This is a genomic window from Hornefia butyriciproducens, from assembly GCF_009695915.1.
In the GTDB taxonomy this organism is placed as follows: domain Bacteria; phylum Bacillota; class Clostridia; order Peptostreptococcales; family Anaerovoracaceae; genus Aminicella; species Aminicella butyriciproducens.
In genome coordinates, this window is the sequence record NZ_VUMZ01000007.1 from 54,369 (window position 1) to 111,901 (window position 57,533).

The 57,533-nt window shown below is 53.4% G+C and carries 54 protein-coding genes and 1 other RNA gene (2 of these 55 cut by a window edge); 7 read left to right on the forward strand and 48 right to left on the reverse strand.

From position 1 onward, the window contains the following. Positions 1 to 396: the beginning of a beta-keto acid cleavage family enzyme gene (locus tag FYJ64_RS08135; protein ID WP_154574665.1), read on the reverse strand. Its footprint begins 450 nt before the window's first position; 396 of the gene's 846 nt are visible here — the first part of the coding sequence; its start codon is at positions 394 to 396; its stop codon lies beyond the left edge, outside the window. Between the two features lie 241 nt (positions 397 to 637). On the opposite strand from FYJ64_RS08135, the gene FYJ64_RS08140 reads away from it, so the two are divergent. Further along, positions 638 to 2,173 (forward strand): sigma-54 interaction domain-containing protein, encoded by a 1,536-nt coding sequence (locus FYJ64_RS08140; RefSeq protein WP_154574666.1) that lies wholly within the window; start codon positions 638 to 640, stop codon positions 2,171 to 2,173. Between the two features lie 210 nt (positions 2,174 to 2,383). Here FYJ64_RS08140 and FYJ64_RS08145 read toward each other — a convergent pair whose 3' ends face one another. The 11 genes from FYJ64_RS08145 to FYJ64_RS08195 all read right to left on the reverse strand — a co-directional run bounded on the left by FYJ64_RS08145 (position 2,384) and on the right by FYJ64_RS08195 (position 16,955). Next, positions 2,384 to 3,562, reverse strand: a complete 1,179-nt coding sequence (locus tag FYJ64_RS08145; RefSeq protein WP_154574667.1) for a thiolase family protein — start codon at positions 3,560 to 3,562, stop codon at positions 2,384 to 2,386. Positions 3,563 to 3,565: 3 nt separating this feature from the next. Continuing rightward, positions 3,566 to 4,903 carry an MFS transporter gene (locus FYJ64_RS08150; protein ID WP_154574668.1) on the reverse strand — a complete coding sequence of 446 codons (1,338 nt, stop codon included), beginning with the start codon at positions 4,901 to 4,903 and terminating at the stop codon, positions 3,566 to 3,568. Positions 4,904 to 5,049: 146 nt separating this feature from the next. Continuing rightward, on the reverse strand, positions 5,050 to 5,319 hold the full coding sequence (locus FYJ64_RS08155; protein WP_154574669.1) for a hypothetical protein: 270 nt from the start codon (positions 5,317 to 5,319) through the stop codon (positions 5,050 to 5,052). 2 nt (positions 5,320 to 5,321) lie between these two features. Next, positions 5,322 to 6,611 carry a DUF362 domain-containing protein gene (locus FYJ64_RS08160; protein ID WP_075712709.1) on the reverse strand — a complete coding sequence of 430 codons (1,290 nt, stop codon included), beginning with the start codon at positions 6,609 to 6,611 and terminating at the stop codon, positions 5,322 to 5,324. Between the two features lie 182 nt (positions 6,612 to 6,793). Beyond that, on the reverse strand, positions 6,794 to 7,930 hold the full coding sequence (locus tag FYJ64_RS08165) for an iron-containing alcohol dehydrogenase (protein WP_206045598.1): 1,137 nt from the start codon (positions 7,928 to 7,930) through the stop codon (positions 6,794 to 6,796). 285 nt (positions 7,931 to 8,215) lie between these two features. Continuing rightward, entirely contained in the window at positions 8,216 to 9,649 is a 1,434-nt protein-coding gene (locus tag FYJ64_RS08170) for a nicotinate phosphoribosyltransferase (RefSeq protein WP_154574671.1), read from the reverse strand. 79 nt (positions 9,650 to 9,728) lie between these two features. Next, on the reverse strand, positions 9,729 to 12,560 hold the full coding sequence (gene uvrA, locus FYJ64_RS08175) for an excinuclease ABC subunit UvrA (protein WP_154574672.1): 2,832 nt from the start codon (positions 12,558 to 12,560) through the stop codon (positions 9,729 to 9,731). A 24-nt stretch (positions 12,561 to 12,584) separates the two neighbouring features. Continuing rightward, positions 12,585 to 14,555: an excinuclease ABC subunit UvrB gene (gene uvrB, locus FYJ64_RS08180; protein WP_235897153.1), complete on the reverse strand. Its 1,971-nt coding sequence runs from the start codon at positions 14,553 to 14,555 to the stop codon at positions 12,585 to 12,587. A 31-nt stretch (positions 14,556 to 14,586) separates the two neighbouring features. Continuing rightward, entirely contained in the window at positions 14,587 to 15,441 is an 855-nt protein-coding gene (locus tag FYJ64_RS08185; RefSeq protein ID WP_154574674.1) for a bifunctional 5,10-methylenetetrahydrofolate dehydrogenase/5,10-methenyltetrahydrofolate cyclohydrolase, read from the reverse strand. Positions 15,442 to 15,570: 129 nt separating this feature from the next. Next, positions 15,571 to 16,467: a YitT family protein gene (locus FYJ64_RS08190; RefSeq protein WP_154574675.1), complete on the reverse strand. Its 897-nt coding sequence runs from the start codon at positions 16,465 to 16,467 to the stop codon at positions 15,571 to 15,573. Continuing rightward, positions 16,467 to 16,955 (reverse strand): YbaK/EbsC family protein, encoded by a 489-nt coding sequence (locus FYJ64_RS08195; protein WP_154574676.1) that lies wholly within the window; start codon positions 16,953 to 16,955, stop codon positions 16,467 to 16,469. Before FYJ64_RS08195 ends, FYJ64_RS08190 begins: the two co-directional genes overlap by 1 nt. A 295-nt stretch (positions 16,956 to 17,250) precedes the next feature. Between FYJ64_RS08195 and FYJ64_RS08200 the strand changes: the two genes are divergently transcribed. Continuing rightward, positions 17,251 to 18,672: a sodium-dependent transporter gene (locus FYJ64_RS08200; RefSeq protein ID WP_154574677.1), complete on the forward strand. Its 1,422-nt coding sequence runs from the start codon at positions 17,251 to 17,253 to the stop codon at positions 18,670 to 18,672. A 128-nt stretch (positions 18,673 to 18,800) separates the two neighbouring features. Here FYJ64_RS08200 and recR read toward each other — a convergent pair whose 3' ends face one another. From recR to FYJ64_RS08225, 5 genes are all read right to left on the reverse strand, one after another. Further along, entirely contained in the window at positions 18,801 to 19,406 is a 606-nt protein-coding gene (recR, locus tag FYJ64_RS08205; RefSeq protein ID WP_154574678.1) for a recombination mediator RecR, read from the reverse strand. Positions 19,407 to 19,413: 7 nt separating this feature from the next. Then, complete coding sequence (locus FYJ64_RS08210) at positions 19,414 to 19,779, reverse strand: YbaB/EbfC family nucleoid-associated protein (RefSeq protein WP_154574679.1); 366 nt, start codon at positions 19,777 to 19,779, stop codon at positions 19,414 to 19,416. 12 nt (positions 19,780 to 19,791) lie between these two features. Next, on the reverse strand, positions 19,792 to 21,483 hold the full coding sequence (dnaX, locus tag FYJ64_RS08215; RefSeq protein WP_154574680.1) for a DNA polymerase III subunit gamma/tau: 1,692 nt from the start codon (positions 21,481 to 21,483) through the stop codon (positions 19,792 to 19,794). A gap of 206 nt (positions 21,484 to 21,689) precedes the next feature. Then, an RNA gene (gene ffs, locus FYJ64_RS08220) (signal recognition particle sRNA small type) lies at positions 21,690 to 21,789 on the reverse strand. A gap of 200 nt (positions 21,790 to 21,989) precedes the next feature. Beyond that, positions 21,990 to 22,796 carry an Asp23/Gls24 family envelope stress response protein gene (locus FYJ64_RS08225; protein WP_154574681.1) on the reverse strand — a complete coding sequence of 269 codons (807 nt, stop codon included), beginning with the start codon at positions 22,794 to 22,796 and terminating at the stop codon, positions 21,990 to 21,992. Positions 22,797 to 22,870: 74 nt separating this feature from the next. Here FYJ64_RS08225 and FYJ64_RS08230 point away from each other — a divergent pair, with 74 nt between their 5' ends. Next, positions 22,871 to 23,041, forward strand: a complete 171-nt coding sequence (locus FYJ64_RS08230) for a DUF362 domain-containing protein (protein ID WP_075712723.1) — start codon at positions 22,871 to 22,873, stop codon at positions 23,039 to 23,041. An 81-nt stretch (positions 23,042 to 23,122) separates the two neighbouring features. Here the strand turns inward: FYJ64_RS08230 and FYJ64_RS08235 are convergent, their stop codons facing one another. The 16 genes from FYJ64_RS08235 to FYJ64_RS08310 form a co-directional block, all read right to left on the reverse strand. After that, positions 23,123 to 23,809 carry a redox-sensing transcriptional repressor Rex gene (locus tag FYJ64_RS08235; protein ID WP_075715025.1) on the reverse strand — a complete coding sequence of 229 codons (687 nt, stop codon included), beginning with the start codon at positions 23,807 to 23,809 and terminating at the stop codon, positions 23,123 to 23,125. 124 nt (positions 23,810 to 23,933) lie between these two features. Further along, complete coding sequence (acpP, locus tag FYJ64_RS08240) at positions 23,934 to 24,167, reverse strand: acyl carrier protein (protein WP_075712724.1); 234 nt, start codon at positions 24,165 to 24,167, stop codon at positions 23,934 to 23,936. A gap of 72 nt (positions 24,168 to 24,239) precedes the next feature. Continuing rightward, positions 24,240 to 26,255, reverse strand: coding sequence for an ABC-F family ATP-binding cassette domain-containing protein (locus FYJ64_RS08245; protein ID WP_154574682.1), 2,016 nt, complete (start codon positions 26,253 to 26,255; stop codon positions 24,240 to 24,242). A 2-nt stretch (positions 26,256 to 26,257) separates the two neighbouring features. Beyond that, on the reverse strand, positions 26,258 to 27,274 hold the full coding sequence (gene tsaD, locus FYJ64_RS08250; RefSeq protein WP_154574683.1) for a tRNA (adenosine(37)-N6)-threonylcarbamoyltransferase complex transferase subunit TsaD: 1,017 nt from the start codon (positions 27,272 to 27,274) through the stop codon (positions 26,258 to 26,260). After that, positions 27,275 to 27,748: a ribosomal protein S18-alanine N-acetyltransferase gene (rimI, locus tag FYJ64_RS08255; protein ID WP_154574684.1), complete on the reverse strand. Its 474-nt coding sequence runs from the start codon at positions 27,746 to 27,748 to the stop codon at positions 27,275 to 27,277. Beyond that, on the reverse strand, positions 27,749 to 28,468 hold the full coding sequence (gene tsaB, locus FYJ64_RS08260) for a tRNA (adenosine(37)-N6)-threonylcarbamoyltransferase complex dimerization subunit type 1 TsaB (protein WP_154574685.1): 720 nt from the start codon (positions 28,466 to 28,468) through the stop codon (positions 27,749 to 27,751). Further along, on the reverse strand, positions 28,456 to 28,875 hold the full coding sequence (gene tsaE / locus FYJ64_RS08265) for a tRNA (adenosine(37)-N6)-threonylcarbamoyltransferase complex ATPase subunit type 1 TsaE (RefSeq protein WP_154574686.1): 420 nt from the start codon (positions 28,873 to 28,875) through the stop codon (positions 28,456 to 28,458). The genes tsaB and tsaE overlap by 13 nt, the downstream gene beginning before the upstream one ends. Further along, on the reverse strand, positions 28,872 to 29,429 hold the full coding sequence (locus FYJ64_RS08270; RefSeq protein WP_075712729.1) for an ECF transporter S component: 558 nt from the start codon (positions 29,427 to 29,429) through the stop codon (positions 28,872 to 28,874). Before FYJ64_RS08270 ends, tsaE begins: the two co-directional genes overlap by 4 nt. 20 nt (positions 29,430 to 29,449) lie before the next feature. Continuing rightward, complete coding sequence (gene pepV / locus FYJ64_RS08275; RefSeq protein WP_154574687.1) at positions 29,450 to 30,886, reverse strand: dipeptidase PepV; 1,437 nt, start codon at positions 30,884 to 30,886, stop codon at positions 29,450 to 29,452. 109 nt (positions 30,887 to 30,995) lie between these two features. Then, a complete protein-coding gene (locus FYJ64_RS08280; RefSeq protein ID WP_154574688.1) occupies positions 30,996 to 31,220 on the reverse strand; it encodes a NifU family protein in 225 nt (74 codons plus the stop codon). Between the two features lie 268 nt (positions 31,221 to 31,488). Next, positions 31,489 to 31,776, reverse strand: a complete 288-nt coding sequence (locus tag FYJ64_RS08285) for a hypothetical protein (protein WP_154574689.1) — start codon at positions 31,774 to 31,776, stop codon at positions 31,489 to 31,491. A gap of 19 nt (positions 31,777 to 31,795) precedes the next feature. Continuing rightward, positions 31,796 to 32,425 carry an amidase domain-containing protein gene (locus FYJ64_RS08290; RefSeq protein ID WP_154574690.1) on the reverse strand — a complete coding sequence of 210 codons (630 nt, stop codon included), beginning with the start codon at positions 32,423 to 32,425 and terminating at the stop codon, positions 31,796 to 31,798. Continuing rightward, on the reverse strand, positions 32,422 to 32,805 hold the full coding sequence (locus tag FYJ64_RS08295) for a hypothetical protein (protein WP_206045600.1): 384 nt from the start codon (positions 32,803 to 32,805) through the stop codon (positions 32,422 to 32,424). The genes FYJ64_RS08290 and FYJ64_RS08295 overlap by 4 nt, the downstream gene beginning before the upstream one ends. Positions 32,806 to 32,981: 176 nt before the next feature. Then, positions 32,982 to 33,416, reverse strand: a complete 435-nt coding sequence (locus FYJ64_RS08300) for a hypothetical protein (RefSeq protein WP_154574692.1) — start codon at positions 33,414 to 33,416, stop codon at positions 32,982 to 32,984. A 102-nt stretch (positions 33,417 to 33,518) separates the two neighbouring features. After that, a complete protein-coding gene (locus FYJ64_RS08305; protein ID WP_154574693.1) occupies positions 33,519 to 34,166 on the reverse strand; it encodes a DUF4367 domain-containing protein in 648 nt (215 codons plus the stop codon). 1 nt (position 34,167) lies between these two features. Then, positions 34,168 to 34,692, reverse strand: a complete 525-nt coding sequence (locus FYJ64_RS08310; protein WP_083628089.1) for an RNA polymerase sigma factor — start codon at positions 34,690 to 34,692, stop codon at positions 34,168 to 34,170. 323 nt (positions 34,693 to 35,015) lie between these two features. Between FYJ64_RS08310 and FYJ64_RS08315 the strand changes: the two genes are divergently transcribed. Continuing rightward, a complete protein-coding gene (locus tag FYJ64_RS08315) occupies positions 35,016 to 35,561 on the forward strand; it encodes an NADH peroxidase (RefSeq protein WP_320616410.1) in 546 nt (181 codons plus the stop codon). A gap of 244 nt (positions 35,562 to 35,805) precedes the next feature. Here the strand turns inward: FYJ64_RS08315 and dusB are convergent, their stop codons facing one another. From dusB to metG, 8 genes are all read right to left on the reverse strand, one after another. Next, positions 35,806 to 36,810, reverse strand: a complete 1,005-nt coding sequence (dusB, locus tag FYJ64_RS08320; protein ID WP_154574695.1) for a tRNA dihydrouridine synthase DusB — start codon at positions 36,808 to 36,810, stop codon at positions 35,806 to 35,808. Continuing rightward, positions 36,807 to 37,646, reverse strand: coding sequence for a type III pantothenate kinase (locus FYJ64_RS08325; protein ID WP_075712741.1), 840 nt, complete (start codon positions 37,644 to 37,646; stop codon positions 36,807 to 36,809). Before FYJ64_RS08325 ends, dusB begins: the two co-directional genes overlap by 4 nt. An 18-nt stretch (positions 37,647 to 37,664) precedes the next feature. Further along, positions 37,665 to 39,245, reverse strand: a complete 1,581-nt coding sequence (locus FYJ64_RS08330) for a PucR family transcriptional regulator (RefSeq protein WP_328597000.1) — start codon at positions 39,243 to 39,245, stop codon at positions 37,665 to 37,667. Then, positions 39,242 to 41,383, reverse strand: a complete 2,142-nt coding sequence (gene ftsH, locus FYJ64_RS08335) for an ATP-dependent zinc metalloprotease FtsH (protein ID WP_154574696.1) — start codon at positions 41,381 to 41,383, stop codon at positions 39,242 to 39,244. Before ftsH ends, FYJ64_RS08330 begins: the two co-directional genes overlap by 4 nt. Positions 41,384 to 41,458: 75 nt before the next feature. Next, on the reverse strand, positions 41,459 to 42,859 hold the full coding sequence (gene tilS, locus FYJ64_RS08340; RefSeq protein ID WP_154574697.1) for a tRNA lysidine(34) synthetase TilS: 1,401 nt from the start codon (positions 42,857 to 42,859) through the stop codon (positions 41,459 to 41,461). 111 nt (positions 42,860 to 42,970) lie between these two features. Beyond that, positions 42,971 to 43,192: a helix-turn-helix domain-containing protein gene (locus tag FYJ64_RS08345; RefSeq protein WP_154574698.1), complete on the reverse strand. Its 222-nt coding sequence runs from the start codon at positions 43,190 to 43,192 to the stop codon at positions 42,971 to 42,973. A gap of 176 nt (positions 43,193 to 43,368) precedes the next feature. Continuing rightward, on the reverse strand, positions 43,369 to 44,211 hold the full coding sequence (locus FYJ64_RS08350; RefSeq protein WP_154574699.1) for a TatD family hydrolase: 843 nt from the start codon (positions 44,209 to 44,211) through the stop codon (positions 43,369 to 43,371). Positions 44,212 to 44,221: 10 nt separating this feature from the next. Further along, entirely contained in the window at positions 44,222 to 46,165 is a 1,944-nt protein-coding gene (gene metG / locus FYJ64_RS08355) for a methionine--tRNA ligase (RefSeq protein ID WP_154574700.1), read from the reverse strand. 202 nt (positions 46,166 to 46,367) lie between these two features. On the opposite strand from metG, the gene FYJ64_RS08360 reads away from it, so the two are divergent. Then, positions 46,368 to 47,534 (forward strand): DUF4317 domain-containing protein, encoded by a 1,167-nt coding sequence (locus tag FYJ64_RS08360; RefSeq protein ID WP_154574701.1) that lies wholly within the window; start codon positions 46,368 to 46,370, stop codon positions 47,532 to 47,534. A 107-nt stretch (positions 47,535 to 47,641) separates the two neighbouring features. Here FYJ64_RS08360 and pflA read toward each other — a convergent pair whose 3' ends face one another. Both pflA and pflB read right to left on the reverse strand, forming a co-directional pair. Beyond that, positions 47,642 to 48,352, reverse strand: coding sequence for a pyruvate formate-lyase-activating protein (gene pflA / locus FYJ64_RS08365; protein WP_154574702.1), 711 nt, complete (start codon positions 48,350 to 48,352; stop codon positions 47,642 to 47,644). Positions 48,353 to 48,483: 131 nt separating this feature from the next. Further along, the gene (gene pflB / locus FYJ64_RS08370; protein ID WP_154574703.1) at positions 48,484 to 50,715 is read right to left on the reverse strand and encodes a formate C-acetyltransferase; all 2,232 of its coding nucleotides are present in this window, start codon (positions 50,713 to 50,715) and stop codon (positions 48,484 to 48,486) included. Positions 50,716 to 51,086: 371 nt separating this feature from the next. On the opposite strand from pflB, the gene FYJ64_RS08375 reads away from it, so the two are divergent. Further along, the gene (locus tag FYJ64_RS08375) at positions 51,087 to 51,794 is read left to right on the forward strand and encodes a DUF554 domain-containing protein (protein WP_154574704.1); all 708 of its coding nucleotides are present in this window, start codon (positions 51,087 to 51,089) and stop codon (positions 51,792 to 51,794) included. Positions 51,795 to 51,809: 15 nt separating this feature from the next. Here FYJ64_RS08375 and FYJ64_RS08380 read toward each other — a convergent pair whose 3' ends face one another. Then, positions 51,810 to 52,850, reverse strand: coding sequence for a YeiH family protein (locus FYJ64_RS08380; RefSeq protein ID WP_154574705.1), 1,041 nt, complete (start codon positions 52,848 to 52,850; stop codon positions 51,810 to 51,812). Between the two features lie 446 nt (positions 52,851 to 53,296). Here FYJ64_RS08380 and FYJ64_RS08385 point away from each other — a divergent pair, with 446 nt between their 5' ends. Further along, on the forward strand, positions 53,297 to 54,175 hold the full coding sequence (locus FYJ64_RS08385; protein WP_154574706.1) for a LysR family transcriptional regulator: 879 nt from the start codon (positions 53,297 to 53,299) through the stop codon (positions 54,173 to 54,175). Positions 54,176 to 54,291: 116 nt separating this feature from the next. Here FYJ64_RS08385 and FYJ64_RS08390 read toward each other — a convergent pair whose 3' ends face one another. From FYJ64_RS08390 to FYJ64_RS08405, 4 genes are all read right to left on the reverse strand, one after another. Next, complete coding sequence (locus FYJ64_RS08390; protein WP_075712754.1) at positions 54,292 to 54,507, reverse strand: hypothetical protein; 216 nt, start codon at positions 54,505 to 54,507, stop codon at positions 54,292 to 54,294. A gap of 17 nt (positions 54,508 to 54,524) precedes the next feature. Beyond that, positions 54,525 to 55,139 (reverse strand): cytidylate kinase-like family protein, encoded by a 615-nt coding sequence (locus FYJ64_RS08395; protein ID WP_206045602.1) that lies wholly within the window; start codon positions 55,137 to 55,139, stop codon positions 54,525 to 54,527. 218 nt (positions 55,140 to 55,357) lie between these two features. Then, positions 55,358 to 57,211, reverse strand: a complete 1,854-nt coding sequence (locus FYJ64_RS08400; protein WP_441151558.1) for an ABC transporter ATP-binding protein — start codon at positions 57,209 to 57,211, stop codon at positions 55,358 to 55,360. A gap of 18 nt (positions 57,212 to 57,229) precedes the next feature. Further along, on the reverse strand, positions 57,230 to 57,533 hold the end of the coding sequence (locus tag FYJ64_RS08405) for an ABC transporter ATP-binding protein (protein WP_154574709.1). The gene runs 2,006 nt beyond the window's last position; the window shows 304 of its 2,310 coding nt (coding positions 2,007–2,310); its start codon lies beyond the right edge, outside the window; its stop codon occupies positions 57,230 to 57,232.

Here is a 57,533-nt window from a genome sequence, read left to right on the forward strand (position 1 = left end):
ATTCATAAACACCACACTGTTCAGCCAATTCATGGTTCCTGCGTCGAAGGAGGCCAGCTCGGGCTTCAGTTCACGGAAGGGACGGATGCGCTCCTCCCACGAAAAGCCCTGTCCTCCGGAGGACGTGAGATTCAGCACCAGCGGCGAACCGGCGTCCCGGATCAGCTTGACCGTCTCCGCAAACTTGTCAAACCGCATGCTGGCCGCGTCATTGTCATCCCTCACATGAATATGCACCGCAGATGCTCCCACGTCACAGCACGCCAGCGCGGACGCCGCAATTTCCTCCGGCTGCGTCGGAAGATTAGGGTTATCCTTCTTCGTGGTCACCGCGCCGGTCAGCGCCGCGGTCACGATCACCTTACTTTTGTCATTCAGTCTCCGTGTTTCATACATGATTTTTGTTTCCTCCTGCTACAAAATATGACGGCGCTGTTGCCGTTCTCTTTGCGCACATATACAAACGCAAGCTTTGTGCCACCACAAAACCATTGAAAATACGCCGTTCCGGCGGCCCTCAAGTTGCACAGCGTCATTCCCGTTGCAGTCCGGCAACAAATTTGCTTTCAGTGCTCATCCTTCCCTTTATCATTCCACCCATCGGTGGTATAATAAGGAAAATAACCGGGAGGACGCGATGAATCAGACATTAGCCATACAGGAAGTAATTGAAAAAATCGACGACGCCGTCAAGAGAGAGGACTATAAGGATCCGGACGCCGCCCTGGCGCTGCTGCAGAGTATCAAGGCCGATCTCCACTGTTTTCACGAGGCCGGAATCGATTTCAAGGTCGTGGTGGACAGCCTCGACGACAGCATTTACATCACCGACAGGGAAGGACGCGTCATGTATGTGAATCCGGCTCACAAAAAGAACACCAACATTGAGCCGGAAGAGGTCCTGGGACGCCTCACCAGCGATATCGTCCGGGAGGGCACACTGTTCACCGGCGGCTCGACGTTGGACGTCATTAAAGAGAAAAAGAAGATTTTCCGCCTCTCGACAGTACAGAAGAAGGATCCACCCGAAGTCGGATATACCGTGGGCGTTCCCATTTTTGACAGAAACGGAGAGCTGACTCAGGTGGTGGTCAGCAGCCGTCCGATCCTTTCACTTCAGGCTCTGCATGAAGACTACGGCCGCTTCCTCTCCGAAATCGACCGCACCAAGGACCAGCAGCACGTCACGATTCACAAAAACGCGAAGGCCCCTTCCATGTCCGCCGATCGGCTTATCGGCGCTTCCTACTCACTGAAAAAAATCTCCGATATCATCGCCCTCGCCGCTCCCACCGACGCGACAGTGCTGATCACCGGAGAATCCGGCGTCGGCAAGGAGGTCATCGCGGATGAAATTTACCGCCGCAGCGACCGCAGCGACCGGACCTTCATCAAGGTAAACTGTGCCTCGATTCCCGCCAACCTGCTGGAATCCGAACTTTTCGGCTACGAGCGCGGCGCGTTCTCCGGCGCGAACTCCGGCGGAAAGCCGGGACTCTTTGAAATGGCCAGCGGCGGCACGCTTCTCCTGGACGAAATCGGCGACATGCCCATGGATCTTCAGGTGAAGCTTCTGCGGGCGCTTCAGGACAAAAAAATAACCCGCGTAGGGGGCACCAAACCGATTCAGCTGGACATCCGGTTCATCGCCGCCACCAACAGCGATCTGAAGAAAAAAATCGCGGAGGGCACGTTCCGACAGGATCTTTTCTACCGGCTGAACGTTATTCCGGTCAACATCCCGCCGCTACGGGAGCGGATCAACGATATCGATGCGCTTACCGACCACTTCATCGATGTGTTCGCGGAAAAGCACCATCGCCGTCTGACTCTGTCTGAAAAAAACAGAGAAGTCTTCCGTGCCTATCACTGGCCGGGCAACGTGAGAGAGCTGGAAAACGTCGTCGAGTATCTGACGATCTGTGCTTCCGGCAGCGACCACGTGGACGAGGAGACTCTCCGAGGAATTCTGGACATTTCTCAGAGCGACAACCCGGCCACCGGCACCGGAACCCTGGCCCAGTCCGTGGAAAATTATGAAAAGAATCTCATCGAGACGGTTCTGAAAAACTCGAAAAGCCTGCGGGACGCCGGTGCCCGTCTGGGCGTCAACGCCTCCACAATATCCCGCAAAATCAAGCAGTACGGGATCGACTATCCGGGGACCAAGTAGCACAGTCTCCGGGAGTTTTGATACAAGCGGGACAAGACTGCTGTATTTTCAACAGTGCAAACAGATGTAAAAGCCCTTTCAAATTCAGTTTATTTCTTTCTGAATCTGAAAGGGCTTTGTTTTCTTGTCATGTTGCTGTTATCTGTCGGCCAGACCTTTTCCTTGTATGCCGGCCGGCAACACTTCAGCAGTCCTGAACACTTTCGATATCTATACCATTTCAATGATGACCGCAGTACCCATGCCGCCGCCTGCACACAGGGTGGCGAGACCGTATTTCTGCCCGCGTTTCATCAGCTCGTACATGCAGGTGATGACCAGACGGGAGCCGGTTGCGCCCACGGGATGACCGAGGGAAATACCGCTGCCGTTCACATTCAGTTTGTCATCCGGAATTCCCAGCGTCTTCTGGCATGCAAGGCACTGAGCGGCGAAGGCCTCGTTGATTTCGAACAGATCGATATCGTCGATGGTCATTCCCGCCTTGTCCAGCGCTTTTCTGGAGGCGTCGATGGGGCCGATTCCCATCAGCTCCGGAGGAACTCCCACCGTCGCCACCGATCTTATGCGGCAGATGATGTTCAGCCCCAGTTCCTTGGCTTTTTCCTCCTCCATCAGGATCACGCCGGAAGCCGCGTCGTTCATGCCGGACGCATTGCCTGCGGTCACGGTTCCGTCCTCCTTAAAGGTTGGCTTCAGCTTCGCCAGCGCCTCATAGCTCGCGTTTCTCCTGGGATACTCGTCGGTATCATAGGTAGTATCGCCTTTTCTTCCGTGCACTGTGACAGGGATAATCTCATCCTTGAATTTTCCGGCATCAATGGCTGCCACTGCTCTCTGCTGGGAGCGGAGGGAATAGCGATCCATTTCCTCTCTGGTTACATGATACTTCTCAGCCACATTTTCTGCGGTGATTCCCATCGCCGGACCGACGCCCAGATTCGTCAGGGAATCCCACATGGAATCCCTCAGTTCCATATGGCCGTACTTCTTGCCGTATCTGGCGTCGAACACCATGTGGGGGGCGGTGCTCATGCTGTCCGCGCCTCCCGCCATGATGCAGTCCGCCTCGCCGGCCTTAATCTGATAGTAGCCGAACTGAATCGACGACATCGACGACGTGCAGTTTCTGTGGATCGTGATTCCCGGCACCGTAACCGGCAGACCCGCCTTGACCGCGGCAACGCGGGCCAGGTTGTTTTCTTTGTAGGTCCTCTGATAGTTGCAGCCCCAGATTACATCCTCGATCATCGCGGGATCGATACCCGCCCGCTCTACCAGCGCCTGCATGACAGGGATGGAAAGATCCAGTGACGTAATGGTCTTAAACTGCCCGCCGATGGTTCCGATAGGCGTTCTGCAGCCTGCTACTATGACGACATTTCTCATTGCTTATGCTTCCTTTCCTGTAATTGAGTCTTCCTTCGCGTAGTCCAGATTATATTTTCTCGTATTCAGCACAGAGATCAGGATGATGTTCACCGCCAGCAGCACGATGAATACGATGTAGGCTCCCCTCAGGGATCCGGTGATGGTCAGCGCGAGAGAATTGATTTTGTAGTTCAGCATCAGCACGATCTCCATAATCGGGAAGTAGATGGAATAGACGAGATCGAAATTGTGTCTCCCGAATACCGAAGCCGGAAGGGACGTCATGAAGTTTGCCGCCGCTCCGATGGCAACGCCGACCATGGCGACACAGATATATCCGCCCAGCTGATTGTTCAGAATATAGTTGACTCCGAGGGCAACGATGTACCAGATCAGGAATGCACGAACCGCGGTCTTGACACCCAGTTTCTGGTCGATGAACCCGAATCCGTAGGAGCCGGCCAGCCCGACGAGGGCACATACCGTCATCATGAATACTGCCTTGGTGGGTGTGAATCCCAACTCAATGTTTCTGGATACCATCTGGCTCATGACTCCGGTGGTGACCAGCTGGTTAATTCCGATGATGATAGCGACCACCCACATCTCCGGAGTTTTCAGCAGGGATGCAACCGTCCATCTGCTGGTGTTCTCAGAACTCATATCCGCATATTCCGCTTCATAAACATCTTTGCTGACGTTGTCCGGGTAGACTCCTCTCTCCTGAGGCGTGTTCCGGATCACGATGTAGCCTATAATGGCCACAACGATGCCGACAATTCCCATGACTCTCATTCCGGCAGCCATGCCGAGGCCTCCGATCAGCGCGGAAATCAGAGGAACGTAGAGTGCGGATCCCAGATTATGCCCCATCGTCGTAAATCCGTTGGCAAGGCCCTTCTTCTTCGGGAACCATTGGGTAACCAGATTCCCCCCGCCAATATACGCAGCGCCGTTGATGAAAATTGTCACCAGTGTCAGGCCGATAAAGTAAGAGAATACTGTCTGAGACGCTCCGTAATAGATGTACGATGCGCCCGCCAGTCCGAGGAAGACTGCGGAAAGCGCCCTGGCTCCGATCTTAACGCAGATGCGCCCGATGATGAAGTACGCGACTACACCGATCAGACCCGCATAGAACGCCATATCCAGAAGTCTCGCATGCAGCGCCGTCTGCGAAGCGTAGCCCAGCGCCTTCCAGTGCGCACCCGAGAACGCCTCAATAACGATATTCTGTCCGTCGATGGAATAACCGATGAGGAACCAGAACATGATCATGCAGTAGAAGATGATCAGCCAGCCCTTTCCGAAGTCGGCCCTTGTGTTTTCCGACTGTAATTTCACATTGTTATCTGACATAGTAAACCTCCATATGGTTGTCGCCGGCGATACGTCTGCTGCCGCACATGCACCCGTGCTTCTGCACAAGTGCATGCGGCTGAGAATTTCTCCAATCAGGCCGCAGAACCCGATGCAGCAGGTTTCCGCACCGCCGGAGGAAACATCTAATTCTTTCCGAATCTCTGATCTGTGGCGGTCACGACCATTTCATCCCACGTGTCAAACTGACTGCTTTCCCGGACAAAGCCGTCCAACAGTGTCTTGGAATACACCAGTCTCGGCGAATCCCATGTGCACATGACAGCGCTGGAATACTTAAATGCCTCGAAATTTTCCAGATTGGTGTATTTCTGCATGAATTCATCTGTGAAGATGTCCTCCAGAATTTTTTTGAATTCATCGTCATTATTGTAGGATACGTAATCGTTCAGCATGATTATTTACTCTCCGGATGTTCTTTGTAATACTCTTCCGCGGCTTTGAACACATAGTCGCGCCATACGGGTTCGTCCCTCTTCATGCAGGGACGGATGATTTCATCCTCCTGGTCACCCATTCCGTTGATGGTCTCTTTTCTCTGGACAGTCAGATACAGTGCCGGCTCATTCGGCGGGCATCCGAGAATCCAATAGGCGTTCGGATGATCCTTCAAATATTTCTTTGTACAGTTCCCGTGGAGCACGATCTTCTCATCGGGAATATCCTTCGGAACCTCATTTTTCGGTCCCGCGACGATGGTCATTCCCGCGTTTTTGTCGTACTCGCCTACTGCCTTCAGTTCTTCCATGTTGATGGCAAGCAGTGCCTGACAGCTGGAGCATGCGCCGTCGCACCGCACGTCATATTCCGGCCACCGTTTACTCATGTCTCCGATGTACGGAATCCACATTGGCTTGAAGCATTCCTCGATGGTCTGTCCCACAACCTCAATCTGATCCATGCTGTAGCTTCCCAGTCCGGCTTCCTCGGCTACCGTGAAATAGCTGACGCCGGAGGTATCGATTCCGGTGACCTCACAGGCGACCCGGTCGATAGCGACAGGATCCTTTGAGCCAAGAATCATGTTGGATTCAATAGGCACCGGCATATGGGGGCTGTATCCGCTGGCCGCTCTGTACGCGTCCATGATGTTCAGATCCGCCCTGCATACAGACCATACGTCCATCATCGCCATGGTCAGATTCTGCTGATGCATCTGCATGTGAACCTTGTCCTGTACCACGCCCTTGATATTCTTCAGCGCTCCGGAGAATACCATGCTGGCATGCGCCTTCAGGATAGGCAGATTGATCAGGTGATCTGCCTCCATCAGTCTCCGGGGAAGCTTGATGTGATCCAGATTGGATCTGTAACCGCGCACCGCGACGTTGACGAGATCCTTGTCCCTCTTGATGTCATAGCACTCGACGCCTTCTTCCTCAGCCATCTTCGCGATTCCGCTGACCTCAAAGCACTCTACCGTATCGCAGCCGATCGCGGCGGCTTCAGCGATTACGATTTCCTTTGGCTCTGCCTTCTTCACCTCGCGGATCACGGCGCGGATGACCTCCGGGTTGGTACATACCGAAGTTTCCGGCGGTTCCGCATGTCCCGCATTCGGTTTCAGCATCACTACCGATCCCTTCTGAATCAGATTCTGCACTCCGCCGAGAAGGTCGAACACTCTCGTGACATCCTCCTGAATGTCAGCCCCTTTCACCAGGGCTACTTTCGATTTACTGCTCATAGTATCTCCTTTCACGAGCTGTGATATTTTCGATATCGAATGATTCCTGCCATATTAAATCAGCAAGTACCATGCCAAGGTGTAAATGCCGTTATTTGAACAATTTTTTAACAAAGTATACTCTACTTTGTTGCACGCACCTCCGACAGCGTTGCGGCAACGCAACAAAAGGGACCTCCGGCCTACGGCATTATCCGGCGGAACACGCGGATTATCTCCTCCTCATTCATTCCGTCACAGAAACCCTCGCCGACCTGCGGGACTGAATCCATCGTTTCCTCAGCCAGTTTCTCCGGCCCGATACCGGCGCTGCCCAGTTTACGGGGAAGTCCGATTTCATCGACGAACGTCTCCAAACGCTCCTGCCCCCTTCGGGGTTCCTTTTCTCCAAATACCTGCCGGTAAAACTCTGCAAATCTTTCACCGTTTTTCGGAAACATTTCCCTGCACCACGCGGGAATCAGCATCGCCAGCGCCGCACCGTGCGCGAGTCCGTATTCCTTTGTAAGAATATGAGACATGGTATGACAGGCAAAGTCCCCTCCAGGTCCCAACATATCACTGTGAGCCGCCGTCGCCGCAAACATCATCTCCGCCCGGTTCTGCAGATCACCGGGATCATGAATCACACGGGGAAGGCATTCCGTCACCGTCTTCATCAGTCCGGCTGTCATTCTGTCAAGGAGAACGCTTTCTCTTCGAAGATCAAAAAAACGCTCGAACGCATGGGCGAAAACATCGAAGCCTCCCGCCGCGGTCTGCCGCGCCGGAAGCGTCACCGTGAGCGCCGGATCCAGCAGAGCAAAGCGGGGTTTGAACTGTGGAAAGTAGCGAAGCAGCTTGTCGTGGGTCTCGTGATCCTGGATCACCGCCATTCCGTTGGCTTCACTTCCCGTCGCAGGAAGCGTCACGACTGCACCGACGGGCAGAAATGCCTCCGGTTCAATATCGCCTCTGAACAGTTCCTCAACCGTTCCTCTCAGGCAGGCGCCGGCCGCCGCCGCCTTCGCGGAATCGATGACGCTTCCGCCGCCCACAGCCAGAATCCCGTTCAGTTCTCGATCGCGAATCACACGAACCGCTTTCCGGATAAGTTCACTGTCCGCATTGGCCGTCACACCTCCCTGGGGCACCACCGTGCATCCGGCCTCTTCCAGACGCGCTGTCAGGCGCTGCCCCAGTCCGGTACGAAAAATACGCTCGCTTCCATACAGTAGCAGAATCCGATCCGCATACCGCTTCATCTGCATCCCCGCCTGTTCTTCAGCACCCTCTCCGAAAATGATCTCCGTGGGAATGCTCATCGTAAAATTATACATTCTATTCATCTCCCGTTGTCTTGATTTCAGGTCCGCGTCCCGCAACAGAACGCACCCCCTTTGCTACTATTAATGCAAGGGTTATGCCATCCCTCAATTCCTCCGCGATTTCACGAGGCACAAAAACAAAAAGCGAGGCGAATCCGCCGTTCCATTCGGATGCGTCTCACCTCACAAGTCATTTGTTTCCATATATTCTCCGGGAGATATTGCAGCGATGCCGCATACAGTGCTCCGCCGGAGGCCGCGCCCCATCAGAGACTGCACTCTGCCGAAGCCTATTCTCTATCGGATATTATGCTCCTCGATCAGATCGTTCTTGATGTTCCAGAGTTTCTGGGAAAGATCCACGTAATATGTCTGCGGATTTTCAAAGCGCAGGGTCTCCTCCCACAGTGTCTCCATCTGCTCCGCGCAGTAATTCCGCACAGTCTCAATATCAGGACAGTCATAGACCTTTTCGCCGTGCCTGAAGAGCTGTACCCGCAGATTGCGGACATAGAAGTTGTTCAGAGTCTTCTTTTTCCAGATGGCGTTCGGATCAAAGATCACATATCCGTCCTGCTCGGGGATGGTCTCGCCGTCCACCGTCAGCACATCCGCCAGAGCCTTGTCGCTGTCTCTGTCATAGAGACGGTACAATGTCTTGAATCCCGGGTTTGTGATCTTTTCCACGTTCTCTGAAATCTTGATTTTCGGGATGATCTTCCCGTCCTTCTCCAGCGCCGCCAGCTTGTATACGCCGCCGAACACCGGTTCAGACTTGGCGGTGATCAGCCGCTCGCCGACTCCGAAGGAGTCGATCTGCGCGCCCTCCAGAATCACGTCACGGATCAGATATTCATCCAGAGAATTGGAAATGGTAATCGTACAGTCCTGCAGTCCGGCCTCGTCCAGCATCTTCCGCGCCCGCTTTGTGAGGTAGGCGATGTCGCCGGAATCAATGCGGATCCCCATCTTTTTCGGTTTCATCCCGTGGAATGCCCGGATCGCTGCAGGAACTCCGGATTTCAGCACATTATAGGTATCCACCAGCAGAATGCAGTTGTTCGGATAGATCTCCGCGTATTTGATAAAGGCATCATATTCAGTCGGAAACATCTGCACCCAGCTGTGCGCCATGGTTCCCAGTGCCGGGATATGATGATCCCGATCCGAGATAGTGCAGGCCGTACCGCTGCAGCCTCCGATATATGCCGCTCTGGCGCCCATGTCCGCCGCCGTTGCACCGTGCGCCCGGCGGGAACCGAATTCCATAACCGGCCGTCCCTGCGCAGCACGGACGATTCGACTCGCCTTCGTGGCAATCAGACTCTGATGATTAATGATCAGAAGAATCATTGTCTCCACGAACTGCGCCTGAATGACAGGCCCCCGAACCGTCACAATCGGCTCATGAGGGAAAATTGGCGTCCCCTCCGGAACCGCCCAGACGTCACACTCGAATTTAAAATTCTTCAGATAATCCAGAAATTCCTCGCAGAAAATTCCCTTCCCTCTGATATACGCGATATCTTCCTCTGTAAATTTCAAATTGTCCAGATATTCCACCAGCTGTTCGATACCGGCCATGATGGCATATCCGCCCTCATCCGGCACTCTGCGGAAGAACATGTCAAAATATGCAATATCGTTCATCATACCTGACTTCAGATATCCGTTTGCCATCGTAATTTCATAGAAATCCGTGAGCATCGTCAGGTTTTTTTCTTTAACCATTTGGTTTCTCCTTTTGGTTACTTCGTGTTCAATGTATTCCCGGCGATCTTGTCATGCCGGCTCTGCCCACCATTATACTCTACTTAAGCATTTTCTTCAAGAACTGTCCGGTATAGGACGTTTCACACGCCGCGACCTCCTCCGGCGTACCCGTCGCAACGATGGTCCCGCCGCGGTCTCCGCCGTCCGGCCCCAGATCGATAATGTGATCCGCCCGCTTGATCACGTCAAGATTATGCTCGATAACCACCACTGTATTTCCCGCGTCGGTCAGCTTGTCCAGCACGGCCAGGAGTTTATCCACATCCGCGAAGTGGAGCCCCGTCGTGGGCTCATCCAGGATGTACAAAGTCTTCCCGGTGCTGCGCTTCGACAGCTCTGTCGCCAGTTTGACTCTCTGTGCCTCTCCGCCGGACAACTGGGTAGAGGGCTGACCAAGCTTGATATAGTCCAGACCGACCTCGTTCAGCGTATCCAGCTGACGTTTGACCGACGGAATATTCCTGAAAAAATCCAGTGCTTCCGCTACGCTCATATCCAGAACATCAAATATGCTTTTGTCCTTGTATTTCACCTCAAGGGTCTCCCGGTTATACCGCTTCCCGTGACATACCTCACAGGGCACATAAACATCCGGCAGGAAATGCATCTCAATCTTGATTATCCCGTCTCCGTTGCACGCCTCACACCGGCCGCCTTTGACATTGAAGCTGAAGCGTCCCTTCTCGAAGCCCCGCATCTTAGCTTCCGGGAGACTCGCGAACAGATCCCGGATATGAGTGAACATTCCTGTATAGGTTGCCGGATTGGAACGGGGCGTGCGTCCGATAGGCGACTGGTCGATGTCGATTACCTTGTCGATATTCTCCAGCCCCAGAATCTCGTCGAATTTCCCGGCCTCCTGCTGAGACCGGTTGATAACGCGGGAAGCTCCCTTGTTCAGGATCTCGTTAATCAAACTGCTCTTTCCGGAGCCGGAAACGCCGGTCACACAGACGAATTTCCCCAGCGGGATCTCCACATCAATGTGCTTCAGATTATTCTCCGCCGCACCCCGGATGATAATTTTCTTTCCGTTTCCGGGCCGGCGCGCCAGGGGAACCGCGATTTTCCGTCTGCCCGACAGATACTGCCCCGTAATCGACTCTTCGCAGGCGCAGATGTCCTTCACCGTTCCCTGTGCCACCAGCCGTCCACCATAGATCCCCGCTCCGGGACCGATGTCGATAATATGATCCGCGGCATACATGGTATCCTCGTCGTGCTCCACCACGATCAGCGTGTTTCCCAGATCAGTAAGGTGTCGCAGCGTCGCAAGGAGTTTATCGTTGTCCTTCTGATGAAGGCCGATGGAAGGCTCATCCAGGATGTACAAAACCCCGGTCAGACCGGAGCCGATCTGCGTTGCCAGGCGGATGCGCTGCGCCTCGCCGCCGGACAGTGTTCCTGCCGCACGGCTCAGAGTCAGATAATCCAGTCCCACATTGACAAGGAAATGCAGCCGTTCATGGATTTCCTTCAGAATCTGACGTCCGATCATCCGATCCTTATCCGACAGTTCCATGTTATCCACAAAATCCAGCGCCCGGCGTACTGACATATCCGACAGCTCCGCAATGTTGCAGCCGCCCACGGTGACTGCCAGCACCTCCGGTTTCAGCCTCTGTCCCTTACAATCAGGACACTGCTTTGTTACCATGAATTTACTCATCCGCTCCTTGAAGAAATCCGATCCCGTCTCCCTGTAACGGCGTTCCACATTGCTGATCAGACCTTCAAACGGATGGTTACGTTTCTGCGTCTTACCGGTGCTGCTCACATAGGTATATTTGACATTGCGGTTTCCGGTGCCGTAAAGAATCTCCCGACGGAATTTCTCTGGAAGCTCCCGGAATGGAACGCTGAGATCCACGCCTTCCTGCTCTGCAAGCACCCGTACGATATTTTTGTAGAAGCCGCTGAATTCCATGGTGGCATAGATGCGCTTCAGCGCTCCCCTCAGGATGCTTTTGTCCATATCGATCATGGTTTCCGGCACGATTTTCTCTGTGAAACCCAGTCCGCTGCAGGTCTCACATGCGCCGAAGGGACTGTTGAAGGAAAACATCCTCGGTTCCAGCTCTTCAATGCTGGCTCCGTGCTCCGGGCATGCGAGCTTGGTGGAAAAAGTCTGTTCCTTTTCATAATCCTGATGTCTGAGCCAGGCGTTCACCAGCCCCTCGCCCTCCTTCATGGCCAGCTCCACAGCCTCTGAAATGCGGCCCTCCTGACCGGGCTTCACCACCACACGGTCGATGACGATTTCAATCGTATGGCGGAATTTTTTATCCAGCCGGATCTCATCCTCATCCACCGAAAGCGTTTCTCCGTCCACCCGGACGCGGGTATAGCCCTCTCTGCGGATGCGGTCCAGAATCCGGACGTGCTCCCCCTTCCTCTGGCGTACAACCGGCGCCATAATCATGACACGGGTTCCCTCCGGCCAGGACATGATGGCGTCGACGATCTGATCCACAGTCTGAGAAGAAATCGGCCGTCCGCATACCGGGCAGTGAGGCTTCCCGATCCGTGCGTAGAGAAGACGGAGATAATCGTGGATTTCCGTTACCGTACCGACTGTGGAGCGCGGATTCTTGCTGGTTGTCTTCTGGTCAATAGAGATGGCCGGTGACAGACCACTGATAAACTCCACATCCGGTTTGTCCATCTGGCCCAGAAACTGTCGGGCGTAAGAGGACAGACTTTCCACATATCTCCGCTGTCCCTCAGCGTAGATCGTGTCAAACGCAAGGGAGGACTTCCCGGAACCGGAAAGCCCTGTCATCACCACCAGCTTATTTTTCGGTATTGTCACGTCAAGGTGCTGCAGATTGTTTTCATTGGCACCCTTGACGATGATTTCATTTTCCATTTAATTCCCCTTTTCCACCGGCTTTCACAGCCTGCTTGACTTATATTCAAAAATTCGGTCGCGGAGTTCGGCCGCTCTCTCAAACTGCAGATCGTCTGCGGCCTGTCGCATCTCCTTCTCCATCTCCTCCAGGTATTTTCTGAGTTCCCGGGTCGTCAGTTCTTCAGGCTTCTTTCCTTTGTAGCCCTTTTCCTCCGCGGGACGCGTAGCCTCAATCACAGCCCGGACGGATTTCTCGATGCTCCGCGGCGTGATCCCGTGCTCCTCATTGTATCTCTGTTGTATGCTCCGGCGCCGTTCTGTCTCATCAATGGCGGCCCGCATTGCCTTACTGATGGAATCCCCGTACATGACGACATGTCCGTTCACGTTTCTGGCCGCACGTCCGATGGTCTGAATCAGCGAGGTCTCCGTCCTCAGGAATCCTTCCTTGTCCGCGTCGAGGATAGCCACCAGCGTCACCTCGGGAATATCCAGACCCTCTCTCAGCAGGTTGATCCCCACCAGAACGTCGAATTCCCCCAGACGCAGATCGCGAATGATTTCCAGCCGTTCCAGCGTATCGACCTCCGAATGCAGATAGCGGGTGCGAATCCCCGCATTCACCAGATAATCCGTCAGGCTTTCCGCCATCTTCTTTGTCAGCGTAGTCACAAAGGCCTTTCCGCCTCCGGCAATCGTTGTGTTCAGCTCACTGATCAGATCGTCAATCTGCCCCTCCGTTGGACGGACGTCGATCTCCGGATCCAGCAGCCCCGTAGGCCGGATCACCTGCTCCGCGGTAATACCGTCGGAATGCTCCCGCTCATAGGCTGCGGGCGTGGCGCTGACGAACAAAATCTGGTTCACCAGAGTCTCCCACTCCTCGAATTTCAGCGGACGGTTGTCCAGCGCCGAAGGCAGCCGGAAACCGAAATCTACCAACGACTGTTTCCTGGAACGATCGCCCGCATACATGGCTCGCAGCTGCGGGAGCATGACATGAGACTCATCAATCATCACGATAAAGTCCTCCGGAAAGTAATCCATCAGCGTATAGGGGCGGGAGCCGGGCGGCAGTCCGTTCAGATGCCGGGAATAGTTTTCAATGCCCTTGCAGGTGCCGATCTCCCGGAGCATCTCCATGTCATACCGTGTTCTCTGCTCGATGCGCTGCGCCTCCAGCAGTTTTCCCCTGTCTTTAAAGTAGCGGATCCGTTCCTCCAGTTCTTCCTCGATGGTTCCCATGGCGCGTTCCATATTTTCCGGCGAGGTCACATAGTGGGTTGCCGGATAAATTGCCACATGGTTCCGCAGACCGACAATTTCACCGGTTACAGGATTAAGCTCCTTGATGGTCTCAATCTCATCGCCGAACAGCTCGATGCGCACCGCATTGTTCGCACCCGCTGGGAAGACATCCAGAATATCTCCTCTGGCGCGAAAGCTGCCGCGCTCCAGCACCATATCGTTTCTCGTATACTGGATATCCACCAGTTTCCGCAGAATCTCGTCCCGGGACTTCTCCATTCCGGGGCGCAGAGAAATCATCTGGTTCTCATAGTCGAACGGACTTCCCAGTCCGTAAATGCAGGAAACGCTGGCAACGATGATCACATCCCGGCGCTCAAAAAGAGCCGCGGTGGCACTGTGCCTCAGCTTTTCGATTTCATCGTTAATCTCCGAGTCTTTCTCAATATACGTGTCGGTGGACGGCACGTAAGCCTCCGGCTGATAATAGTCATAATAGCTGACAAAGTATTCTACGGCGTTTTCCGGAAAAAACTCCCTGAATTCGCCGTGCAGCTGCGCCGCCAGCGTCTTGTTATGAGAAATGATCAGAGTCGGACGCTGCATCTGTTCGATGACGTTCGCCATCGTAAAGGTTTTGCCGGAGCCGGTGACTCCCAGCAGCGTCTGACATCTTTTTCCCGACCGGAATCCCTCCACCAGCTTTTCGATTGCCTGAGGCTGATCGCCGGTGGGTCTGTAATCCGAATGAATTCTGAAATCCAACCTGTTTCCTTTCTTACTGCGCTGCGGTTCGCTACTTCGCCAGTATCTGCGCGGCACGCACAACATGGGCGGCCAGCACAGATGTCGTCACTCCTCCGACACCGCCCGGCACCGGGCTGATGGCGGCCGCTTTTTTTGAAACTCCCGAAAAATCCACATCTCCACAGAGTTTGCCCGCTTCGTTCACATTAATTCCGACGTCCGCTACAACCGCTCCTTCGGAGACCATATCCGCGGTTATCATGCCGGCCCGCCCCGCAGCTGCGGCAATCACCTCTGCCTGTCGGCAGGCGCCGGGCAGATCCTTTGTACGAGTGTGGCACATCGTCACCGTCGCGTTCTTCTTCAGGAGCATCATGGCCAGCGGCTTCCCCACCACCATGCTGCGCCCCACCACGGTGACACGCTTTCCACTCAGCTCTATCCCGTAAAAATCAAGCATTTCCATCACGGCTTCCGCAGTGCACGGCGCATGTCCGTCTGAATCTCCGCCGAACACCTTGGCGATATTGACCGGACTCATACAGTCCACGTCCTTGATCGGGTTAATCATTCCGGCAATCTCCTCTTCATCCAGAGTGGGAGGGAGCGGCCGGAAGAGCATAATTCCGTGAACGTCCGGATTATCATTGACACTGCGGAAAGCATCCGCGAAATCCTTCTGACTGATGTCCTCCGGAAGTTCGGTGACATCCATACGGATTCCGACGCTCTCCATTCTCTTGCGTGCACCCCGTTCATACGCCAGATCGTCCGGACGTGCGCCGACCCGGATAATATTAATCACCGGTTCTATACCCTGAGTTTTCAGTTCTGTAACATCCTGAAGTATTTTTTCTTTCATGGCGGCAATTACCTCCGCCCCTTTCATTATCATTCCTGCCATTTGTCTCCTCCTGCCTGACATTCGGTTTCATATGTTTATTAACGGTTTCTCCCGTCGCTCTCCTGCCCGCGGTTTTTAACCAACTTACTGACAGCGTGTCTGCCGCAACGTCTTGACGCTGGCAGCGCCTCACTCCCGCGGTCTCGAATAGAAATGTCCGGCCAGACGTTCTGTTTTCAGCACATTGATGAATGCATGGGGATCCACTTCGTGAATCTCCCGGATCAGCATCGGTGCCTGATCTGCACCGATAACCGAGTATATCATGTGCTTTGTGGTTTCCCGGAAAAAGCCTTCGCCCCGGAACAGCGTCGCATCATGGTGCGTAAGAATGCTGATCTTATCATAGACAGACTCCGGCATATCGGTAATCACGATGAGAGTCAACTGGTTATATCGCTTGAACAGATTCTGAATGACCTGTGTCGTAACGAACTGGAAAATTATGGAATACAGGGCTTTGTCCCACCCGAAAAAGATACCCGCGAGGCTCAGAATCACAACGTTGCCGGCCAGTATATAATTCCATGCATTGATTCCCTTCCGTTCCAGCAGAACAATGGAAATGAAGTCCGTTCCACCGCCGCTGGCGTCCATCCAGAGACACAGAACGATGGTCATTCCGTTGATGAGACCGCCGAAGATACAGATCAGAAGCACATCATAGGTGATGGGAATCGCCGGAATCGCATCGGTCAGTACACTGGACAATATTGTAAAGTACATTGAGTAAAATGTGAACTTTTTTCCGAGGTACCGCAGCCCCAGATAAATCGGAAAGATATTCAGTGGCAGAAAAACCGCAGAATATGCCAGCTTCAGACCCAAATATTTGTCGGTCAGCCGTATGATCAGCAGCGCCGCGCCGGAAAAACCTCCGGGAAACAGATCCGCCGTATCGACGAAACTGTTCAGATTGAAGGCCGATAAAAGTGCCGCAGCAGAGATGACCAGAATCCGCAGAACCTCCCGGCGGAGCTTCTGTTTTCTCGTCAGCGGTTCCCTGGGTGTCCTATGGGAAAACATTACTGAACCTCCGGTAATTTACTGACGTCGATCCATTCCAGCGCCCGGGAATACCGGAACAGTTCGTCCGGGCTGAGTTCTATCGCGCTGTTCGAACTGCCGCAGGCCGGGAAAACTGTGTCGAAGCGTTTCAGGGATTCGTCACAGTAAATACGGACGTCCGGATTGTCCACCGCAAAGGCGCAGACTCCGCCGACAGCGTGCCCTGTCAGCTCCAGCACCTTCTCTGCGCTCAGCATCTTCGCCTTGTGTCCGAAGGTCTGTTTGAACTTCTGATTGCTGACACGCGCGTCTCCCGCAAACTGAATCAGAATGCAGGCATCCTCCTGGTCAGGAACCTGAAACGACAGCGTCTTACAGATGCGGGCTCCCTCGACTCCCACCGCCTGCGCCGCGAGCTCCACGGTCGCGCTGGAAACGTCGAACTCCCGGATGCGGTCCTCTAGACCGAACTGACGGAAATATTCTTTTACCTTATCGATTGCCATAACTGCCTCCCGTATGAACAATGCCTGTGCATCAAACACGATTATTATATCACAGTCCTCCTGATTATTCATCGGCAAAAGACAATATTCGTTGACACATTTTATTCAGACAATTATAATTAGTGCATGCTTATTAAGTCCCCGTCGGACTTAACCGGCGCTGATAGCGGTTCGTCCGCAGCGCCCCGGCGCACAATCCGCGGCAAACTGTATGGCGTGCTGTGCGCCGGCATGCACTAATTGATGCATACTTTTTAAACGAGCATTACTTTGAAAAACGGAGGAGTTTATTATTATGTCTGATTCTGGAAAGGGTGGATTCAAATCCAACTTTGGTTTTCTGATGTCGGCGGTCGGCGTCGCCATCGGTCTGGGCAACATCTGGAGTTTCCCGTATAAAATGGGAGCGAACGGCGGATTTGCCTTTTTGCTTGTCTATATTCTCATGGCAGTCTTTGTGGGCTATCCGCTGCTCTTGGCAGAATTTTCCCTAGGCCGCAAAAGCGGAAAGGGCGCTGTGGAAGCATTCCGTGAAGCCAACCCGCGTTTTGCATTCACAGGCGTGTTTGAAACCGCCGTCCCGTTCCTGCTGCTGTGCTTCTACTGTCTGCTAGGCGGAATGGTCATGCGCTACGCCGTCGTCAACTTCGGTGACGTCATCGGCGCATCCTTCGGACTTCACGGTATGGCGAGCAGCGATTTCTTCGGAAGTTTTGTCTCCGATTTCAAGGTGCTGGCGATCTTCACACTGATCTTTCTCGGGATGACCTCTTATGTCGTGTACCGCGGCATCGAACAGGGAATCGAGAAATTCTGCTCTGTCGGAATGCCCATTCTGTTTGTGATGCTGGTCATCACAGTCATTCGCTGCTGCACGCTGCCAAACGGAATGGAGGGTCTGCGTTTCATGTTCAAGCCGGACTTCTCTGTATTCGCAGGAACCGGCTGGTTCAAGGTGTTTGCGACGGCGGGAAGTCAGATGTTCTTCTCGATTTCTCTGGGCTCCGGCGCACTGATCGCCTACGGCTCCTATATGAGAAAGGAAGACAACCTGGAGAAAAGCGCACTGATCGTTCCTGTCATGGATACCGCCGCGGCGCTTCTGGCAGGCATGGCTGTTTTCCCGGCAGTATTCTCGGAAGGACTTGAGCCCTCTGCCGGACCCGGACTTCTGTTCGTATCTCTTCAGACTGTTTTCGACGCGATGGGAAAGGCCGGCCCTCTCTTCGGATTCATCTTCTACGTCCTGGTCTTCGTGGCGGCATTTTCTTCATCTATCGGTATGATGGAAGGCGGCATCTCCGCACTGATGGATCACCGCATACGCAAAGGAAAACCGGCCGGCCGCGGCCATGTAACGATTCTGATCACCCTGACCACACTTCTCGGAAGCATCCTGGTCGCGCTGGATCAGCTGGGTGGAAATCCCTCTGTCTGGAAGCCCTTCGGTCTGGGCAGCTGGCTGGACGTGTTTGACCTGGGTGCGGAGGGCATCCTGATGCCCCTTGGCGGATTCCTCACTGCGATTCTTCTGGGCTGGTCCAGACGCGGATTCATCGATGACGAAGTCCGGCTGAGTTCCGATTATCGCAGCCGTCCCTTCGTCGATTTCTGTCTGCGGTATGTCAGTCCGATTTTCATGGCGATCGTCATCTTTGTGCAATTCAGCAGCTTTTTCTTCTCCGGCACAGGATGGTATAAGGCGCTGATGGGATAACAAAGCGAAGTCCGGAGAAGCCACAGGCTTCCCCCGGCGGAGCGGAAGAGTTTACTGTACACTAACAAAATACGGGTCCGGGCGGCTGACAGCCGCTTCTGGATACCCGTTTTTTATGTTCTTCACTTTTACAGATCGGTGCGCCCTTCGATCGCCTTCAGCAGCGTCACCTCGTCCGCATATTCCAGATCTCCGCCTACCGGCAGCCCGTGAGCGATTCGCGTCACGCGGATACCGGACGGCTTCAGAAGACGCGCAATATACATGGCGGTCGCCTCTCCTTCGATGTTGGGATTCGTCGCAAGAATGACCTCCTTCACCTCTTCATGCTGCTGAAGCCTCAGAATCAGCTGCTTCAGGTTGATGTCCCCCGGGCCGATCCCCTCCATCGGAGAAATCACACCGTTCAGAACATGATAGCGCCCGTTGTATTCACGGATGCGCTCCATGGCCATTACATCCTGAGGACTTTCCACTACACAGAGGATATCGTCCCGCCTGCTTTTGTCGCTGCATATCCGGCAGGGATCCTGATCCGTCAGGTTTCCGCAGACGGAACAGTAACGCATGGTTTTCTTCGCCTCACGAATGGATACAGAGAGTGACTCTGCCTCAGCGTCCGGCAGGGACAGAATATGGAACGCAAGTCGCTGGGCGGTCTTATTGCCGATACCCGGCAGGCGGGCCAGCTCACTAATCAGGCGCGCCAGTGGTTTCGGATACTGCTGTGCCATAAATCGCCTACATTCCGGGGATATTCAGACCGCCTGTCAGCTTGCCGTATTCATCGTTCGTCAGCTCGTCAATCTGCCTCATTCCCTCATTCACCGCAGCGATTACAAGATCCTGCAGAGTCTCTGCATCATCCGGATCAATGACCTCCGGCTGAATCGTCAGAGATATCAGTTCCTTCTTCCCGCTGACGACCGCCGTCACGACGCCGCCCCCCGCAGTCGCGGTAACTTCTTTTTCCTCCAGCTCGGCCTGCATCTGCTCCATCTGCCTCTGCATAGCCTGCATCTGCTGAATCTGAGCCATCTGACCTTTTTTTCCACCCCTGGCTCCGCCCGTTTTGGGGCGCTTTCCTGCTTTCATTCCTTTGCCCATGAAAAACCTCCGTTATCTTATATCTACTTTTGTTCCCAGAATATCTGCGGCCTCGCTGGCCACCTGCTGCAAACGTTCATCCTTCGACCGGTTTCCCTCCTGCTTCATCTCCCGGACGACCATTTTCCTCCGCCGCCCGGTTCGCTGTTCCATCAGGTCGCAGATCTGCTCTGAATTCCGTTCAAGCATACGACGCGCCATATCTCCGCTGACGATGAGCTTGAATTCACTGTCATTCATCGACGCCAGCCGTGCGTTGCGCATAGTGGCGCCTGCGCTGTTCTGACTCAGCCCGTCCGCCTCGCACACATCCCGCCAGATTTCGTCCAGCCTGTCAGAGCTGTCGGCAGGTGCCCTCGCAGCAGGTTCCGTTCCGGCATTCTGTTCCGCCGCCGGCGCTTCCGCAGACTTAGGCAACCTGCTGTTGTTCGACGCCGGCATTTCCTGCCGCGGCGCCCGGGGAGACGCGGAGCGGCCCGGCGAACCGGCCTTTGTTCTCCGCGAACTCACATCATGACCTGCAGCAGCGCCGCCGGAAGTCCGTCCGGTTTCTGCTGCTCTTCTCGGCTGCGCAGTTGCTCCTCCCGTCTGTGTCTCTGCCCGGCCGGCATATTCCATATCCTCGGCAATGGTTACAATTGCAACCTCCATCAGGATTCTGGCCTGAGTCGAATAGCGGGCGTCACTGATGGTGTGTGCCAGCGTGACAATATTACGATTCAGCGCCTCCAGCCTAATATGCCCCGCCTGCTCCTTCAGCAGGTCGATATTCTCCAGAGACATGTTCAACATATCCTGCGGCTCCTTCACGAACTTGGCAATGAGCAGACTCCGGTAATACTCCATCCAGCCGTGCATCAGCTGCCGGATGTCCTTTCCCTCCTGCAGCGCTTCCTCCAGAAGCAGCAGCGCTCCGGCAACATCGTGTTCCAGCGTCCGTTCCGTCAGATCAGCATAGAACTCCACAGATGCAGCTCCCAGAAATTCCAGGATCACATCACGATCCAGCAGCGGTTCTCCGGAGCTCATGCACTGCTCCAGCAGGCTCAGCGAATCTCTCACCGACCCGTCTGCATTCATCGCCAGCAGAGCGAGAGCGTCCTCCGTGATCTCCACCCCGTGCGCGGCGCAGATCCTCCGCATGTTCTCCCGAATCTCCCGGCCGGATACACGCTTGAAATCCAGGCGCATGCACCGGGAAAGGACGGTCGGCGGAAGCTTCTCCGGATCCGTGGTTGCCAGGATGAAAATAACGTCTGCCGGCGGTTCCTCCAGCGTTTTCAGAAACGCGTTGAACGCGTTGGTGGTCATCATATGAACCTCGTCGATGATGTAAACCTTCTTCCGGCCGACAACCGGCGGATAATTCACGCTCTCGCGGAGATCACGCACATCCTCCACACCGTTGTTGGATGCCGCATCGATCTCAACCACATCGACGTATCTACCCGCCGCAATGTCCCGGCAGGTGTCGCATACTCCGCAGGGCTTCTCTCCGGACTCACCGGTGCAGTTCACCGCCTTGGCCAGAATCCGCGCCATAGTCGTCTTCCCGGTGCCCCTCGTCCCGCAGAACAGGTACGCGTGTGCCACTGTATCCGTGGCGATCTGATGCCTCAGAATTTTGACAATGTGCTCCTGCCCGAGAACCTGCGAAAATGTTTCCGGGCGGTTTTCTCTGTACAAAGCCAGGTATTGCTTCATGACTCCTTCTTTCTTTTCGCTGCACAAAAATACGATCCGGCGCGCTCGCCCCGATGTCCGCAGGCTCCCGCATTTTCGCCGGAAGGCCAACCCCGGGATTTCGCTCCGGCGCCGGATATCCGCAGCAGGGAGGACCCCTCTGCGCTGACGCACTGTCGTACAGACGCCGAAAAATCAAAATTGCCCTTTAGTAGCTCCGCATGACGTAGGAAAAGGCTTATCTGCGGCACATAAGAACTTCCGCTTATTGCTGCTTCCTTCCGGACCTGACAAGGTTCACGGCATCCTATTGCGCAGGACCCAGACCATATCAGGCGAAGCTAATAAAAGGCAATTTCTGCACTCAGTCTATTATATTGTTTTTGGAAGGCAGTGTCAACCGGTTTCCCAGCCATGAGAGCGTCCGGTTTCCCAACCATGTCGGTATCCGGTTCCCGCATAGTCTCCGTATAAGCCGGCGGCCTGCCCCACCGTTCTTCCTGTCGGGGCATCCGGCACGATGTCTCTTATACGATTGCCTTTATCTCCACATCCACTCGCACGACGTTAAAGGCGGTCATGTACTCGATCTGCTCCGCCAGCGCTTTCTGGAAACCAAGTGCCGCATCCCAGAACCGGGCGTTCGAGTCCACTGCGATTTTTACATCCACATCCAGCGCGTCCGGCGCAGTGTTTTCATAAACCTTCATCACCTTTGCAATGCCCGGCGACTCGTTCCCGACGCACACGGCAATATCAGTAATAACCGAGTCCGAAATAAAAAAATCACCCATATAGCTGAAGGTAGGTCTCACAACCGTCCGCTCCGACTGCCGGTCACCTCCGAACAGTCCGCCCCGGAATATTCTCAGCGGATCCATGAAATACCCCGCAAAATCCCGTTTCAGCTGGAGCGTCGGCACCGGGATCACGTGTTTTCCCTGGCCGATTCTCTGCTTTTCGGCAGTCTCCCGTTCCTCCTCCGTCGTAATATCCTCAATGTGGATCCGACGGCTGACGGGCGGAAGTCCCAGACGCGCGACAATCTTATCTGCCATCCGGTCCGAGGTTCCGATAATCAGAATGCTGTCCGGTGACAGTTCCCGGATCCGGGAGGCCACGTCCTGCTGATGCGCATCCTGGGTGAACAAAGCCGTTTTGATTGCGCCCACATGCGTCTTCTGGCGCTTGGCAGAAATACCGGCCTCCACCCTGCTGTGATAGATAAAAAGCCCGTCGTCGATGATGCTTTCTATGTTCTCCTCATTGCAGAGATTCATGGCCTGATAGCTTTTCCCGGTGCCACTTTTACCTGTCAGAGAATAAACTTTCACCTTTACTAACCTGCTTCTTTCTGCTATAATAATAAGCGATTCATTTTAAGACATGTCTAAAGGAGGATTTACCAATGGCTTACAAGATTACAGATGCCTGCATCAGCTGCGGAGCTTGCGCACCTGAGTGTCCGGTTGAAGCGATCAGCGAAGGCGATACTCAGTACGTCATCGACGCAGATACCTGCATCGACTGCGGAGCATGCGCCAATGCATGTCCTGTTGACGCTCCGGTTGAGGGCTAAGCGACATCGATCAGACAATAACCGTTCCGCGAAAGCGAAACGGTTATTTTTTATGTCCTGTCTCTTTCACCGTCTCACGCTTCAGTCCCTCGCACTCTTGTCGCTCCTGCGAAGCTCCTCTGCGGCAGCCTCCTTCTTCTGAATATCATTCATATGATATGCCAGCGAATGCAGACTGTCCGACAGATGCACAACCTCCAGCGCCACATGACTCGGAACCTCGATGTCCGTGGGGGCAAAATTCCAGATACCCTTGACGCCTGCGAAGGAAAGCTTGTCCGCAACCTCCTGCGCGTTGTCGCGGTTCACGCAGATGATGCCGATATCTATTTCCTCTTCCTCCACATATTCCACAATATTTTCATAGTCCAAGATCTCGATTCCGTCCAGATCCTTCCCAATCAGATTCGGATTGATATCGAAGGCTGCGCACACCTTGAAACCCTGCTTGTGAAAATGAGTGTATTTGGCGATCGCCTGTCCCAGATTGCCGGCGCCGACAATTACCATGCGGTATTCTTTGTCCAGCCCGAGAATCGCGCTGATCTCCTTATAAAGACCGTCCACACTGTATCCGTATCCCTGCTGCCCGAAGCCTCCGAAATTGTTCAGGTCCTGCCGGATCTGCGATGCCGTGTATCCGATCAGATTGCTGAATTCCTTGGAGGAAATCTTCTCCACGCCTTTCTTCTTCAGCTCGATCAGATATCTCCTGTACCTCGGGAGCCTCTTGATTACCGCGTTTGAGATTTTCGCATTTTTCGCCATACATTCCACCTCTCTTTGTGTTAGAAATCGCATCCGATCCGCTCTGTACCGGGAATATTTTGTGTATCAGAAATCATATCCGATATGTCTTTCGACAAGAAAAACCCGCCGCGGCGGGTTTTCATCAATCGTTCAGATTGTCGTCCACATATTTCACAAGATCGCCGACCAGCTGGAATTTCTCTGCTTCCTCGTCCGGAATCTCGATGTCGAATTCCTCTTCAATCGCCATGATAATCTCAACCGCATCGAGAGAATCCGCTTCCAGATCTTTCATCAGATTTGTATCCATAGTTACCATTGATTCGTCAACACTGAGCTGCTCCACAATGATGTCCCTAATCTTTTCAAATGTCATAATAAACCTCCTGAATCCGTGTAATCACAAAACTAATTATAGAATAGTCATTTCCGTATTGCAAGCAATTTTTTACGACAGTTCAGCCCATGTGTCGTACACATACTCCAGTTCTTCCTGACAGGCTTTCAGTTTCTCGTCCAGTTCCGCAAGTTTCACCGGATCCGAAAGGTGCTCCGGAAGGCACATCTGTTCCTGCAGTTCAAGAATCTCCGCCTCCAGACTCTCGATCTCCTCCTCAAGCCGTTTCTGCTCCCGCTCTCTGCGTCTTTCCTCCGCCTGAAGTTTCTTTTTCAGAGCGCGCTCCTCCGCAGCGGTAAGATGCTTCCCGTCTTCGCCCCTGACAATCATCCCCGCAGCCTTCTGTGCGCTGTGGAGTCCTTCCAGCAGCTGATCGTTCCGTCCGGCCTCCTCTTTGAGTTCGTTCAGATATTTCCGGCCGGAGGCGACAGACGCTTTTTTCTCCTCGTAATAATCGTATCCGCCGACGTATTCCGTAATCCCGTCCGCATTCAGTTCATAGATGCGCGTTGCCACCTGATTTAGAAAATAACGGTCATGAGATACTGCGATTACCGTTCCCGGGAATTCCCGCAGCGCCTCCTCGAACACTTCCTTTGAGTTGATGTCCAGGTGGTTTGTAGGCTCGTCAAGCACCAGTGTATTCGCTCCGGAGAGCATCAGCTTTAACAAAACAAGTCTCGCCCGTTCCCCGCCGCTCAGATCATCGACACGCAGAAACACCTGCTCCGAGGTGAACAGAAAACGGCCCAGCAGTCCCCGGATCTCGCTGTCCCGGTACAGCCGGTACGCATCGTGAACCTCGTCCATAACGGTTTTGTTCCCGTCCAGCATTTCCTGCTGCTGATCGTAATATGCGAAAGTCACCTGGTGTCCCCGCTTCAGATATCCCTCTGCAGGTTCAATCTCGCCCATCATGATCTTCAGCAGCGTAGTCTTTCCGATTCCGTTGGGCCCGACAATGCAGATGCGCTCCCCGCGCTTGATGTCGAAATCCACATTCCGGAAAAGCTCCCGGCGGTCTCTGCCGATTCCGAAGGACTTGCTCAGCCCTTCTCCGATAAGCACATCGTTTCCGCTCTGGAAATCCTGATGGAAACGAATCTTCACCTTCCCGGTCTCCTGCTCCGGACGATCGATCCTCTCTATGTGAGCCAATCTCTTTTCCCGGGAAGCCGCCCGTTTCGCGAGATGCTCCGTCCCGCGCTCCTTGAAGCGCCGGATGATGTCCTCCTGCCGTCGAATCTCCTCCTGCTGCTTTTCATAAGCGCGGAGATCCACCTCTCTCTGCTGCCTTTTCTTTTCCGCGAACGCGGTATAGTTTCCGTTGTAGGCCTTCAGCCGGTGATGCTCGATCTCAAAGATTCTGGTACACATCTGATCCAGGAAATACCGGTCGTGGGAAACCAGCATAACGGTACCTTTGTAGTTCCGCAGGAACTGCTCCAGCCATTTCAGCATACCGATATCAAGGTGATTAGTGGGCTCGTCCAGCAAAAGGAGGTCTGGCTTTCCCATCAGCAGGCACGCCAGCGCAAGACGGGTCCGCTCTCCGCCGGAGAATGTGGAGATTTCTTTGTCGTAATATTCCTCTCCGAATGCCATGCTGGTAAGGATCCCCTTCATCTCACTTCTCCAGGAAAACCCTCCCTCGCTTCGGAAGCGGTCCTGCAGCAGCCCCAGGCGCTCCATTGTCCGGCTGTATTCCGGCGTTTCCGCATTCCCTTCCGCCGCCATTTCCGCGATACGGTCCGACAGACGATGAATCTCCGCCTCCATTTCGTCAAACTTCCCGTAAATGCGATGAACCTCCTCCATCAGAGTCCCGTCAGGAGAGAAATCATCCTTCTGGCTCAGGTACCCGACAGTGGTGTCACCGGACACGAAAAAATCGCCGGAATCCGCATGATCGCGTCCGGTCAGTATGTTGAGAAGGGTGGTCTTGCCGGCGCCGTTCGCGCCGACGATCCCGATCCGGTCTCCTTCGTTCACATGAAAGGAAACGCGATCCAGAATGATATCTACCCCGTATGCTTTTGTCAACTCAGTCGCCGATAATATGATCATATTTATAATGGTAAGTTCGCATAGGCGTCCAGACTCAGGTCGTCCGGCCCCTGCATCCTGTATTTGTAGTAAGCTGCCGCGGCGATCATGGCGCCGTTATCCGTACAAAGCACCGGCTCCGGCATATAGAGCCGGATTCCTCTGGCGCCGCAGGCCTCTGCGAGCATCTGCCGAAGGCGGGAATTGGCAGCGACTCCGCCGGCCGTCACCAGCCGGTCTGCCCGGGTCTGCTCCGCCGCCAGCATGGTTTTGTCCACGAGCACGTCCAGCATCGCCTGCTGAAAACTCGCCGACAGATCCGCCACGTTCACCTCACGCCCCGCCATCCTCTCGCGGTTGATGTAATTCAGCACCTGCGTTTTCAGTCCGCTGAAACTGAAGTCCAGACTGCCGTTTTCCAGATACACCCGCTTGAACCGGATCGCGTCCGGATCTCCGTCCTTCGCCGCCCGATCCACCTTGGGACCTCCGGGATAGCCGAGTCCGACGACCCGCGCCACCTTGTCATAGGCTTCTCCCACCGCATCGTCCCGCGTTCCGCCCAGAACCGTGCACCGGTTGTAATCGGTCACCTCAACGATGTTGGTGTGCCCTCCTGATACGATTAATGCCAGGAACGGCGGCTCCAGTTCAGGATATTGCAGATAGCTGGCGCTCACATGACCATGCATGTGATTGACTCCCACCAGGGGGATTCCCGCGGCAAGGGACAGCGCCTTCGCAGTCGCCACGCCGATGACCACTGCACCGATCAGACCGGGGCCGTTGGTCACGCCGATCAGATCCACATCCGCCAGAGAAACCCCTGCCTCCGACAGCGCCTGATCCAGCACGCCGTTGATGTTCTGAAGATGATGCCTCGATGCGATTTCCGGCACCACTCCGCCGAACTTCGTATGCACCGCAATCTGTGAACTGATTATATCAGACAATACTTCTCTCCCCTCCGCCGTCACCGCGATGGAGGTCTCGTCACAGCTGGTTTCGATTCCGAGGGTAATAAATTTTCCGTCTTTCATTCAGGACTCCTCTTCTCTCTGCTCAGGATCGCCGATGCGCCACATGATGACCGCATCCTCTCCATCGTCTTCGTAATAATTCGGCCGGGTTCCCACAGAGCGGAAGCCGAACTTTTCATAGAGATGCTGCGCCGCCACATTCCCGGCCCGCACCTCCAGCGTATGACTTTTGACGCCTGAATCCTCCGTCACACGAATCAGCGCACTCATCAACAGAGAAGCCACATGCTTTCCCTGATACTCCGGGAGCACCGCCACATTGTTGATATGACCTTCCTCCCGGATATTCCAGACACTCACATATCCGATCAGGCAGCCGTCCTTCTCCGCCACAATATACAGAGCCTTTGGATTCTCTTCCAGATCCCGGCGGAGGGAATCGAGGCTCCAGGGCACGCTGAAACAGGCCTGCTCAATGCGTTCCAGACCTTCTGCATCTGCCGGTTCTCCTTTTCGTATGATCAGCTGTATCATTTACCTGCTCCTGAATTTCGCCATTTTTGCTTCCCTCAGCCTAGCCAGGGTCCCGTCGCGCAGCTTCTGCTCCGCCTCGGTCTCCCTCATATACCGGGGAAGCAGTTCCTGATAGCTCACGATTTCGCCGGCCTCCAGCTTCTCCGCCGCCATCCGCACAGTAAGCGCCGCCGTCGGATACCGTTCTTCCTTGTCCGCGAGATCGAACCCTGTCAGCAGTTCACGGCCCGCGTCGATTCCGTCTCCGTAGAACAAAGGCCTCACCGACTCCTCACGGATCCTGTCCAGAACCTCTGTCAGCATATACGGACCCGGCTTCAGAATATCTTCTCCGTTCGCATCGAAAACAGCCCCGTAGACCTGTCCCCGACGGGCGTTGAAAATCACCGCGACAGGCCTGGTCCCGTCACAGCAGAGGCGAAACTGGTCCAGCGCTCCCACCGCCACAGCAGGAATTGACAGCGCCTGCGCCATCGCCCGCGCCGTGGAAACGCCGATTCGTATGCCGGTATACGAGCCCGGTCCTACAGAAGCCGCGACCGCCCGTAGCTCCCGGGGTGATATTCCATTCTCCGTGAGCAGCTCCTGCGCCATCTCTGCCAGCCTTCGCAGATGCCCCATCGGCTCCTCCATCCGCTTCATCGACAGCTGTCCGGTCTGCGGATCATACAGCGCCACCGAGCCGACCGGTCCGGTGGTTTCGATTCCTAAAATGTACATTGACAGATCCGCTCTCCTTCCTGTTCTCCGTAGCTTATGAAGATTACCTTTGTCTCATCGGGCAGAAGTTCCGCAATCTGATCCGCCCACTCTATGACGCAGACCCCGCCGGCATCGAAATATTCCTGCGCACCGGTCTCCAGCAGTTCTTCGCCGTCCTTCAGCCGATACACATCGAAATGAAACAGCGGGATCCGTCCGCTGCGGTATTCCTTCACGATTGTAAAAGTAGGGCTGGTGACAGGTTCAGTAACCCCCAACCCCCGGGCAATCGCACGGGTCAGCGTCGTTTTCCCCGTTCCCAGATCACCCACCAGCGCTACAATATCTCCGGGATTCAGCTGTTCAGCCAGCTGCCTCCCGAACTCTCCGGTCTCCCGTTCGTTTCTGATCCGGACAGTTCTCATCGGGCTCCGTCCTCCGCCCTGTGTATCACGTTGGATATTTTTTTGTACACAAAGAATGTTACGACCGCGTTTATCCCCGCCTTGGAGAGGTTAAAGGGAATGATGGCCGGCAGCATAAGCGCCACCACCGCCTGGCGCTGCATTCCGTAAAACAGCGGGTCGATGATGTAATTCATCAGCGCCATCACCGCTGTCATCGTCAGCGTTCCCAGAATCAGCGCAAGCACCGCACTCTTCTTTGTACGGTTCCTCCGGTACAGAAGCCCCGCCACAACAGCGAAGCATCCCGTCGCCGCCACATGCATCAGAAACCCGACCCATGTGTCCTGCCCCAGGATAAACGCCTGAACAAAAGCCGCGAGCACCGTGACAAGCAGTCCGGCAAGCGGGCCGAAGGCAAAAGTCGCGATCAGAACCGGCACGTCCGCCAGCTCGTATTTGAACGCGGGGAACAGCGGAAAGGGGAAGGACAGAAAGACCAGCACGCAGGAAATTGCGGTCAGCATGGCCAGCGTCGTCATCTTCACCCGGTTATATCTTGAATTCATTCTCATACAGGTTACTCCGAAACAAATTACTTCAGCGAGAAATCCTCACTGCTGAGACGATACAGCGTCTCAGTATAAATATCGATCATCTGGAAGAAACGGTCCGCTGCAATCTTCTCATTTCTCTGATGCATGATGTCCGGATCCCCCGGGAAAAGACCTCCGAAGGCCACCATATTGGGACACGCCTTCGCATAGGTTCCTCCGCCGATGACCATAGGGCCGTGCTCTGTATCCCCCGTCTTCGTCCGGTAAATATCCATCAGTGTTGTGATCAGCGGGCTGTCCGGCGGGAAGTAAAGCGGGTTCTGGTTCCCGTTCTTCACCAGCCCGAGATTGTACCTGTCCAGAATCGGCATGACAGCCTGATAGAGCTGCTCCACGTCCACAGTGACCGGGTAGCGAACGTTCAGTTCTATGGCGATGCTCTCCTGATCGTAGGTGACGATGCCGTTGTTCATGGTCAACTTTCCGGAGGCCTCGTCCTCGAATCCGATATTCATCCCCTCGCCGCTGCACTGAAAGCCGATGTGATGATTGTAGAATTCGATGAATTCGTTGATGTCGTCACTGGCGAAATTCAGCCTTCCCAGGAATCCGAACAGTACGGATATCGCGTTCAGTCCGTCCTGCGGGGATGCGCCGTGACAGGCCTTTCCCTCTGCGGTGATCTCCAGCGCCTGACCGACACCCTTCGCCTTCAGCCGGTATCCGGTCTCCTCGCGGTATTCGGCCAGTTCGTTCCGGATATGGTCGTAGGTCTCTTTGAAATCACTTTTCACAACAGCTCTCGCGGCGTCCGGAACGATGTTCCGTGCGGTGCCTCCTGACAGGCGGCTGAGCTGCAGACCCTTCGCAGGGCTCTTTGGAAGCTTCTTTGCAATTTCCAGATCACAAAGCCCTTTTTCGCCGTTGATTACCGGGAAATCCCCGTCCGGCGTGATTCCGAAGTCAGGCGCCTTGACACGTTCCAGGTAATAATCCATTCCCTTCCAGTTGGTCTCCTCATCCAGACCCAGAATCAGGCGGATCCGCCGCTTCGGTTCGTACCCCGCGTCCTTCAGCGCCTTCATAGCGTAGAACGCCGCTACCACGGGGCCTTTGTCGTCCGTCGTGCCTCTGCCTGTAATAAATCCGTCTTTTTCTTCTCCGCCGTAGGGATCGAAATCCCACTCGCCGAGGGCCGGCACCACATCCAGGTGTCCGACCACGCCAAGGGTCTCCTCACCTTCGCCGAAATCGATGTGCCCGCCGTAATGATCGATGTCCTCTGTCCGGAATCCATACTCTTCTGCCTTCGAAAGCATATACGCAAAAGCATCCTGTACGCCCTGCCCGAATGGAAAAAATTCCCCGGACGCAGACGTGACAGGATCCCCCGCATCGCTTTTGATTCTGATCAGTTCCTTCAGAGTACGGACCGCCGGGCCTTTCTGCTGTTCCACATACTGCGCCAGGTTCATGTCCACTCCTTCCGATTCACGATTCTGCCGTTTCCTGTTTTCCTTTCGCTCCGTCAGCGCTCTCCCGCGGTTTCACCGCCGTGACGCGCATCCCTGAAGCGGCGCGGAATCAATCAACAGCCTCTACACCTTTAATTTCAGGAACTGCCTCCTGCAGGATCTGCTCCACGATTCCCTTCAGCGTCATTCTGGCGCCCGGGCATCCCGCGCAGTGTCCCATCAGTCTGACCCTGGCGATATTGTCGCCGGTAACCTCGACCAGCTCGATATCTCCGCCGTCTCTGGCAAGCACCTGTTTTACATCGGCCAATGCCGCATTGATTTTCTCTTCCATATTATATATCCTCCATTTTTCAGTCTGTGATTTTCGCTTATGTAATGTCTATACCCACAACCCGCTCTCCGCAAACACAAAGTATTTCCCGTTCCGCCGGCGCGGGCTTCAACACTCATTCATTATACTAATCCCGGCGAGGAATGTAAACCCTGTTGAAACCGTTTTTAATCTTTTCACCCAAAAAACCGCGGCAATATTTTTCATCCGAAAAGCCGCGGCAATAACAACGTCTCTCTCCGAATCCCATTCTGAAGGCGCCTTAATTTTATCCTTCGCCGTAATACTTCACAAATTTCAAAGGTCCGAAGTGATATACAATCCAGGTTGTCAGTGTCCCCTGCGTGGCCTTTTCAACCGGCGCATTCTTTGTAATAACATACAGATCTCTGTCGCGGGTCGCTGCGTCAGACGCTTTATACTGCATCGTAACTGCACTCGCAGGCGAATGCGTAAACACCGCGGCCCTGAACATGAATCCTGTAGAGCAGACTGCAGATACAGCAAGAATCAAAACAACACCCAGAATCACAACAGTTTTTTCCTTTTTTGTCATAACTTTCACCCCCTGTTGATTAGAACTTAAGAGCCCTATATGAAACTGCACCACTTATATTTTTTACCGGTTCATCCAATCTGTCCTTACTATGCCCACAGTACTTTCTTGCTCCTTTAGAACCTCCTGTAATAATAATCGAATGGAACCATTTCCCATCACCATTTTTTAATTGAACTACGTCGCCTATTTTTGCGCCATTATGAAGCTTCGCCTTGCTCGAATAGCTCGCAGTTGCTATACCCTTATTTTTCCAGTATGTATAAAAATCACTTACACGAATAAATGATGTACTTTCCTTCCACCTATATATGTAATGATTTGTATGCCATTCTTCATAACGCACACTATACCAGTACTTTGTAGTGTCTTTCACTCCCACCGGAATTGAAGACGGTTTACTCATAGATTTGCCGCCCGCTTTTACACACTGTGAAACAAAGTTCGTGCAATCAGCGCTATGAGACTTATATTTAGAATTCCTTGATTTTGCCCATTTCTTGGCATATTTTACCGCATCCGAGTCATTATATCCATTTGGTTCTATGGATTCATTAAGAACATTATCATACTTTTCTTCTGCGGCCATTTCCTCACGAGCCTCTTCTTTGATTAAATCAATAGTTTTATCTTGCTCGTCTTTATTCAAAAAAACTTTTTATCTTTTTCAACAACTGCTTCTTGAACATTCAAATTGCTCAGATACTCACTCGCATAAATCTTAATATCTTCATATTGAGGTAATTCCTTCAGGTTTTTATCATCTTCAAACATCAATAAGTCTGTCAAGTAGTCTACATACTCAATACTACCAATTTCAATTTTTACATTATTTTTTTTAAAAAACAGTTCAATAAATTTTTCAGCATCTGAAACCCTATTTACTTTAAATGTGGTTAGCCGAGTACTCCCGTTTAAATTCTCTTCAGTATCATCTGCAAAGGAAACTATACTCATCGCAAAAATAACTAGTAAACAGGACACAACACAAATAACTGAATATCTTTTAATACGATTTATTTTCATCATCGCTCCTCTCTGATATTGTATTCTATAACGCATAATATATCAACTCAAACTGCAGCCGTCTCCTAAGTCATCGTCCTCACCTCCCGCTTATAATAAAAACATTGCAGCTATATCCTTCTTTTCCAAATACACCCTTGCTATGTTTCTAACAGGCACACGGTATACATACACAACATTCAATGTTTCTTAGTTTTGCTGTAAATCTTTATAGTTTCGCTATCATCTCCGGTATATGTTATGACTTTTGTATATACGCGATATAGCCCGCCGGACACCGTCTTTGTTTTCTCTATGTACGTGACCCTGCTCGAACTGTTCTTCCCCCAGCTTTTGACAGTATTCCATTCATTGTCTTTTTTTTGCTGAAGATTCATCGTGATTTTCACTCTATCTGCACTGGATTTACGAGTTATTTTAGCTGATGCTGTCGCCATGTCCCCTGAAATCGACAAATTCGTTGAGGCTGAGCTGATATATTCATATTCATCTATTATTTTCTCCCCAGCCTGATGTTCAACATCTACCGCATAAACAGCCACAGTCCCCGATAAAACAACCACCAGCATAAAGCAAATAGCGAATAATGCTCCTCTGCTTACATTCTTTTTCATAATGCAAAACCCTCCTCGCTGTATTCTGAAATAACATTTCTATACATAATAACGAGGAGAGTCTCTGAAACGTGACATCTTATTTTATTTTTTTTAATTTTTTCACTCTATCACCCGAATCAGCTCATCATAACTCACGTTGCCTGTCAAATCATAGACATACTTTCCATCATCCCAAACGATTACCCAGGTATCTTCATCATGTATTGCAATTGCATCATGCCCATCAACTTTGAAGGTCTTACGTTCGTCGCTCTCAGCATTCAGATACATCTTTGTATCATCTGCCACAGACTGCTGGAGCGCAATGAATTTACCGTCATGGTTCTCATAATTTACATAATAACCGCTGTCGTGCCTGCTCTCTTCCTTCACCGTGAACCCGTCGGGAATTTTCAGTTTTCGGATCTTAAATCCGCCAGTTTCACTGTCCGTATTCTCCCGATGGAATTCTATTATCCATTCTACAGCCTTTTTTTGAATGTTCCAGATAACAGACGGCTTTACGATTGCGATTGAGACCACTGCCGAGGTCATCACAAGCGCTGCAATCACAGCGATAACCGCGGCTTTTCTTATTCTGAAATGCGGCACAGGGACATAGTGTCGCTCGGAGAACCTCACATAAGACAAAATTTTTTCTTCAAATTCCTCAGTGAAACTGTGTTCCGGCGAATTGACGGAGTCCTTTTCAATTGTGTTGATTTCTTCATCATATATCAATACAAGTGCTTCCCTTATTCTTTCCATCTTATTCTCCCAACCGTTTTTTCAGCATTTCCCGTCCTCGATGCAGACGTTTGCGAATTGTTTCCGGACTCACTCCGAGGAAAGCTGCTATTTCGACAGCGCGATATCCTGCCACCGCATTCAGCCACAAAACATCTCTGTATTTTGCCGGCATTTCCTTCAAAACATCAACAACATCTCTCAGTTTTTCTGGCGTATTTTCGTCCGTCCCTGCATAACCTCTGACCGGCTGTTCTTCATTTAACTCACCTGTAAAAGCCTTTCTTTTACGAAGCAAATCAATTGAAATGTTCTTAATAATAATAACGAGAAAATTTCTAGTTTCGTGACATTCAATCTCACCGATTTTTGAAAAATTCTTTGCCACGCGAAAAAAGGTTTCATTTACAGCATCTTCAGCATCTTCATAGTCTTCAAGGGCATTATACGCAACGTAAAACAACAGATTCTTATATCTGTGATACAGTTTCTCAAATTTTGTCTGTTCCTCAGGCGTATCTACAATCTGTAAGAAAATAGCGAGCATCTGTCATCCCTCTCATGTTGCTGTCAAGGCTGCACAATATCGACAAAAAAGAAAATTTCTTCCTTTTATTATAATTCTGCAGCAAAATAAATGCAATATTTCCCCATATCACATAACTGCGTCGATAAGTTCTTTTTTCAGCTTTACCGCCGTCTTTAACCTGTTTCCCCCGCATCATTTTCCTCGCTTCTGTAATTTATTTGTAAAAAAATAAAATTAGACTGTTTCTAATCCTGATTCTGTGGTAGAATAAAAGTGTTACAGCAAATGATTGTGACAAACCGACATAAAAGTTTATATATTTTCAACCAAGGAGGTACATGATTATGAAATGGGTATGTTCAGTTTGCGGATACGTTTATGAAGGACCGGAACCCCCGGCACAGTGCCCGGTATGCAAGGTTCCTGCAGATAAGTTTGTGAAGCAGGAGGACGAGGTTTCCTGGGCGGACCAGCATGTGGTCGGCGTTGCCAAGGGCGTAGATCAGGAGATCGTAGACGGTCTGAAGGCGAACTTTGAGGGCGAGTGCTCCGAAGTCGGAATGTATCTTGCGATGGCGAGAGTAGCGCACAGAGAAGGTTATCCGGAAGTCGGCCTGTACTACGAAAAGGCCGCTTACGAGGAGGCTGAGCACGCAGCGAAATTTGCAGAGCTGCTGGGCGAAGTCCTGACGGATTCCACCGAAAAGAACCTGTCCATGAGAGTGGATGCGGAAGCAGGTGCCTGCAAGGGCAAGAAGGATCTGGCGACCAGAGCCAAGGAGCTTGGTCTTGACGCGATCCATGACACCGTCCACGAAATGTGCAAGGACGAGGCGAGACACGGTGCGGCCTTCAAGGGACTGCTTGACAGATACTTCGGCAAATAAAAATATACAGAGAAGGATGAAATTCCTGTCAGTCGCTCGTCCGCAGGCGAGCCCGGGACAGGTACCATCCCCGAGCTCATAAAAGGAGCCGCTGCATCAGACGGTTTAGCGATGATGCAGCGGCTTTTTACGTCCTTATATTATCTTGTCTTGTGTCTTTTCTTCTCTCTTCGGTGCCTGCGGGGCTGCAGCCGTTATGGGTTCAGTCTCAAGCGCTCAGCGAATTCGCAGACAAAGCCTGGCGCTAAAGTCCTTTGATGATCCTTCGCAGCTCGTCCACATCCGTAATCTGGTTCACCTGCCGGCGAAAGGCTGCGCTTCCCGGAATTCCGCGGATATACCATCCGCAGATCTTGCGCATCTCCCGAACCGCCGTGTAGTCGCCCTTCCAGCCGGTCAGGTCATCCAGATGGCGCAGCAGCATTTCCCGGATCTCCTGAAGCGATGGCGGCGGAACAGGCGGAAGTCCCTGCCAGTCGCGGCTGAGATCGCGGAAAAGCCATGGATTTCCCAGCGCACCCCGGCCGATCATCACCAGGTCGCAGCCCGTCTGTTCCATCATCGCGCGGGCAGAGGAAACATCGGTCACATCGCCGTTTCCGATGACCGGAATCTTTACCGCCTGCTTAACTGCCGCAATCGCGTCCCAATCCGCCTTTCCGGTATATAACTGTGCACGGGTCCTTCCGTGAACCGCTACCGCGGCTCCGCCGCCGGCTTCAATCGCCTTGGCCGTTTCCACTGCGTTATTCTCGCCTGCACCGTAGCCGATCCGGATCTTCGCCGTAACAGGCTTTGTCGTATGCGCCACCGCCGTAGCAACGATCCTCTCAATCCTGACGGGATCCTTCAGCAGCGCGGAACCGTCACCGTTGCGCACCACCTTCGGCATGGGACAGCCCATATTGATATCCAGCAGAGCGTGGCCGTACTGCTCCAGTTTCTCCGCCGCGAAGGCGATGACCTCCGGTTCGCTGCCGAAAATCTGACAGGCGGTCGGGCCCTCGTCATCATACAGCGCCAGAAGCTTTTCCGTCTTCCGGTCGCCGTAATACATTCCCTTGGCGCTGACCATTTCCGAATACGTCAAAGACGCCCCCATCTGCCGGCAGATGCGCCGCATGGGAGCGTCGGTAATTCCCGCCAGAGGTGCGAGGACAAAGGGATTCTCCAGCTTCAGTTTCCCGATGGATACACATTCCCCTGCCTTCGCTTCTCTCGTTCCGATGTCTGTTTCGTTATGATTCATCGCGTCTCTTTATCACAATCACATTTCATTTTATCTTTGTGGATATGGCGGCTGCGGCGGTTCTTGCGGTAAATGATCTCCAGACCCTCGAGAGTCAGAAGCTTGTCCACATAATCGATGCATCCGACGCCGCTTTCAATCATGGAGGCCAGACCGCCGGTGGCGACCACCTTGACCGGCCTGTCTGTATCGGTCAGTTCCTCCAGTTCCTTCTTCATCTTACGCACCATGAATTCCACCATACCCATGTGTCCGTATATCAGTCCCGACTGCATACTCTGAATAGTGTTTCTGCAGATGGCCGTTCCCGGCTCCTCCAGTTCCACCTTCGGAAGCATCGCAGTCTTCTGGAAAAGCGCCTCCGAGGAAATTTTCAGTCCCGGCGCGATAGTTCCGCCGAGATATTCCGCCTTGTCGGTAATCGCGCAGAACGTGGTCGCGGTGCCGAAATCGATGATGATCAGAGGCCCGCCGTACTTGTTATATGCGGCGACGGCGTTCACGATCCGGTCCGCCCCCACCTGCTTGGGATTGTCATACTTCACAATCAGCCCGGTCTTGACACCGGACTCCACCACGATGGCTCTCCTGTTGAAATACTTCTGCGACATGTGCTGTACCGTAAACAGCACTGACGGGACGACGGTGGAAATAATCACATCCCGGACCTCGCTCATCACCAGTCCTTCATAATCAAAGAGCTGGCGGACAAGCATGCCGTATTCGTCCGCGCTTTTGTTGGGATCCGTCTCGATCCTCCAGTTCGTCACCAGCTTTCCGTCTTTGAACACTCCAAGTACGGTATTGCTGTTTCCAATGTCAAAGGCTAATAACATCTTCTCCTTATCCTTCAGTTATTTAACGACTCTCTCCAGTCTTTTCAGCGCCAGGGCCATCGTGAGACCCGGGATAACACGATTCCCGGTAATCTCCGCGCCCAGAATCTCATTAATTCTCTTCAGTCTGTACTGAACTGTATTCGTATGGATTCCCATAAACACACTGGTCTTGCTGCTGTTCATGCCCGCATCGAGCACAAAGGTCTCCAGCGTTTCCAGAAGCTGTCGCGCTTTATTCTCTCCGACCTCACGCCTGAACGGCTCCAGAAGATCCATATAGTTTTTCTTCAGGTAACCTCCCTGTACCTGCAGGTTGATGCAGTTGGAAACCAGCGCCAGCTCATATTTTGTAAACACCCTCTTGTACGGGAAGACGCTCTCCACGAAGGTCCAGGTCTCACCGATCAGACGGAACGCATCCGCCGCACCCTCGATACCGTCGATTCCGGTGGCGTGGAAAATCCGCACTGTCTTGTTGCCCTCCTTCAGGCGGTCAAACAGATGAAGAACGCCCATTTTCTGTGTGGTTTCGCTGTCCTCCGGTTTGTTCCCGTTTTTCAGGATCACGCCGTAGGTTTCCTCACCCTCCGCGATACACATGACTTCGAGATTTTCCTCCCGCTCGCAGGCCGCTATGATTTCATGCCCCTCAGGAGTCTCGATCCCTTTCGCATAGAACACGCCGAGGATGTTCTCACTCACGATTTCCATCTCGTCCTTGAGCGAGTAGGCAAGACTTTTGTTGGAGCGGATCAGCGCCTTGATAAATTCCGCCCTCACATCCCGCTCCGGCGTGTACTTCCACATACCCATGGCCAGCTCGATGATTTCCGCCAGTTTAGTGATCTCTCCGGCAGAATAATTGTCGTCGTTATCCACGATGAACAAAAAATATTTCTCACTGTTTATGGTAATCGGGCCCCAGTAGGTGAGCACACCGTTGACATCGATAAAGGTGTAGATGCCCGACTTCTCCACGTCTCGTTCTTTTCCGGCGCGTATGGCGTCAGCGATGGTTGTCCTCTGCCGCGTCTCCACCGTCAGAATCGGGTTGAAATCTCTGGACAGGAGCACCACCTGAAATTCATTGCTGACCGCCGCCTCCTTCAATGCTGCCTGGAAACTGTTATGCTTTTCAAAATCCAGCAGATGGTAGATCGTGTTGTTAATCAGCCCGTTCTTGAAATTATCGCCGTAGAGCAGCTTGTCCATCACCTGCTCGATCGCTTCGGAATACACCGCTTTGTTATCCGGCGGAATCACGATAAGCGGAAGCCCGGACTCCTCAGCCGCCGCCACAACGGCTTTGTTCAAAGAGTCCGCTCCCTGAGGCAGATGAAACACCGCCAGCGCGGCGACGCCGGCTTTCCCCAGCGCCTGAACGATCCTCGTCTTCTCCTCGTCCGTGGGCACGCCGCGGAAAGAGGTGAGCAGAAGCTGCTCCCTGACGCCGTTCTCCGCTGCTGCTGCATCAGCATTGTCAGCGTCAAGAAAGGAAATGGACCGCACTCTGTTGTCAATATTCCTTTTGCCTGCCAGCAATACGCCCGGTGTAAACGCTTCCAGCTCCAGGCAATCCTTTACAGTAACTTTCACAGCCGTTCGCCTTCTTTCTCATCCGCAGAATTCTCCCCCTCCGGGTTATTCTCCTCTGTCCGGCGCGGTGCATCCTGAGCCTCCGGTGCATCCTGCTCCGGGCTCTCTGCCTCCGGCTCCGGCTCACTCTGTGCCGGAGTGCTCTGTACCTCCGGTTCGTCCGGTTCGTCGTCATCGTTCAGGTAATCGGTGTCGTATCTGGCAAGTTCCGCTGCCAGGCGCGCCTCCTCTTCCCTGCGCAGACGCTCTGACTCTTCCGCCTCCCGGGCATTCTGCCGACGGATCTCAGCCTCTTTTTCCATGACCTGCTGCTCCAGTTCCTCCGCGGTCACCTTCCCCGTGTACAGAGCCTCAAACTGCTCACCGTCCAGGGTTTCGACACGCATCAGAGCCTGTGCAACACGTTCCAGCTTGTCCATATTCTCCTGCAGGATTTTTTCCGTCATGCTGTACGCTTCCTCAATAATCCTGCGCACCTCGGTATCGATCTCCATCGCGACGCCCTCTGAATAGGACTTTGTCTTAGAATAGTCCCGTCCGAGGAAGACATCGCTGGAATCACTGTAATTCACCGGTCCGATCTTGGAGCTGAACCCGTACTTGGTAACCATGTCGCGGGCCGTCTCCGTCGCCCTCTGAATATCGTTGCTCGCTCCGGTGCTGATATCATCCAGCGTCAGCGCTTCTGCCACTCGGCCGCCCAGAAGGTGCTGGATCTCATGCTCCATGTCCTTCTTGGTTCCATAAGAGCGATCCTCCGTAGGCAAAGACATCGTGAAACCTCCGGCCTGCCCTCTGGGGATGATGGTGATCTGATGAACCGGATCGGAACCCGGAATACTCCGCATCACAATCGCGTGGCCCGCCTCGTGATACGCCGTCAGTCTCTTTTCTTTTTCGCTGATCACACGGCTCTTCTTGGCGGGGCCGGCGATCACCTTGGTCGTCGCCTCCTCGATTTCCGCCATGCGGATTCTCCTGCCGTTTCTTCTGGCCGTAATCAGCGCCGCCTCGTTCAGCAGATTCTCCAGGTCCGCCGGCGTGAAGCCCGGAGTTCTTCTGGCCAGGATCTCCGGCGAAACCTCCTCTGACAGCGGTTTGTCCTTGGAGTGAACACGGATTATCTCCTCTCTGCCCTTAACGTCCGGAATGCCGATGACAATCTGACGGTCAAAGCGTCCCGGTCTCAGCAGAGCCGGATCCAGAACGTCCGGACGGTTTGTCGCGGCCAGAATGATGATACCGGAATTCTCTCCGAATCCGTCCATCTCAACCAGCAGCTGATTCAGCGTCTGCTCCCGCTCGTCGTTGCCGCCGCCCAGTCCGGCGCCTCTCTGACGTCCCACCGCGTCGATCTCGTCGATAAACACGATGCAGGGCGCATTTTTCTTGGCCTGCTCGAACAGGTCTCTGACACGGGACGCACCGACGCCGACAAACATTTCAACAAAGTCGGAGCCGCTGATCGTAAAGAACGGCACTCCCGCTTCGCCCGCTGTCGCCCGCGACACGTAGGTTTTTCCTGTTCCCGGAGGGCCGACCAGCAGGATTCCCTTGGGGATTCGCGCGCCGACCTCCTGATATTTCCTCGGATCCTTGAGGAAGTCCACGACCTCTTCAAGTTCCTCCTTCTCCTCTTTCAGACCCGCGACATCCGCGAAGGTAATCACCTTCCCGTCGCCCTTATACAGTCTGGCCTTGCTCTTTCCGAACTGGAACGCCTTGCCGTTGCCTCCCTGATTCATCATCAGATAGAACAGGAAGCCGAGGGCGATCACCATAATAATGGTGGGCAGTATCTGCAGAATCGCACTGCCTGAGCTCGGCGGCTTGCTGTAATAGGAAATTTTGCCGCTGCTGATTCCCTTGGTGATATATTTCTGGAACAGCCACTGCTCATCCACGATGTTGTTGCAGTAGGCGTACACATATTCCTTGTCGCCGATCTTTCCCGTAACCTTATAGTCCGAGCCGATGCTGATTTCGGTAATCTTTCCCTGCTCCAGGTACTGCACCAGCGTGGAATATCTTACCTTCTTGTTGCTGGCGCCGGCGCCGCCCTTGTACAGAACTGCCGCACCGAGAACCAGTCCGAATATCACGAGATATATGACGATGTTCTTCGCAAATCGTTTCAATTTTCTGTTTCCCTCCGCTGTATTCTCTTTGAGTTTTAATTTGTTTTTTTCTAACAAATTAACTCATTAATTTTATCATACTATACCAATTATTTCAACCGTAATCACTCTTTTTGTATCCGGAGACAAAGCATAATTCGCACTGTACCGCGGCCGCGACGGACCGCAGTCTCCCCGGGGAATGAACAGAACCTCCCTGCCGATGGCGACAAGCGGGATCCGATCTCGTTTTTCCTTCGGAATCTTCTCGTCCACAAAGAGATCCTGGATTTTCTTCCGACCCCCGCGGATTCCCAGAAAATCTCCGCTCCCACGCGTCCGCAGCGTGATTTTTGTAACAAAATCCGATCCGTATGCGTCTTCAAGCGCATCCGCGTCAAACACCGCGGCCCCCGGCGGAAAATCCGCTTCCTCTGCAGGAAGAACGGTCAGCGCAAGCCTGACATGCGCCGGTTCCGCTTCCGCGGCCCGTGACGGCGCACGCAGCACCAGCCGGCCGTATTCCATACAGGCCCGATAGCCGTGAGGCAGATCTGCCGAGGCAGATGGTGACCCGCTTCGGAGAATTGCTTCAATCCCACTGTAATGGGCAGATGTCATATCCTGAAACAGTCCCAGCGTTCCCAGCGCCTTCCCGATTATATGCTTCCGCAGCGCAGGATGCAGCTCCGCCAGATCTTTGCGGAAGCACAGTCCGGTCTCGCCCCGACGCTCCATTCCCTCTTTCATGTATGCCGCCGCCATCGTGTCCAGATAATCTCTGGTCTCTGCCGCCGATCGTCCCAGCCTCAGAATCGCCTCCCGTATATGGGGGTTGTACTGCCTGAGCGCCGGCATCAGCTCCAGCCGGATCCGGTTTCTGGCGTACTCGGTCGACGCGTTGGTCCGGTCTGTCCGGGGCTGCAGGTCGTGTTCTCTGCAATACTCCAGTATCCGGGATTTGGGGATCTCCAGCAGAGGACGGATGATCCGGAAACCGGCCTCGTCCTCCCGTTCTGCCGCCATCCCCGAGAGGCCGCCGACTCCCGTGCCCCGCATCAGGCGGAACATAATCGTTTCTGCCTGATCGTCCGCATTATGAGCCAGAGCGACGGCGATATCCTTCCGATCTACGCCCTGTTCGCAGAGAGCCTCTGCCCTGGCGCGGAAGGCTTCATAACGCATCCATCTTCCGGTTTCCTCTGTCGTTTCACCCCGGGCCTCCGCCGCGGCGCGGCAGTCAAACTCCACTGAATAGCAGTCCAGCCCGCTCTCCCGGCAGAGCCGTTCTACAAAGGCCTGGTCTGCCTCCGCCTCTCCCGGGCGGATTTTGTGATTGACGTGAACCGGATACAGCTTCAGGTCCAGCTCTGCGGAAAGATTTTTCAACACACTAAAAAGGCACATAGAATCCGGACCTCCTGAAAGTCCGATCACAATGTGCTGGTGTTCTCTTATCAGGCTGCTGTTTCTGACAGCGTCTACTACGGTATTCATGGTTGTATTATACCATTCCGGCGGGCAGATTCAAACAGAAAATCGGTTTCAGCCGGAACATTTCACAGTACCTTCACATCCTGTCTCCGCCTGTCACATCCGGGAAGAAAATCACTTCTCTTCTGCAGCATCATCGTCCGGAATATACTTCACGATTCCTTCGATAGGACATTGATAAATATTGCAGAGATCGTTCAGCGTCGTCGTGTTCACCGGTTTGTTATGCCGCAACCGGTCGATTGTGGACGAGCTGAAATGATACTCGTTGATCAGAGCATACGTAGTGATTCCCGATTCTTTTGTCCGTTCCCAGAATGGTTCATAACTGATCATACAACCTGCACCGTCCCGGAACAATTATAAAAGGTCAGTCGGCAGGTTGACTATGCTCTATAAAACGACTATACTGTAAAGTACAGGTAACTCGCGGTTCTCTTCCGCGCAGTCGCTCTGTCTAAAAATCGAAAGAAGCCGTTGCCCCGCCTGTGCGGGGGGACGGCTTCTTTCGTTCAGATCCCGTAAAATCGTTTTGCATTTTCGCAGGTGATCGCTGCGATATCCTCGTAGCTCATCCCTTTCAATACTGCGACCCGGCGGGCCACATATTCCACATATGGAGGCATGTTCGGTCTCCCGCGTTTCGGTTCCGGTGCCAGATACGGCGAATCTGTCTCAACCGTCAGAAACTCGGGCGGAATCGTCTGTGCGACCTCGACGGTTCTGCGGTTGTTCCGGAAGGTGACCGGACCGCAGATCGAAATCGTCGCACCCAGCTTCACATACTGCTCTGCGGTCTCCCGGCTTCCGGAGAAGCAGTGAATCAGCACCCTGCTGTCCGGCAGTTCATCCCCGTCCGGCCCCTTTCTGGTCGGAAAGGCCGACTGCCGTTCCCGGCTGAACGCGCCCTCCTCCTTCAGAATCTCCATCGTCTCCTGTTCCGCATCTCTGGAATGGATCACGATGGGCAGGGACAGCTCATTGGCCATGCGGATCTGCTCCCGGAACCACTTCCGCTGCACGTCCCGTTCAGAATTATCATAGTAGAAATCCAGTCCGATCTCACCGATCCCCTTCACCTTCGGATGTTCCGCAAGACTCCGTATTTCCTCCAGCGTGGCGGCGCCGCTCTCTAGATCCTTTGCATCGTGAGGATGTACGCCGACAACGGCGTAGCACCACTCCCAGGTATCCGCGTCTCTGACCGCCTGCCGGGAAGTCGCGATGTTTGAGCCTCCGTCCATAACATAAGCTACCGGCGAAGCCTCGATAGCCTCCGCCAGCTTTTTCCGATCCTCCTCTGAAAAGGATTCCTCGTTGATATGCGCATGCGCGTCAAATAATATTTTGTCCATGGAAATGCCTCTAATTCACCGCGTTCCCGTCGGGAGCCTCTGTGGTCACCAGCTTCACATGCTTTCCGTCCTCTGCGAACAGAATCATTCCCTTCGACTCCATGCCCCGGAACATACGCGGCTTCAGGTTCGCCACAACGATGACCTTCTTTCCGACCATCTCCTCCGGACTGAAGTCCTTCGCGACGCCGGAAATAATCTGGCGTTTTTCCGTTCCCATCTGCACCTGGAATACAAGCAGGCGATCTGCATCCGGATGCTTCTCTGCGGACAGAATCGTTCCCACGCGGAAGTCCATTTTGTCGAAATCTCCATATTCGATTTCCGGCTTCAGCTTCAGCGGAACGTTCTCTCCGGCTCCGTCCTTCGCCGCTGCCTGCTGTTTTTTCAACTCGTCCAGCTCCTTCAGCTCTTTTTCGATGTCAAGGCGCGGGAAGATAGCCTCACCGCGGCACACTTTGTTCCCCTCCAGCAGGTCAAAGACGAAGGTGTCTTCCCACCGGATCTCCCCGGTGATTCCGAGCTGCTCCCGGATCTTCTCTGTGGTGGTGTGCATATACGGATAGATCAGAATGGAAATAATCCGCAGCGACTCCGCCAGGTTATGCATACATGTGTCCAGCTCCGCCTTCCGGCTCTCGTCCTTCGCAAGAATCCACGGCGTCTTCTCATCGATATATTTGTTGGCGCGGCGTACCAGCACCCAGATATTCTCCAGCGCGCTGTTGAAGGCAAACCGGTCCATGTCTTTCTCCACTTCAGGCGCGACACTGACCGCCAGGCTCTTCAGTTCACGGTCGATCTCATCCTCAGTCTCCGCCTTCGGGATAACGCCTCCGCAGTATTTCTCGATCATGGCTGTGGTTCTGGACACCAGATTCCCCAGGTCGTTGGCCAGATCGAAGTTCATCCTCTTCAGCATCACTTCATTGGTAAATACGCCGTCCTGCCCAAAGGTATATTCCCGCAGCAGGAAATATTTCAGCGCATCGATGCCGTAGCGGTCGATCAGGACCACCGGATCCACAACGTTCCCCTTGGACTTGCTCATTTTGCCGCCGTCGATGAGCAGCCAGCCGTGCCCCAGCACCTGTTTCGGAAGCGGAAGGTCCAGCGACATCAGCATCGCGGGCCAGATGATGGAGTGGAAACGGACGATTTCCTTCCCCACCAGATGAACATCCGCCGGCCAATATTTGTTATACAGCTCCGGGTCGTCGGGATAGCCCAGCGCCGTAATATAATTCGTGAGCGCATCCAGCCAGACATAGATAACGTGCTCCGGATCGCCGGGCACCGGAATCCCCCACTTAAAGGTCGAACGGGAGATGCAGAGGTCCTCCAGGCCCTGTCTGACGAACTCCTCCATCTCATGTCTTCTGGTATCCGGCTTCAGGAAATCCGGATTTTTCTCAAAAAGCTCCAGAATCCGGTCCTGGTATTTGGAAAGACGGAAGAAATACGCCTTCTCATGGGCTTTTTCCACCGGTCTTCCGCAGTCCGGGCAGCAGCCGTTCACCAGCTGGCTCTCCGTCCAGAAGGATTCACAGGGCGTACAGTACCAGCCCTCGTACTCGCCTTTGTAAATATCTCCCTTCTCGTTCATTTTGTTGAAGATCGCCTGCACGCGGCGGACGTGCCGCGGCTCCGTCGTGCGGATAAAGTCATCGTAGGAAATCTCCATGGTAGCCCAGAGTTTTTTCACTCCGGCAACGATCTCATCTACATATTCCTGAGGCGTAACGCCCTTCTCCTCCGCGATTTTCTGGATCTTCAGACCGTGCTCGTCCGTTCCCGTCAGAAAATGTACATCATAGCCGGACAGGCGCTTGAATCTGGCAACCGCATCCGCCATGACGGTGCAGTAGGTATGGCCTATATGCAGATTCGAACTCGGATAATAGATCGGGGTTGAGATGTAATATGTCCCCTTGCTAGCTTTGTTTTCAGACATCAAATCATTCCTTTCTTCTCCCCGTCGAATGGGACGGGGGCATTGACACTATTAGGATAGCACACGGAGAAACAAAATTCAATTCCGACCGTCGCAGATCAATGAGCAATTGAACCGGAAACCCGCACATGTTATTATGATATGTATGTTTTTTTAATGCGTGCTCAGCAAGTACTGTATTTTGTTCCACAGGAGGCATAACATGAATCAGAAAGAGCTCAATGAAATCCGCCGGCGTTTCAAGCCGGATCACAATGCCATCAGCAGGATCTACGGCTGCTATGTCAACGGCAACAAAGAACCGATTACATATATTGACACTTCCCTGGGGCTAATGCCGGAGGAAGAGCAGGATATGTACCTGGGACTTCTGAAGAAGTCTCTGTCCGGTGCGCTCGGACGGAATCTGATCGATATTGAATTCTCCACTGCGCAGGTGGAGGACAGTGAGGAGCATCGCCTGCTTCAGACTGTGCGCCAGTCAGGTCTGGAGAACAAAGACGCCCGTGAAGAGCTTTGCCGCCGCATCATTGACGCCATGGATCCGAGAGACACAAACTACCTCATCCTCCTGGCTTCAGACACTTATGACGTACCCTTCCGCGGCAGCGACGGTGCGGTCATGGATGACGCCTCTGAGTCGGTCTACCAGTATTTTGTCTGCAGTGTCTGTCCGGTGAAGGATCCGAAGCTGGAACTGATCTACAACAGTCAGGAGCACTCGTTCCGCAGCACATCCACAGGTCATATCGCTCTCGCACCGGAGCTGGGATTTCTGTTCCCCGCCTTCGACGACCGTTCGGCGAATATATACAACGCTCTTTTTTACAGCAAAAATCCCGACGAGGTACACCAGAACATCATTGACGCACTGTTTCACGTAGACCCGCCCATGTCTGCCGAGGAACAGAAGATTCTGTTCGACGATGCTCTGAGCAGTGCGCTGCAGGAGGACTGCTGCTACGACGTCGTACAATCCGTTCACGAGCAGGTGCGCTGCCGCATCGCGGAGCACAAAGAGAGCAAAGATCCTGAGCCTCTCGTCCTGTCCATTCCCGAAGTCGGCGATGTCCTGAGACACAGCGGAGTTCCTGCCGAAAAGGCCGAAGCGTTCCAGCAGGAGTGCCGCGAACGCTATGGAGAATTTGCGGAGCTGAACCCGCGTAATATCATCGAAAGCGGGAAATTCCGGATCGAGACGCCCGACGTAAAGATTTCCGTGGCACCGGAGTACAGCAGCATGATCGAGACCCGCATCATAGACGGAAGTTCCTATATTCTGATTCCGGCCGGCGACGGCGTGGAGATCAACGGCATTCCGGTAAATGTTTCCGGCGTTTCCGGCGAGACAGAAGACAGCGGAGAGTAGTTGTCTCCGCCGTCCATCGTCTTCCTCCGCACGCATATCCCCACGAAAGAAGGGTCGCAGTTTCCCGCGACCCTTCTTTCTGTTAAAGAATATATAGATAAGATGATTTACACGATTTGTGTCAGACTGCTGAGCTGCTGCAGTCTGTTCCGGTTCATGGGTCTGACTCCCTGAAGACGGTAGCGCAGCCCCATCCTGTCATATTTGTTCTCCGCCATGTTATGATACCCCAGCAGCTCGATCTTCTTCACGGAACGGATCTTCCTGAGGAACTCGTTCAGACTGTAAATATACTGCTCGTCATCGTTAAAGCCGGGAACGATCACCTGACGGATCCAGATCGGCTTGTCCAGACGGTTGATCACCTCGATCAGACGAAACAGAGGACTCTGCTCCCGGCCGGTCAGCTCCCGGAACTTTTTCGGATCAATATGCTTGATGTCAAGCAGCAGCATATCTGCCGCATCGATGACCTTCTCCGACATATCGTCAAAATACGTTCCGCTGGTGTCAATCGCCGAGGAGATTCCTTCTCTCTTCAGCGCACGTACCGCTTCCAGAACGAATTCGCCCTGCAGCAGCGGTTCGCCGCCGGAAAATGTAACGCCGCCGTTGGCGCCGTAATACGGTCTTCCCCGTTTTGCGCGGCGCACGACCTCTTCCACGGTGATTTCCTGTCCGCCTGCCGGATTCCACGTGTCCGGATTATGGCAATAGGCGCACCGGGCAGGGCAGCCCTGCAGAAAGAATACGGTACGGATTCCCGGACCGTCAACCGCTCCGAACGTCTCTATTGAGTGTAATCTACCTGTCGCCATGTGTCAACCTGCTCCTCTGAATTCAAAATACTTTGCAAATACTCTTTCTTCTGCCGCGGCGCTGCCGACAGACTGCCGTCAGCACCCGCAGAACCCGCGCGGAGTTCTGCGGGAGGACATTATCCGATATCTTAAATCGCCTCGTGGAAGGTTCTCTCGATGACTTCCTTCTGATGAGCCTTGGACAGTGCGTTGAAGCGCACCGCGTATCCGGAAACGCGAACGGTCAGGCTCGGATACTTATCCGGATTATTGTACGCATCAATCAGCGTCTCGCGATTCAGCACATTCACATTGAGATGGTGCGCACCCTGATTGAAGTACCCGCTCAGCAGCGTAACCAGATTGTCTGTCCTCTGCTCCTTGTCCTTGCCAAGGGAGTCCGGTGTGATGCTGAAGGTGTTGGAGATTCCATCCTGGCAGGTGTTCCAGTCGATTTTGGCCACCGAGTTCAGCGACGCAACCGCTCCGTGGGTATCACGCTGGTGCATCGGGTTGGCTCCCGGTGCGAACGGCGTCGTCGCCCGGCGTCCGTCCGGTGTGTTTCCGGTCTTCTTTCCGTACATTACATTGGATGTGATCGTAAGCACCGACAGCGTGGTGACCGCGTTTCTGTAGGCAGGATGCTTTCTCAGTTCCGCGATGGACTTTTCCGAAATCGCGACCGCGATATCGTCTACTCTGTCGTCGTCATTGCCGTACTTGGGGAAGTCGCCCTCGGTTTTGTAGTCCACGATAATGCCTCTCTCATCGCGGATCGGCGTAACCTTCGCGTATTTGATCGCGGACAGGGAATCCGCCGCTACCGAGAATCCCGCAACGCCGAACGCCATCAGCCTCTTCACCTCGGAATCCAGGAACGCCATCTGCGATCTCTCATAATCATATTTGTCGTGCATGAAGTGGATGATGTTCATGATGCGTGCATATACGCCCATGAGCCACTCCAGATAAATGTTATATCTTCTCCATACCTCATCGAAGTCCAGCGGGCCGTCGCCCATGGGCTCCATCTGCGGTCCGATACGTTCACCTGTACGCTCGTCAATTCCGCCGTTGATAGCCAGCAGCAGGCACTTGGCGAGGTTGCACCGCGCGCCGAAGAACTGCATCTGTTCTCCCATCTGAATCGCAGAAACACAGCAGGCGATGGAATAATCGTCTCCGTAATTCGGTCTCATTTTATCGTCATTCTCGTACTGGATCGAATCCGTGTCGATGGAGACCTGCGCACAGAATCTCTTGAACGGCTCCGGCAGCTTCTCCGACCAGAGAACTGTCAGATTCGGTTCCGGCGCGGGCCCCAGATTGTACAAAGTATTCAGGTAGCGGTAGGTCATCTTGGTGACTCTGTGTCTGCCGTCTGCACCGATACCGCCCAGACCCTCTGTGATCCACATGGGGTCGCCGCCGAACAGCTCGTTATATTCATTGGTTCTCAGATGTCTCGCCACTCTGAGTTTGAGGATGAAGTCGTCAACGAATTCCTGAATCTGCTCTTCAGTGTATCTTCCTGACGCAAGGTCTCTCTCCGCATAGACATCCAGGAAGGTGGCGGTTCTTCCCAGCGACATCGCCGCTCCGTTCTCCTCCTTGATACCCGCAAGATATGCGAAGTACACCCACTGAATCGCTTCCTTCACATCCTGAGCCGGACGGGAGATATCAAAGCCGTAGCTCTCCGCCATCTTCTTGATCTCCTTCAGCGCGGCAATCTGGTTCCAGACCTCTTCAGCCAGCCGCACATTCTCCTCCGTCATCTCCTCGCGGGAACTGATTTCATCGTGATCCTTCTGCTTCTGCTCAATCAGATAATCCAGACCGTAAAGCGCGGCTCTTCTGTAATCGCCGATGATTCTTCCGCGTCCGTAGGCGTCCGGAAGACCGGTAATGAATCCAAGGTGTCTCGCCTTTCTCATTTCAGGAGAGTAGGCCTTGAACACGCCGTCATTGTGGGAAGTCATATAGTTGAACAGGAACTGAATGTTCTCGGGAAGTTCTTCACCGTACTCCGCAACCTCTTCCCGAACCATTTTGATTCCGCCAAAGGGGCAGATTCCTCTTTTCAGCGGTTCATCCGTCTGCAGTCCCACGATGATGTCTTTGTCCTTGTCAATGTACCCGGGCTCAAACGCGTTGATCCGCATGATTCTGCTGGCGTCCACCTTCAGTGTTCCACCGTTCTTCCTCTCTCTGACCAGGAGATCCTTCACCTTTTCATTGACCTCGGCCGTCCTTTCCGTGGGTCCCGCCAGGAAGCTGCTGTCGCCGTTGTACTGGGTGAAATTCAGATTGATGAAATCATCCACAAAGATCTGATCCTGCCAGAGGCCTCCTTTGAACCCTTCCCATTCTTTTCTCATACGATTACTCCTTTCAGCTGTCTATGTCAAATGCTTTCTATCAGCCGCGAAATGCGCCGCGCGGCTGCCTGTATCTTGTATACAAGAGCATATTAACATCTTGCCAGTATTCTCGTCAACCCCCTTTATCAGAATAAAATCATGTATTTTTATCCATACATTGAAAGTTTCCCCTATCCCCGCAGTTGGAACGGTTATAGGCGTTTTGACGGTTATTTTTCCGGGTATGTTTTTGCTTTGGGAAGAATCCGTACCGGATTTTCTTTGTTATCCGGTTTTTATACAGTTTTTCCCATTAAAAGTATTTTTATCCCATTTTGCATTTCCGCAGCGGCCGCAGTATAATAGTATCAGCAAAGGGAGGGTCTGTTATGTTTGCAGTTATCATCAATACTATAGCGATCGTCATCGGCACGAGTCTCGGGCTGATATTCAAAAAAGGGATTCCGGAGCGCGTTTCAGACATCATGATGAAGGTGATGGGACTGTGCGTCGTTATCATCGGCCTGCAGGGCTGTATACAGGAGAAAAACGCACTGATTCTCATCCTTTCCTGTGTGGCCGGTGCCGCTGTCGGCGAACTCTGCGATCTGGACGGCCGGATCAGCCGCGGAACAGAACGGCTCACGAAACGTTTCGAGACAAAAGAAGCAGAAGACGGACGAATCACAGCAGCGGAGGCCTTTATCAATTCCTGCCTGATCATGAGCGTCGGTGCCATGATGATCGTCGGTTCTCTGGACGCGGGCCTGAAGGGCAACTATACGATGCTTTACACAAAATCTCTGCTGGATCTCATCACCGGCGTCATGCTGGGCGCCACGATGGGCGCGGGCGTCTACGGATCCGCGCTCTTCACACTGATCGCACAGGGCGCCATCGTGCTGCTGTCTTCGTCCCTCGCGCCGTTTCTGTCAGACGCTCTGATCCTGGAACTTTCCTGCAGCGGAAGCCTGATGATCGTCGCCATCGGCACCAACATGCTTGAACTCACCAGTCTGAAGGTCATCAACCTTCTGCCCGCATTCCTCGCAGTGCCATTCGCTCTTCAGCTGATGCAGGCACTGGGGCTGTACTGACGCGGCGGACGGGCATTACCAGATACCCATCACCCGCTGAAGCACCAGACTCACCACCGTAATTCCGCTCCAGCAGCAGAGTCCCATGAGAATCGGTTTGCCTCCTTTCTTCACCAGTTCCACAACGTTCGTATTCAGTCCGATTGCCGCCATCGCCATGATGATGAAAATCTTGCTGAGTTCCTTCAGCGGCGTGAATATGTCCGCAGGAACGCCGGCGCCTGTCGCGGCCGTCGTGATGACAGATGCGAGGATAAAATAGAGAATGAACATCGGGAAAACACTGAGAACCGAAACGTTTTTACCTTCCGCGCGTTCCCTGACATCCTCCTTCCGCGTCTGCATGAATGCGATCGCCATCGTAATCGGAATAATCGCCAGAGTCCTGGTCAGTTTGACCGTAACCGCCTTGTCCAGTGTCGCCGTTCCGAGATTCCACATGCTGTCCCAGGTCGCCGCTGTCGCAGTCACCGACGACGTATCGTTCACCGCCGTTCCGGCGAAAACGCCAAACGCCTCTCCGCTGGCGGTATCAAAGCCAAGCAGATGTCCGAGAGGCGGAAACAGAACCGCAGCCAGAACGTTGAAGAAGAAAATCACTGAAATCGCCTGGGCGATATCCTCGTCTTTCGCATCAATTACACTTGCCGTTGCCGCCACTGCTGAACCCCCGCAGATGGACGATCCCACCCCGATCAGCATGGAAATCTGCCCCGGCGTGCCGGTCGCTTTATGAAAAAGCCAGGCGATGACCAGGGACGTGGTAATCGTACAAATGATGATCGGCAGCGACTGTTTCCCTGTCTGCGCGATAACGCCGAGATTCAGACCGAATCCCAGTAATACCACGGCCGCCTGCAGAATCTTCTTTGAGGTAAAAGCAATTCCCGCACGGTACACCTCTTTGTCACGCAAAGCCAGACAGAGTGCCATCCCGATCAGAATCCCGAAAATCGGTCCTCCCACAACAGGAAACGCCCTCCCCAGCAGCCATGCCGGCGCGGCGATTCCGATACAGAGCAGAATTCCTCTTCCATTCGTTTTCATAAATTCCATTCTCTTTTTCTGTTTCCTCACTTTCTCAGTTTATCCGCCTTCAGCGGACTTCTCACATCATACCTTCTTTCAGCTATAATGTAAAATCATATTTTTTCATATATCCATACGGAAATTTTATGATACAATAATATAGTGTCTGCCCATTAAGTCCCCGCCGGACTTAATGGGCGCTGACGGCAGTTTATCAGCAGCGCCGCGGCGCACCATCTAATGGAAGAAGGCGCCGGCAGACACTAATTGATGCCTGTGCTCAGGGATTCGGCCGTTTCCGAATCCCACTGCCGCAGGGTTTTCGGATGAAACGCTTGAAAACCTTGCGGCAGGCTACCGAATATGCTCTTTGTATTATTGATATTTCAAGCATATTCGGTGGCTGAGCACGCATTAATATATGTATTGTCGGCATTTCGGGCACACGCCCCCTGAGGAGGAATTTCAGCATCATGTTAGATTATCGGCTGCAGACCTTTCTTACGGTCTGCGAAACCCTGAACTACACCCGTGCGGCGAAAGAACTCGGACTTACGCAGCCGGCGGTGTCCCGACACATCAGGAGCCTGGAAGTGGAATACGGCGTACCGCTCTTTGTGCACAAAAATAAACGCATCTCGCTTTCCCCTGCGGGGACTCTGCTGATGCGACACGCCCGGACGATCCGCAGCGACGGTGAACTCCTGCGTCAGCAGCTGAAGGACACGAATGCTCAGGTTCGGGAACTTCATATGGGCACCACCAAAACCATCGCCGACTTTGTCATCGGCCGCCCGATAGTTCGTTTTCTGCGCGAAAATCCCGATCTCAGACTTCATCTGTCCGTCTCCAACACAACAGAACTGCTGGAACGGATCCGTCAGGGCACGCTGGATGTGGCACTGGTCGAAGGGCACTTTGACTCCGGGGAATTCGATTTCTGCCGGTACAGCACTGAGGAATTTATTGCGGTAGCGTCAGCGAAGCATGCTTTTGCACACGAACCGCTGAATCTCCGTGAGGTTCTGAATGAACCTCTGCTGATCCGGGAACCGGGCTCGGGCACGAGGGATATTCTTGAGAAAAACCTCGCCGCAGCGGAGCTGAACATCGGCGATTTCAGGCGGTGCGTTGAAATCGGAAGTATGCACATCATCCTGCAGCTGCTGGAGGCGGATATGGGAATCTCCTTTATGTACCGCGCGGCCGCAGCAGAGGCACTGTCACGGGGAAGTCTGCGACAGCTCCGACTGTGCGATTTCCGGGTGAAGCATGATTTCAGTTTCGTATGGAACAAAGGAAGCCTTTTCGCGGATACGTTTCGCAAAATCTGCCGGGAACTGCGAGAGTAGTCCACCCGACCGCCCGCACCGCATCAGACAGAAAGCCGCCGCACCTGCGCCTCTCAGCGCCCGGTACGGCGGCTTTCCCGTCTTCCGACATATCATTTCTGTCTGCTTTCGCAGACTTAATCCTCCAGATCCTCGCCGGCCCAGTCGTCGCTGGACCATTCCTCGTCCGGCCAGTCCTCGTTGACGAAAATACGTTTCATGACCTGATCCATTCCGATAACCAGAGTCACCCCGGTGACTACTCCGACGCCAATGACAGCCAGCATCACCTTCGCGGCTTTGGACGTGGTCTTTCTGCCCTGATCCGCTTTATTCGCGCTCATTTTGTTCATGTTCTACCTCCTTCAGATCACCTGTACGTTCTTGTCTTAACAAAGTCAACTACCAGATCCGCAGCCGCTTCTTCGGAGATATAGCTGCTGTTAATGCTGAGATTGTAGTTTTCATACGCTCCCCATTTCTGGCAGGTGTGATAATTATAGTAATTCGCCCGGGCTTTGTCGTAGGTCGTGATCTTTTTTCTGACCTCCTCCGGGTCGTCCCCGTATACCTCCACACAGCGTTTGACCCGATCCGGAAGCTCCGCATAGATGAAGACATTAGTCACATTCGGAATATTCTTCAGAATGTAATCCGCGCAGCGTCCGACAATGACGCCCTCGCCGAGCTCGCCGATCTGCTCGATGATATCGAACTGTGTCAGAAAGAGTTTCTCGTTCATGGAAATCGGTTCGCGGTAGATATTATCGCCGAACACCATCGCGGATGACAGCGTGTAAGTAAACGCACTCTTCGCTCTCAGTTCTGCCGATTCAATCACCTCGCGGGAAAGACCGCTTTTCTTGACAGCGATGTCGATGATTTCCTTATCATAACACGGGACGCCCAGCTTCTCCGCAATCATGGCGCTGATCTGTCTGCCGCCGCTTCCATATTCTCTGCTTACTGTGACTAGTTTCTTCATTTGCCTCACCCCTTCTTTGTATATCATCATTATATACTAAATGCGGCGGAAAAGAAACAGCATTTTTCAGACAATATTTTCGCAGGGCACGGGCGCGGGCACTCGACCGTCTTTGATTCCGCCGTCGTCATGCGGATGACGCAGATGCGAGACCGGCTGGCCTCGCATTCACAGATATCAAGCGGTACAGAGCTCGCCCGGCCGCGCCGCCGTTGTCCTCAGGACACCTTTTCGAACTGGGAATTGTAGAGTTCCGCGTAGAATCCGTTTTGTGCCAGAAGCTCCTCATGAGTCCCCTGTTCAATGATATCGCCGTGGTTCATGACCAGAATCAGATCCGCGTTCCGTATCGTGGAAAGGCGATGAGCGATGACAAAGCTGGTCCGCCCCTCCATCAGAGTGTCCATGGCGGTCTGGATCTGCTCCTCTGTACGGGTATCCACCGATGAGGTGGCCTCGTCCAGAATCAGCACACGATTATCCGCCAGAATCGCGCGGGCGATAGTGAGCAGCTGCTTCTGCCCTTGTGAGACATTGGTGGCGTCCTCGTTCAGCTCCATATCGTAACCTCCCGGAAGAGTCCGGATGAAGTGATCAGCGTGAGCCGCCTTCGCCGCAGCGACGACCTCCTCATCCGTCGCATCCAGACGCCCGTAACGGATATTTTCCATAATCGTTCCGGAAAACAACCATGTGTCCTGCAACACCATACCGAAGTTCTCCCGCAGCTCGTGACGATCGAACCGGCGTATATCCACGCCGTCCAGCGTGATACTTCCGGCATTCACATCGTAGAAGCGCATCAGCAGCTTGACCATCGTGGTCTTGCCGGCGCCGGTCGGGCCGACAATGGCGATTTTCTGGCCGGGCTCGGCCACCGCGCTGAAGTCGTTGATGACAATCTGATCCTCACTGTATCCAAACCGGACATGGTCAAACCGGACGCGTCCCTCAACCTTCTCCAGATGAACCGGATCCGGAGGCGTCAGCTCCTCCTCTTCCTCTGCGAGGAATTCAAAGACACGTTCCGAGGCCGCCGTCATAGACTGCACCTGATTCATGACCTGTGCGATCTGGGCGATGGGCTGCGTCAGATTCTTGACGTACTGGATAAACGCCTGAATATCTCCGATTCCGATGGTTCCGCGTATCGCCAGGAATCCCCCGGAAATAGCGACACCTGCGTATCCCAGATTTCCGACAAACATCATCAGAGGCTGCATGATTCCCGAAAGGCACTGCGACTTCCAGGCAGAATCATAGAGCACGTCGTTGGTCTGCCCGAAAGTTTCAATCACATCGTCCTCTTTGCTGAACGCTTTGATAACCTGCTGCCCGGCGAAATTCTCCTCTACCTGTCCGTTGATGTGGCCCAGATAATTCTGCTGTGTCTTGAAATATTTCTGCGAGAAGCGGATCAGAAGAGTCATCAGCACCGCAGAAACCGGAATGACGACAAGTGCGATCAAAGTCATCAGCGGAGAGATGGTCAGCATCATCACGATCACGCCGATGATGGTCGCCACAGATGTGATAATCTGCGTAATGCTCTGATTCAGTCCGGTTCCAAGTGTATCGACATCATTGGTGATGCGGGAGAGAACCTCGCCGTAGGTTCTGCTCTCAAAGTATTTCATGGGCATGCGGTCAATTTTCTCTGCAATCTCCCGGCGCATGCGATAGCAGATTTTCTGGGTGATTCCCGTCATGATCCAGCCCTGCAGAAACGCGAACACCGCGCTTGCGATATACAGACTCAGCGTTATCAGGAGAATACGGGCGATCGTTCCGAAATCAATTCCTCCGGTTCCGCTGATCTTCCGCATGAGCCCCTCGGCAATCTCCGTGGTGGCGTTTCCCATGATTTTCGGTCCCATCACGTTGAACACCGTGGATGCAGCCGCGAATATCATCACGAAAAACACGCCGATTCTGTATCTTCCCATATACCGGAGCAAGTCCCCGAAGGACTTCCGGAAATGCTTCGGTTTTTCACCGGGGATCATCCCCGCGGGTCCGCCGTGGCCTCCGGGTCCCCCCGGCCCGGGATGTCTGCGGGGCGCCGTTTTCATCGAACTGTCTTCCTTCATCTATATCCCCTCCAATTCTGTACTGGAAAGCTGCGATTCCGCGATCTGGCGATACACTTCACAGTTCTCCATCAGCTCCTGATGGGTTCCCTTTCCCACCATATGTCCTTCGTCCAGCACCAGGATCTGATCCGCGTTCAGGATCGTGCTTATCCGCTGTGCCACAACAATCGTCGTCGCATCCTTTACCTTCTCAGACAGCTTTTTCCGCAGCTTCGCATCTGTCTTCATGTCAAGCGCCGAAAAGCTGTCGTCGAAAATCAGTATCCTCGGCCGCCGGGCGATGGCTCTGGCAATGGCAAGC

Excerpts from the sequence above, each read along its gene's own strand:
- FYJ64_RS08300 (WP_154574692.1), bottom strand. The coding sequence starts at position 33,416 with ATGAAAAAGAATGTAAGCAGAGGAGCATTATTCGCTATTTGCTTTATG.
- FYJ64_RS08350 (WP_154574699.1), bottom strand. The coding sequence starts at position 44,211 with ATGGACAAAATATTATTTGACGCGCATGCGCATATCAACGAGGAATCC.
- FYJ64_RS08185 (WP_154574674.1), bottom strand. The coding sequence starts at position 15,441 with ATGGCAGGAATGATAATGAAAGGGGCGGAGGTAATTGCCGCCATGAAA.
- FYJ64_RS08400 (WP_441151558.1), bottom strand. The coding sequence starts at position 57,211 with ATGAAAACGGCGCCCCGCAGACATCCCGGGCCGGGGGGACCCGGAGGC.
- FYJ64_RS08150 (WP_154574668.1), bottom strand. The coding sequence starts at position 4,903 with ATGTCAGATAACAATGTGAAATTACAGTCGGAAAACACAAGGGCCGAC.
- FYJ64_RS08200 (WP_154574677.1), top strand. The coding sequence starts at position 17,251 with ATGTCTGATTCTGGAAAGGGTGGATTCAAATCCAACTTTGGTTTTCTG.
- FYJ64_RS08285 (WP_154574689.1), bottom strand. The coding sequence starts at position 31,776 with ATGACAAAAAAGGAAAAAACTGTTGTGATTCTGGGTGTTGTTTTGATT.
- tsaD (WP_154574683.1), bottom strand. The coding sequence starts at position 27,274 with ATGAAAGACGGAAAATTTATTACCCTCGGAATCGAAACCAGCTGTGAC.
- tilS (WP_154574697.1), bottom strand. The coding sequence starts at position 42,859 with ATGAATACCGTAGTAGACGCTGTCAGAAACAGCAGCCTGATAAGAGAA.
- tsaE (WP_154574686.1), bottom strand. The coding sequence starts at position 28,875 with ATGAGAACTGTCCGGATCAGAAACGAACGGGAGACCGGAGAGTTCGGG.
- tsaB (WP_154574685.1), bottom strand. The coding sequence starts at position 28,468 with ATGTACATTTTAGGAATCGAAACCACCGGACCGGTCGGCTCGGTGGCG.
- FYJ64_RS08385 (WP_154574706.1), top strand. The coding sequence starts at position 53,297 with ATGTTAGATTATCGGCTGCAGACCTTTCTTACGGTCTGCGAAACCCTG.
- FYJ64_RS08210 (WP_154574679.1), bottom strand. The coding sequence starts at position 19,779 with ATGGGCAAAGGAATGAAAGCAGGAAAGCGCCCCAAAACGGGCGGAGCC.
- rimI (WP_154574684.1), bottom strand. The coding sequence starts at position 27,748 with ATGATACAGCTGATCATACGAAAAGGAGAACCGGCAGATGCAGAAGGT.
- FYJ64_RS08145 (WP_154574667.1), bottom strand. The coding sequence starts at position 3,562 with ATGAGAAATGTCGTCATAGTAGCAGGCTGCAGAACGCCTATCGGAACC.
- FYJ64_RS08375 (WP_154574704.1), top strand. The coding sequence starts at position 51,087 with ATGTTTGCAGTTATCATCAATACTATAGCGATCGTCATCGGCACGAGT.
- FYJ64_RS08230 (WP_075712723.1), top strand. The coding sequence starts at position 22,871 with ATGGCTTACAAGATTACAGATGCCTGCATCAGCTGCGGAGCTTGCGCA.
- metG (WP_154574700.1), bottom strand. The coding sequence starts at position 46,165 with ATGTCTGAAAACAAAGCTAGCAAGGGGACATATTACATCTCAACCCCG.
- FYJ64_RS08345 (WP_154574698.1), bottom strand. The coding sequence starts at position 43,192 with ATGATCAGTTATGAACCATTCTGGGAACGGACAAAAGAATCGGGAATC.
- recR (WP_154574678.1), bottom strand. The coding sequence starts at position 19,406 with ATGGCACAGCAGTATCCGAAACCACTGGCGCGCCTGATTAGTGAGCTG.
- FYJ64_RS08305 (WP_154574693.1), bottom strand. The coding sequence starts at position 34,166 with ATGGAAAGAATAAGGGAAGCACTTGTATTGATATATGATGAAGAAATC.
- FYJ64_RS08310 (WP_083628089.1), bottom strand. The coding sequence starts at position 34,692 with ATGCTCGCTATTTTCTTACAGATTGTAGATACGCCTGAGGAACAGACA.
- FYJ64_RS08195 (WP_154574676.1), bottom strand. The coding sequence starts at position 16,955 with ATGGCAATCGATAAGGTAAAAGAATATTTCCGTCAGTTCGGTCTAGAG.
- dusB (WP_154574695.1), bottom strand. The coding sequence starts at position 36,810 with ATGAATCATAACGAAACAGACATCGGAACGAGAGAAGCGAAGGCAGGG.
- FYJ64_RS08170 (WP_154574671.1), bottom strand. The coding sequence starts at position 9,649 with ATGGTTAAAGAAAAAAACCTGACGATGCTCACGGATTTCTATGAAATT.
- FYJ64_RS08280 (WP_154574688.1), bottom strand. The coding sequence starts at position 31,220 with ATGGAAGAGAAAATCAATGCGGCATTGGCCGATGTAAAACAGGTGCTT.
- FYJ64_RS08190 (WP_154574675.1), bottom strand. The coding sequence starts at position 16,467 with ATGTTTTCCCATAGGACACCCAGGGAACCGCTGACGAGAAAACAGAAG.
- dnaX (WP_154574680.1), bottom strand. The coding sequence starts at position 21,483 with ATGAAGCAATACCTGGCTTTGTACAGAGAAAACCGCCCGGAAACATTT.
- pflA (WP_154574702.1), bottom strand. The coding sequence starts at position 48,352 with ATGGCGACAGGTAGATTACACTCAATAGAGACGTTCGGAGCGGTTGAC.
- FYJ64_RS08245 (WP_154574682.1), bottom strand. The coding sequence starts at position 26,255 with ATGATCATATTATCGGCGACTGAGTTGACAAAAGCATACGGGGTAGAT.
- FYJ64_RS08235 (WP_075715025.1), bottom strand. The coding sequence starts at position 23,809 with ATGGCGAAAAATGCGAAAATCTCAAACGCGGTAATCAAGAGGCTCCCG.
- pepV (WP_154574687.1), bottom strand. The coding sequence starts at position 30,886 with ATGAACCTGGCGCAGTATGTGGAACAGCAGAAAGGCCCGGCGGTCCGT.
- FYJ64_RS08390 (WP_075712754.1), bottom strand. The coding sequence starts at position 54,507 with ATGAACAAAATGAGCGCGAATAAAGCGGATCAGGGCAGAAAGACCACG.
- uvrA (WP_154574672.1), bottom strand. The coding sequence starts at position 12,560 with ATGGAAAATGAAATCATCGTCAAGGGTGCCAATGAAAACAATCTGCAG.
- FYJ64_RS08160 (WP_075712709.1), bottom strand. The coding sequence starts at position 6,611 with ATGAGCAGTAAATCGAAAGTAGCCCTGGTGAAAGGGGCTGACATTCAG.
- FYJ64_RS08140 (WP_154574666.1), top strand. The coding sequence starts at position 638 with ATGAATCAGACATTAGCCATACAGGAAGTAATTGAAAAAATCGACGAC.
- FYJ64_RS08270 (WP_075712729.1), bottom strand. The coding sequence starts at position 29,429 with ATGAGAATGAATTCAAGATATAACCGGGTGAAGATGACGACGCTGGCC.
- FYJ64_RS08165 (WP_206045598.1), bottom strand. The coding sequence starts at position 7,930 with ATGTATAATTTTACGATGAGCATTCCCACGGAGATCATTTTCGGAGAG.
- FYJ64_RS08295 (WP_206045600.1), bottom strand. The coding sequence starts at position 32,805 with ATGATGAAAATAAATCGTATTAAAAGATATTCAGTTATTTGTGTTGTG.
- FYJ64_RS08395 (WP_206045602.1), bottom strand. The coding sequence starts at position 55,139 with ATGAAGAAACTAGTCACAGTAAGCAGAGAATATGGAAGCGGCGGCAGA.
- FYJ64_RS08155 (WP_154574669.1), bottom strand. The coding sequence starts at position 5,319 with ATGCTGAACGATTACGTATCCTACAATAATGACGATGAATTCAAAAAA.
- pflB (WP_154574703.1), bottom strand. The coding sequence starts at position 50,715 with ATGAGAAAAGAATGGGAAGGGTTCAAAGGAGGCCTCTGGCAGGATCAG.
- FYJ64_RS08360 (WP_154574701.1), top strand. The coding sequence starts at position 46,368 with ATGAATCAGAAAGAGCTCAATGAAATCCGCCGGCGTTTCAAGCCGGAT.
- FYJ64_RS08325 (WP_075712741.1), bottom strand. The coding sequence starts at position 37,646 with ATGTTATTAGCCTTTGACATTGGAAACAGCAATACCGTACTTGGAGTG.
- FYJ64_RS08380 (WP_154574705.1), bottom strand. The coding sequence starts at position 52,850 with ATGGAATTTATGAAAACGAATGGAAGAGGAATTCTGCTCTGTATCGGA.
- acpP (WP_075712724.1), bottom strand. The coding sequence starts at position 24,167 with ATGACATTTGAAAAGATTAGGGACATCATTGTGGAGCAGCTCAGTGTT.